The sequence below is a fragment of the Serratia sp. N21D137 genome, from assembly GCF_047530005.1.
GTDB lineage: Bacteria > Pseudomonadota > Gammaproteobacteria > Enterobacterales > Enterobacteriaceae > Chania > Chania fonticola_B.
In genome coordinates, this window is the sequence record NZ_JBLJAJ010000019.1 from 56,420 (window position 1) to 105,717 (window position 49,298).

The 49,298-nt window shown below is 56.2% G+C and carries 45 protein-coding genes (1 of these 45 cut by a window edge); 34 read left to right on the top strand and 11 right to left on the bottom strand.

From position 1 onward, the window contains the following. The 8 genes from livF to ACMV5H_RS15880 all read left to right on the top strand — a co-directional run. A protein-coding gene (gene livF, locus ACMV5H_RS15845) for a high-affinity branched-chain amino acid ABC transporter ATP-binding protein LivF (protein ID WP_021807790.1) crosses the window boundary here: on the top strand, positions 1–381 show its 3' portion. Its footprint begins 321 nt before the window's first position; only the last 381 of its 702 coding nucleotides appear in the window; its start codon lies off the left edge, out of view; the stop codon is at positions 379–381. A 67-nt stretch (positions 382–448) separates the two neighbouring features. Continuing rightward, on the top strand, positions 449–1,636 hold the full coding sequence (locus tag ACMV5H_RS15850; RefSeq protein ID WP_021807791.1) for a PLP-dependent aminotransferase family protein: 1,188 nt from the start codon (positions 449–451) through the stop codon (positions 1,634–1,636). A 193-nt stretch (positions 1,637–1,829) separates the two neighbouring features. After that, positions 1,830–3,149: a sn-glycerol-3-phosphate ABC transporter substrate-binding protein UgpB gene (ugpB, locus tag ACMV5H_RS15855; RefSeq protein ID WP_414822076.1), complete on the top strand. Its 1,320-nt coding sequence runs from the start codon at positions 1,830–1,832 to the stop codon at positions 3,147–3,149. A 115-nt stretch (positions 3,150–3,264) separates the two neighbouring features. Then, positions 3,265–4,152 carry a sn-glycerol-3-phosphate ABC transporter permease UgpA gene (gene ugpA / locus ACMV5H_RS15860; protein WP_021181493.1) on the top strand — a complete coding sequence of 296 codons (888 nt, stop codon included), beginning with the start codon at positions 3,265–3,267 and terminating at the stop codon, positions 4,150–4,152. After that, complete coding sequence (ugpE, locus tag ACMV5H_RS15865; protein WP_021181492.1) at positions 4,149–4,994, top strand: sn-glycerol-3-phosphate ABC transporter permease UgpE; 846 nt, start codon at positions 4,149–4,151, stop codon at positions 4,992–4,994. The genes ugpA and ugpE overlap by 4 nt, the downstream gene beginning before the upstream one ends. Before the next feature lie 5 nt (positions 4,995–4,999). Next, complete coding sequence (locus ACMV5H_RS15870; protein ID WP_059199087.1) at positions 5,000–6,073, top strand: sn-glycerol-3-phosphate import ATP-binding protein UgpC; 1,074 nt, start codon at positions 5,000–5,002, stop codon at positions 6,071–6,073. Next, complete coding sequence (gene ugpQ / locus ACMV5H_RS15875; protein ID WP_414822077.1) at positions 6,073–6,810, top strand: glycerophosphodiester phosphodiesterase; 738 nt, start codon at positions 6,073–6,075, stop codon at positions 6,808–6,810. Before ACMV5H_RS15870 ends, ugpQ begins: the two co-directional genes overlap by 1 nt. A 291-nt stretch (positions 6,811–7,101) precedes the next feature. Further along, positions 7,102–8,058 carry an AEC family transporter gene (locus ACMV5H_RS15880; RefSeq protein WP_179249264.1) on the top strand — a complete coding sequence of 319 codons (957 nt, stop codon included), beginning with the start codon at positions 7,102–7,104 and terminating at the stop codon, positions 8,056–8,058. On the opposite strand, the gene ACMV5H_RS15885 is transcribed toward ACMV5H_RS15880, so the two are convergent. Next, complete coding sequence (locus ACMV5H_RS15885; protein WP_115160204.1) at positions 8,039–8,392, bottom strand: hypothetical protein; 354 nt, start codon at positions 8,390–8,392, stop codon at positions 8,039–8,041. The genes ACMV5H_RS15880 and ACMV5H_RS15885 overlap by 20 nt on opposite strands. Positions 8,393–8,550: 158 nt before the next feature. On the opposite strand from ACMV5H_RS15885, the gene ACMV5H_RS15890 reads away from it, so the two are divergent. Further along, positions 8,551–9,414 carry a carboxylate/amino acid/amine transporter gene (locus ACMV5H_RS15890; RefSeq protein WP_179251097.1) on the top strand — a complete coding sequence of 288 codons (864 nt, stop codon included), beginning with the start codon at positions 8,551–8,553 and terminating at the stop codon, positions 9,412–9,414. On the opposite strand, the gene metR is transcribed toward ACMV5H_RS15890, so the two are convergent. Continuing rightward, entirely contained in the window at positions 9,411–10,361 is a 951-nt protein-coding gene (gene metR / locus ACMV5H_RS15895; protein ID WP_021181487.1) for an HTH-type transcriptional regulator MetR, read from the bottom strand. The two genes, ACMV5H_RS15890 and metR, sit on opposite strands and share 4 nt — an antisense overlap. A gap of 105 nt (positions 10,362–10,466) precedes the next feature. Here metR and metE point away from each other — a divergent pair, with 105 nt between their 5' ends. Further along, complete coding sequence (gene metE / locus ACMV5H_RS15900) at positions 10,467–12,743, top strand: 5-methyltetrahydropteroyltriglutamate--homocysteine S-methyltransferase (RefSeq protein WP_414822078.1); 2,277 nt, start codon at positions 10,467–10,469, stop codon at positions 12,741–12,743. A gap of 125 nt (positions 12,744–12,868) precedes the next feature. Then, positions 12,869–13,756, top strand: coding sequence for an AraC family transcriptional regulator (locus ACMV5H_RS15905; RefSeq protein WP_059199080.1), 888 nt, complete (start codon positions 12,869–12,871; stop codon positions 13,754–13,756). 311 nt (positions 13,757–14,067) lie between these two features. Here ACMV5H_RS15905 and ACMV5H_RS15910 read toward each other — a convergent pair whose 3' ends face one another. The 5 genes from ACMV5H_RS15910 to ACMV5H_RS15930 form a co-directional block, all read right to left on the bottom strand. Continuing rightward, the gene (locus ACMV5H_RS15910) at positions 14,068–14,412 is read right to left on the bottom strand and encodes a PTS fructose-like transporter subunit IIB (protein WP_166733871.1); all 345 of its coding nucleotides are present in this window, start codon (positions 14,410–14,412) and stop codon (positions 14,068–14,070) included. Positions 14,413–14,433: 21 nt separating this feature from the next. Beyond that, on the bottom strand, positions 14,434–15,330 hold the full coding sequence (locus ACMV5H_RS15915) for a [formate-C-acetyltransferase]-activating enzyme (RefSeq protein ID WP_414822079.1): 897 nt from the start codon (positions 15,328–15,330) through the stop codon (positions 14,434–14,436). Beyond that, positions 15,296–17,593, bottom strand: coding sequence for a formate C-acetyltransferase (locus ACMV5H_RS15920; RefSeq protein ID WP_414822080.1), 2,298 nt, complete (start codon positions 17,591–17,593; stop codon positions 15,296–15,298). The genes ACMV5H_RS15915 and ACMV5H_RS15920 overlap by 35 nt, the downstream gene beginning before the upstream one ends. A gap of 66 nt (positions 17,594–17,659) precedes the next feature. Next, positions 17,660–17,980, bottom strand: coding sequence for a PTS fructose-like transporter subunit IIB (locus ACMV5H_RS15925; RefSeq protein ID WP_021181481.1), 321 nt, complete (start codon positions 17,978–17,980; stop codon positions 17,660–17,662). 58 nt (positions 17,981–18,038) lie between these two features. Further along, complete coding sequence (locus tag ACMV5H_RS15930) at positions 18,039–19,115, bottom strand: PTS fructose transporter subunit EIIC (RefSeq protein WP_059199074.1); 1,077 nt, start codon at positions 19,113–19,115, stop codon at positions 18,039–18,041. A gap of 361 nt (positions 19,116–19,476) precedes the next feature. Here ACMV5H_RS15930 and ptsP point away from each other — a divergent pair, with 361 nt between their 5' ends. Together ptsP and fsa are read left to right on the top strand one after the other, a co-directional pair. Next, a complete protein-coding gene (gene ptsP, locus ACMV5H_RS15935; protein ID WP_115160419.1) occupies positions 19,477–21,978 on the top strand; it encodes a phosphoenolpyruvate--protein phosphotransferase in 2,502 nt (833 codons plus the stop codon). A gap of 51 nt (positions 21,979–22,029) precedes the next feature. Continuing rightward, positions 22,030–22,695 carry a fructose-6-phosphate aldolase gene (gene fsa, locus ACMV5H_RS15940; RefSeq protein WP_021807968.1) on the top strand — a complete coding sequence of 222 codons (666 nt, stop codon included), beginning with the start codon at positions 22,030–22,032 and terminating at the stop codon, positions 22,693–22,695. 88 nt (positions 22,696–22,783) lie between these two features. On the opposite strand, the gene ACMV5H_RS15945 is transcribed toward fsa, so the two are convergent. After that, entirely contained in the window at positions 22,784–23,611 is an 828-nt protein-coding gene (locus ACMV5H_RS15945; RefSeq protein ID WP_414822081.1) for a dienelactone hydrolase family protein, read from the bottom strand. A 302-nt stretch (positions 23,612–23,913) separates the two neighbouring features. On the opposite strand from ACMV5H_RS15945, the gene udp reads away from it, so the two are divergent. The 14 genes from udp to hemB all read left to right on the top strand — a co-directional run bounded on the left by udp (position 23,914) and on the right by hemB (position 37,125). Then, positions 23,914–24,675, top strand: a complete 762-nt coding sequence (udp, locus tag ACMV5H_RS15950) for a uridine phosphorylase (RefSeq protein ID WP_021807966.1) — start codon at positions 23,914–23,916, stop codon at positions 24,673–24,675. A gap of 151 nt (positions 24,676–24,826) precedes the next feature. Then, complete coding sequence (locus ACMV5H_RS15955) at positions 24,827–25,609, top strand: tyrosine-protein phosphatase (RefSeq protein WP_021807965.1); 783 nt, start codon at positions 24,827–24,829, stop codon at positions 25,607–25,609. An 86-nt stretch (positions 25,610–25,695) separates the two neighbouring features. Then, on the top strand, positions 25,696–26,226 hold the full coding sequence (locus ACMV5H_RS15960; protein WP_179253379.1) for a DedA family protein: 531 nt from the start codon (positions 25,696–25,698) through the stop codon (positions 26,224–26,226). 291 nt (positions 26,227–26,517) lie between these two features. Continuing rightward, positions 26,518–27,300 carry a histidine phosphatase family protein gene (locus ACMV5H_RS15965; RefSeq protein ID WP_235784836.1) on the top strand — a complete coding sequence of 261 codons (783 nt, stop codon included), beginning with the start codon at positions 26,518–26,520 and terminating at the stop codon, positions 27,298–27,300. A gap of 108 nt (positions 27,301–27,408) precedes the next feature. Beyond that, positions 27,409–28,722, top strand: a complete 1,314-nt coding sequence (locus ACMV5H_RS15970; RefSeq protein ID WP_021807962.1) for an OprD family outer membrane porin — start codon at positions 27,409–27,411, stop codon at positions 28,720–28,722. A gap of 142 nt (positions 28,723–28,864) precedes the next feature. After that, positions 28,865–30,412: a DNA recombination protein RmuC gene (gene rmuC / locus ACMV5H_RS15975; protein ID WP_414822082.1), complete on the top strand. Its 1,548-nt coding sequence runs from the start codon at positions 28,865–28,867 to the stop codon at positions 30,410–30,412. A gap of 78 nt (positions 30,413–30,490) precedes the next feature. Next, positions 30,491–31,246: a bifunctional demethylmenaquinone methyltransferase/2-methoxy-6-polyprenyl-1,4-benzoquinol methylase UbiE gene (gene ubiE / locus ACMV5H_RS15980; protein WP_021181470.1), complete on the top strand. Its 756-nt coding sequence runs from the start codon at positions 30,491–30,493 to the stop codon at positions 31,244–31,246. 13 nt (positions 31,247–31,259) lie between these two features. Further along, a complete protein-coding gene (gene ubiJ / locus ACMV5H_RS15985; protein WP_037376657.1) occupies positions 31,260–31,868 on the top strand; it encodes a ubiquinone biosynthesis protein UbiJ in 609 nt (202 codons plus the stop codon). Beyond that, the gene (ubiB, locus tag ACMV5H_RS15990) at positions 31,865–33,496 is read left to right on the top strand and encodes a ubiquinone biosynthesis regulatory protein kinase UbiB (protein ID WP_414822083.1); all 1,632 of its coding nucleotides are present in this window, start codon (positions 31,865–31,867) and stop codon (positions 33,494–33,496) included. The genes ubiJ and ubiB overlap by 4 nt, the downstream gene beginning before the upstream one ends. A gap of 140 nt (positions 33,497–33,636) precedes the next feature. Continuing rightward, positions 33,637–33,903 (top strand): Sec-independent protein translocase subunit TatA, encoded by a 267-nt coding sequence (gene tatA / locus ACMV5H_RS15995; protein ID WP_021181467.1) that lies wholly within the window; start codon positions 33,637–33,639, stop codon positions 33,901–33,903. A gap of 3 nt (positions 33,904–33,906) precedes the next feature. After that, a complete protein-coding gene (gene tatB / locus ACMV5H_RS16000; protein WP_059199066.1) occupies positions 33,907–34,479 on the top strand; it encodes a Sec-independent protein translocase protein TatB in 573 nt (190 codons plus the stop codon). A gap of 3 nt (positions 34,480–34,482) precedes the next feature. Beyond that, complete coding sequence (gene tatC, locus ACMV5H_RS16005) at positions 34,483–35,253, top strand: Sec-independent protein translocase subunit TatC (RefSeq protein WP_021181465.1); 771 nt, start codon at positions 34,483–34,485, stop codon at positions 35,251–35,253. Positions 35,254–35,305: 52 nt separating this feature from the next. Beyond that, positions 35,306–36,088, top strand: a complete 783-nt coding sequence (gene tatD, locus ACMV5H_RS16010; RefSeq protein WP_414822084.1) for a 3'-5' ssDNA/RNA exonuclease TatD — start codon at positions 35,306–35,308, stop codon at positions 36,086–36,088. A 14-nt stretch (positions 36,089–36,102) separates the two neighbouring features. Next, positions 36,103–37,125, top strand: a complete 1,023-nt coding sequence (gene hemB, locus ACMV5H_RS16015; RefSeq protein ID WP_021181463.1) for a porphobilinogen synthase — start codon at positions 36,103–36,105, stop codon at positions 37,123–37,125. A 42-nt stretch (positions 37,126–37,167) separates the two neighbouring features. On the opposite strand, the gene rfaH is transcribed toward hemB, so the two are convergent. After that, positions 37,168–37,656, bottom strand: coding sequence for a transcription/translation regulatory transformer protein RfaH (rfaH, locus tag ACMV5H_RS16020; protein WP_021181462.1), 489 nt, complete (start codon positions 37,654–37,656; stop codon positions 37,168–37,170). Between the two features lie 242 nt (positions 37,657–37,898). Here rfaH and pepE point away from each other — a divergent pair, with 242 nt between their 5' ends. The 3 genes from pepE (at position 37,899) to fre (ending at position 41,086) form a co-directional block, all read left to right on the top strand. After that, entirely contained in the window at positions 37,899–38,624 is a 726-nt protein-coding gene (gene pepE / locus ACMV5H_RS16025; protein ID WP_021807957.1) for a dipeptidase PepE, read from the top strand. Between the two features lie 212 nt (positions 38,625–38,836). Beyond that, positions 38,837–40,333 (top strand): 4-hydroxy-3-polyprenylbenzoate decarboxylase, encoded by a 1,497-nt coding sequence (ubiD, locus tag ACMV5H_RS16030; protein ID WP_414822085.1) that lies wholly within the window; start codon positions 38,837–38,839, stop codon positions 40,331–40,333. A gap of 51 nt (positions 40,334–40,384) precedes the next feature. Next, positions 40,385–41,086, top strand: a complete 702-nt coding sequence (gene fre / locus ACMV5H_RS16035) for an NAD(P)H-flavin reductase (RefSeq protein ID WP_021807955.1) — start codon at positions 40,385–40,387, stop codon at positions 41,084–41,086. A gap of 152 nt (positions 41,087–41,238) precedes the next feature. Here the strand turns inward: fre and fadA are convergent, their stop codons facing one another. Both fadA and fadB read right to left on the bottom strand, forming a co-directional pair. Continuing rightward, complete coding sequence (fadA, locus tag ACMV5H_RS16040) at positions 41,239–42,402, bottom strand: acetyl-CoA C-acyltransferase FadA (RefSeq protein WP_115160427.1); 1,164 nt, start codon at positions 42,400–42,402, stop codon at positions 41,239–41,241. A 10-nt stretch (positions 42,403–42,412) separates the two neighbouring features. Next, positions 42,413–44,605, bottom strand: a complete 2,193-nt coding sequence (gene fadB / locus ACMV5H_RS16045; protein ID WP_059199062.1) for a fatty acid oxidation complex subunit alpha FadB — start codon at positions 44,603–44,605, stop codon at positions 42,413–42,415. Between the two features lie 320 nt (positions 44,606–44,925). Here fadB and pepQ point away from each other — a divergent pair, with 320 nt between their 5' ends. From pepQ to hemG, 4 genes are read left to right on the top strand one after another with little or no spacing between them, the layout of a single operon-like run. Further along, on the top strand, positions 44,926–46,257 hold the full coding sequence (pepQ, locus tag ACMV5H_RS16050) for a Xaa-Pro dipeptidase (protein WP_414822086.1): 1,332 nt from the start codon (positions 44,926–44,928) through the stop codon (positions 46,255–46,257). Then, positions 46,257–46,871, top strand: coding sequence for an IMPACT family protein (locus ACMV5H_RS16055; RefSeq protein ID WP_021807951.1), 615 nt, complete (start codon positions 46,257–46,259; stop codon positions 46,869–46,871). Before pepQ ends, ACMV5H_RS16055 begins: the two co-directional genes overlap by 1 nt. A 35-nt stretch (positions 46,872–46,906) precedes the next feature. Continuing rightward, entirely contained in the window at positions 46,907–48,358 is a 1,452-nt protein-coding gene (gene trkH / locus ACMV5H_RS16060; protein ID WP_021181454.1) for a Trk system potassium transporter TrkH, read from the top strand. 23 nt (positions 48,359–48,381) lie between these two features. Next, complete coding sequence (hemG, locus tag ACMV5H_RS16065) at positions 48,382–48,915, top strand: menaquinone-dependent protoporphyrinogen IX dehydrogenase (protein ID WP_414822087.1); 534 nt, start codon at positions 48,382–48,384, stop codon at positions 48,913–48,915. Positions 48,916–49,298 lie beyond the last annotated feature (383 nt).

Here is a 49,298-nt window from a genome sequence, read left to right on the forward strand (position 1 = left end):
CAGTATCACCAACGCATTGAGCGGGTGTTTACCCTGTTTCCACGCCTGCTGGAGCGCCGCAGCCAGCGCTCTGGCACCATGTCCGGTGGTGAGCAGCAGATGCTGGCGATTGGCCGTGCGCTGATGAGCCAGCCAAAGTTACTGCTGTTGGACGAGCCTTCACTCGGGCTGGCCCCCATCATCATCCAGCAGATTTTCGATATCATCCAGCAGCTGCGCGAAGAGGGGATGACCATCTTCCTGGTGGAACAAAACGCCAACCAGGCGCTAAAACTGGCGGATCGTGGTTATGTGCTGGAAAACGGCCGCGTGGTGTTGGAAGATACGGGGGCCGCATTATTAGCAAACGAAGCAGTGCGGTCAGCATACCTGGGTGGTTAAACCATGGGTAATTGACATAGGGCGCACTGAGTGGCGCCCCTATTCTTAACGATTACGAGAACAAGCAATGAAGACAGAAGGACTACTCGCACAGCGCATCGTAAAGGTCAAAAGCTCGGCAATCCGCGAATTGCTCAAGCACAGCAAAATGGAAAACGTCATTTCGCTGGCGGGTGGCATTCCCTCTGATGCACTGTTTGACTTCGAAGGATTGAGCATTGCTACCCAGCAGGCCATTACCGAACAACCGAAAAGCGCGTTCCAATATGGGCTGACTGAAGGCAGCGAACTGCTGCGTGAAGGCATCTGTACCCTATGCGCACAGCGTGGCGTTAATGCCAAGCCGGAAGATATCGTGGTGACCGCAGGCTCCCAGCAGGCGTTAGATCTGGTGATGCGTGCGGTGATTAACCCTGGTGATGTGTTTGTGGTAGAGCGCCCGACCTATCTGGCGGCGCTGCAAACGCTGGAACTGGCGGAAGCCAACGTCATGTCCGTTTCTTCTGACAGCGACGGCATGGTGGTGGATGAGCTGGCTGAACTGCTGAAAACCCAGAAGATCAAAGGGGTGTACGTGGTGCCGAACTTCGGCAACCCAAGCGGCCTGACGCTGAGCGCCGCACGCCGTGAGCAGTTGGTGAAACTGGCGGTAGAGCATAACTTCCTGATTATCGAGGATGACCCGTACGGCGAGCTGCGCTTCACCGAAGAGCGTAATGCCACGCTGTATCAGGTTTCGCAGCAGGTGCTGGGCCATACCGAAAACATTATCTACACCTCCACCTTCTCCAAGATCCTGGCTCCGGGCCTGCGCCTGGGGTGGGCCATCTTGCCACCGTTCCTGCTGCATAAAGTGGCGATCATCAAGCAGGCGGCGGATCTGCATGCTAGCGCGCTGTCGCAGAGCATCGTCGAATGTTACCTGGGGCTGGATCGTTTACCGGCGCAGATCGAAAAGATCCGCGCGGCCTACAAGCACAAAGGTGAGATCCTGGCCGGGTTGGTGGAAAAAGAACTGGGTGATGTGATCAGCTTTGATATGCCGAAAGGCGGCATGTTCCTGTGGGCGCGTTTCCGTCAGCAATTCGATGCCACCGAGTGGCTGAACACCACACTGAAACAGGGCGTGGTGTTTGTGCCGGGAGAATACTTCTTCTCTGACAAACCGGATCGCTCAACCTTCCGCCTGTCGTTTGCCACGGCAACCGAACAACAGATGCAAGAGGCCGTCGCCCGCCTGCGTCGCTCGCTGTAATCTCTCTGCGGCGGTGGGGAGAATTCCCTACCGCCGACATCAAACCGCCATCTGCACTTCACCTCGCTGTCATCTAGCTGTCACGCCAGAGTTATTTTACTGTCATCCGCGCATGGCATGTTTAGCATCCGAACAAAAACTGTTTCTTTTCGCTCACGCGTTTTGATCACACCCGCTTTTTCAGGAGTTAGGCATGTTTGCTCACGCGATTAAAAAAACCACGTTGTGCGTTACCTTGGCCCTGGCGCTCAGCGGCCATGCAATAGCTGCCACCGAGATCCCCTTCTGGCATTCGATGGAAGGGGAACTGGGCACCGAAGTGGATTCTCTGGCGGACCGTTTCAACCAAACTCACAGCGATGTGAAGATCGTCCCGGTTTATAAAGGCAACTACGAACAGAGCCTGGCGGCGGGCATTGCTGCTTACCGTTCCGGCAAGGCACCGGCGATCCTGCAAGTCTATGAAGTGGGCACCGCCACCATGATGGCGAGCAAGGCGATCAAACCGGTGTATCAGGTATTCCAGGAGTCGGGCGTCAAGTTCGACGAATCGGTGTTTGTGCCGACCGTGGCCGGTTACTACACCGATAACAAGAGCGGCCATCTGCTGTCCCAGCCTTTCAACAGCTCCACCCCGGTGCTGTATTACAACAAAGACGCCTTCAAGAAAGCGGGCTTGAACCCGGATCAGCCACCGAAAACCTGGCAGGAATTGGCGGCCGATGCCGCCAAACTGCGCGCGGCTGGCATGAAGTGCGGCTACACCAGCGGTTGGCTGGGTTGGATCCAACTGGAGAACTTCAGCGCCTGGCATGGTGTACCGTTCGCCAGTGAAAACAACGGATTTGGTGGCACCAGTGCCAAGCTGGAGTTCAACCAGCCGCTGCAGGTGAAGCATATTCAGTTCCTGCAAGACATGAACAAGAAGGGCGACTTCACCTACTTCGGCCGCAAGGACGAACCTACCGAGAAGTTCTACAACGGCGACTGCGCCATGGCGACCGCCTCTTCCGGCTCGCTGGCCAGTATCCGCAAATACGCCAAGTTTGACTTCGGCGTGGGCATGATGCCTTACGATGCTGACGCCAAAAATGCACCACAGAACGCCATTATCGGCGGGGCCAGCCTGTGGGTGATGAACGGCAAAGACGCGGCGACCTACAAAGGCGTGGCGGAGTTCCTGCAATATCTGGCCCAGCCTGAGATTGCCGCCGAATGGCACCAAAAGACCGGCTACTTGCCGATCACCACTGCTGCCTATGAAATGACCAAACAGCAGGGCTTTTACGACAAAAATCCAGGGGCCGATGTGGCTACTCGCCAGATGCTGAACAAGCCACCGTTGGCGTTCACCAAAGGGCTACGTCTGGGTAATATGCCGCAGATCCGTACCGTGGTGGATGAAGAGCTAGAAAGCGTGTGGACCGACAAGAAAACCCCGCAGCAGGCGCTGGATACTGCGGTACAACGCGGTGACGTGTTGCTGCGCCGCTTCGAGGCTTCCACCAAGTAAGCGTCAGATTGGGCCATATTCGGCCAAACGACATCGATCCACTCCCTCTCCCTTTGGGCGAGGGTTGGGATGAGGGGCTTATACCGTCCCTCATCCCCATTTAACGGTTAACCCTATGTCATCATCCCGTCCCGGCTTTGGCTGTAGCTGGCTGCCCTATGTATTGGTGCTGCCACAGCTGCTGATCACCGTCGTGTTCTTCCTGTGGCCTGCCGGTCAGGCGCTGTGGTACTCGGTACAAAGCGTCGATCCGTTCGGCCTTTCCAGCCAGTTTGTCGGGTTGGACAACTTCACACAGCTGTTTCAGGACCCGTATTACCTGGACTCTTTCTATACCACGCTGTTGTTCAGCTTCCTGGTGGCCGGTGTTGGCCTGCTGGTATCGCTGTTCTTTGCCGCGCTGGTCGACTATGTGCTGCGCGGCAGCCGTTTCTATCAGACCTTGATGATCCTGCCCTATGCGGTTGCCCCTGCGGTAGCGGCGGTGCTGTGGATCTTCCTGTTCAGCCCCGGCATGGGCCTGATCACCCATGTGCTTGCCGGTTTCGGCTATGACTGGAACCATGCGCAAAACAGCGGCCAGGCGATGTTCCTGGTGGTGTTGGCGTCGGTGTGGCAGCAGATCAGCTATAACTTCCTGTTTTTCCTGGCCGCATTGCAATCCATCCCACGTTCTCTGGTGGAAGCGGCGGCGATCGACGGGGCTGGCCCAGTACGGCGTTTCTTCAACCTGGTGCTGCCGCTGATCACGCCGGTGAGCTTCTTCCTGCTGGTGGTCAACCTGGTGTATGCCTTCTTCGACACCTTCCCGGTGATCGACGCCGCTACCGGCGGTGGGCCGGTACAGTCTACCACCACGCTGGTGTACAAAATCTATCGTGAAGGCTTTGCCGGTCTGGATCTGTCCAGCTCGGCGGCGCAGTCGGTGGTGCTGATGCTGCTGGTGATTGGCCTGACGGTGATCCAGTTCCGCTTTGTCGAACGTAAGGTGCGTTACCAATGATTGAGAACCGACGCGGGCTGGATATCTTCAGCCATACGATGCTGATTGTTGGCGTGCTGGTGGTGCTGTTCCCGCTGTATGTGGCCTTTGTGGCCGCCACGCTGGACGATCAGCAGGTGTTTCAGGTGCCGATGACGCTGGTCCCCGGAGGGCACCTTTGGGACAACATCCGCCATATCTGGCAGGGCGGAGTGGGCACCCTCAAGGTGCCGTTCTCGATGCTGTTACTCAACAGTGTGATCATGGCGCTGGCGATCACCTGCGGCAAGATCGTGGTCTCGGTGCTGTCCGCCTATGCCATCGTCTATTTCCGTTTTCCGCTGCGCAGCCTGTTCTTCTGGCTGATCTTCATGACGCTGATGCTGCCGGTCGAGGTGCGTATCTTCCCGACGGTGGAAGTGATCTCCAACCTCAACCTGCTGGACAGCTACACCGGACTCACGCTGCCGCTGATGGCATCGGCCACGGCCACCTTCCTGCTGCGTCAGTTCTTTATGACCCTGCCGGATGAGCTGCTGGAGGCCGCCCGTATCGACGGAGCCGGGCCGATGCGCTTCTTTTGGGACATCGTACTGCCGCTGTCGAAAACCAATCTGGCGGCGCTGTTTGTCATCACCTTTATTTACGGCTGGAATCAGTATCTTTGGCCGATCCTGGTCACCAGTGACGCCTCGATGAGCACGGCGGTGGCGGGGATCCGCAGCATGATTTCCACCTCCGGCGCGCCGACCCAGTGGAATCAGGTGATGGCGGCAATGATGTTGACTTTGATCCCGCCGTTGGCGGTGGTTCTTCTGATGCAGCGCTGGTTTGTGCGCGGTCTGGTAGATAGCGAGAAGTAACGAATATGGCAGGTTTAAAACTACAGGCAGTCACCAAGTCTTACGACGGCAAAACGCCGGTGATCAAGCAGATCGATCTCGACGTGGCTGACGGCGAATTTATTGTGATGGTTGGCCCCTCCGGCTGTGGCAAATCGACGCTGCTGCGTATGGTGGCCGGGCTGGAGCGCACCACCAGCGGGGATATCTATATTGATAGTCAGCGCGTGACCGATCTGGAACCGAAAGATCGCGGCATCGCCATGGTGTTCCAGAACTACGCGCTGTATCCGCATATGAGCGTGTACGACAACATGGCCTATGGCCTGAAAATCCGTGGCTTTGGCAAACAGCACATCCGTCAGCGGGTAGAAGAGGCCGCGCGTATTCTCGAGTTGGAACCGCTGTTGCAACGCAAACCGCGTGAGCTTTCCGGTGGCCAGCGCCAGAGGGTGGCGATGGGGCGCGCGATTGTGCGCGAACCGGCGGTGTTCCTGTTTGATGAACCGCTCTCCAACCTGGACGCCAAATTGCGTGTCCAGATGCGCCTGGAATTGCAGCAGCTGCATCGCCGCCTGAAAACCACCAGCCTGTATGTTACCCACGATCAGGTAGAGGCGATGACGCTGGCGCAGCGGGTGATCGTGATGAATAAAGGTGTGGCGGAGCAGATTGGTACGCCAAGTGAGGTTTATCAACGTCCGGCGACGCTGTTTGTCGCCAGCTTTATCGGTTCCCCGGCGATGAACTTGTTGCCTGGCACGCTGAGTGTGGACGGCAAACAACTGCAACTGACCGGTGGCATGGCACTGGATCTGCCAGAGCCTCGGCCACAGTGGGGCGGACAGGAGTTGACGTTGGGTATCCGACCGGAGCATATTCAACTGAGTACGCGCGAGCAGGGCGGGATCCCGCTAGAGCTGCAAACGTTGGAACTGCTCGGTGCCGATAATCTGGCACACGGCCAATGGGGGAGTTCAGGCGTGATCGTTCGCCTGAGCCATGAAACCTTGCCGTCTGCGGGCAGTACCCTGTATTTACAGCTGCCTGCGTCGGCGCTGCACTTTTTTGCTACCCACAGCGGAACACGGATGGATTGATGACTACAGCCTGGCCTTATCCCCCTATTGTCGCCCATCGCGGCGGCGGTTCTCTGGCACCGGAAAATACCCTGGCGGCGATTGATGTCGGCGCACGTCATGGCCACAAGATGATTGAGTTTGACGCCAAACTGGCGCAGGACGGGCAGGTTTTCCTGCTGCATGATGACACGCTCGAACGCACTAGCAACGGCTGGGGCGTGGCGGGCGAACTGCCATGGGAAAAACTGGTCGAACTGGATGCCGGTGACTGGTACAGCTCGGCCTTTAAAGGGGAGCGTTTGCCGCTGCTGTCTGACGTGGCGGAGCGCTGTAAGCAGCACGGCATGATGGCCAATATTGAAATCAAGCCAACCATCGGCAGCGACGAGGAAACCGGCCGCGTTGTGGCCTTTGCCGCCAGCATGTTGTGGCAAGGGCAAACCGATCCGCTGCTTTCTTCATTCTCGGTGGAAGCTCTGGCCGCGGCGCAGCAGACCGCTCCAGAACTGCCGCGCGGCCTGTTGCTGGACAAGTGGGATGACAATTGGCGGGAGCTGACCGAGCGCCTGGGCTGTGTCTCGCTGCATATTAATCATAAAGAACTGACCGCTGAACGTGTCGCGGCGTTGAAAGATGCCGGGCTGCGTATTCTGGTGTATACCGTCAATCAGCCGGAGCGGGCGCGTTTGTTATTGAATTGGGGCGTTGACTGTATTTGCACCGACCGGATAGATTTGATTGGTCCGGATTTTTGAGCGGTTAATTTAGTAGATAAAGATCACCCCTCACCCCGACCCTCTCCCACAGGGAGAGGGAGCCAGTCCGTGCACTGTGTTAGCCCGAGTTTCTTCCGGGGTATCAGAGAGTTCGATCGGATTCTGATGGCAGTCTGTACACTGGATTAGCCTGAATTTCTCCGGAGTATCAGCGAGCTCGATCGGTCCCCTCTCCCTGTGGGAGAGGGGTAGGGTGAGGGCCATTCACTTTGACTAAACCAGAACATAGCGACGTCAGCCCGTTGCCGCCGCGCCATCGGAAGGGATGCGATGCCTGCCTTTATTGTTTCGCTGTGGCACCAGATAGTGCTGTCTTTGCCGTTATTTGTGCTTATCGTGCTGGGATATGGCCTTATCCGCTGGGGAAAGTGGCCATCTACCATCACCGATGGCCTGACCCGCTTTGTGTTTTCCCTCGCCCTGCCTGCCATGTTGTTTCGCATGATGTGCGATTTCTCGCAACGTCCAGCAGTGGATGCCCGCCTGCTGATTGCCTTCTTCGGCAGTTGTCTGGTCGTCTTTGTGATCGGCCGCATTGCCGCACGGCGGATCTTCAAGCTGGACGGCGTTTCGGGGTCGGTATTCGCTCTGGGCGGCATTTTCTCCAATAACGTCATGCTTGGCCTGCCGATCGCCACGGTGATGCTAGGCGAGGAAGCCATTCCGTCGGTGGCCTTGGTGCTGGTATTCAATGGCCTGATTCTGTGGACGCTGGTGACCATCTCCATCGAATGGGCACGTAATGGCTCTCCCACGCTGCAAGGCTTTATCAAAACGGCGCGCAGCGTGCTGACCAACCCGCTGATTATCGGCATCCTGTCTGGCACGCTGTTCAGCCTGACCGGCCTGCCACTGCCGGTGTTTGTCGATCAACCGGTCAGCATGCTGGGCCAGGTAGCTGCTCCGCTGTCGCTGGTGGTGCTCGGTATGGGGCTGGCGGAATACCGTATCAGCGAAGGCTGGCAACTGAGCAGCGCCATCTGCTTTCTCAAGCTGATCGTCCAGCCGATGGTGGTCTGGCTGCTGGCTTGGTCAATGGATTTACCCCCAATGGAGACCCGTGTGGTGGTACTGCTGGGCTCCATGGCGGTGGGGGTGAACGTCTACCTGATGTCACGCCAATTTAACGTTCTAACGGGCCCTGCCGCTACCAGCCTGGTGATGTCCACCGCGCTGGCGGCGATCACCACCCCGTTAATCCTCACTATTATGGGGGTAAGGGTGTAGCCGGGAGCGGCGCCTGCGGTATTACCGGAGCCATCTGGTTAAAGGGATTAACCGGCTGATTGCCGTTTTGCAGCATCTTGCCAGTGGTCATCTGTGGCTGCATCGGGTTGTTGTTGCCGTTATAGGGCAGCATTTTGGGCTGGTTGGCCTTGAGCGGATAACCCTGCTGCTGGCGCTGCTCCATCTGCTGGTTGTTCAGCATGCGCTGCTGCTGTGCCTGCTGGTCGCGCTGGTTAAGAAACTGCTGTTGCTGGCTGAGCGTAGTGACGCCGTTTTCGGCCATGGCCAGACAGGGCAGCCACAGCAGAGTGGCGATAATCAGCTGACGTTTCATGGTGTATCTCCGTTTATTCTCTGAGTATTAAGCCTAACGCAGCCAGAAAAAATTGCTCGTTAGTTTGTTTATTGCTCACACGTCAACCGCCTTTTCCCCCCGTTGTTTTCCACCTTCCGCTACAATCGCCCTTTCGGATCTTTTAGGGTGAACTTGTCGTGCTGCTTCTGGTTATTACCACCATTTTATGGGCATTTTCTTTTAGCCTGATCGGCGAATACCTGGCAGGCAATGTCGACAGCTGGTTCTCGGTGCTGATGCGCGTTGGGCTGGCGGCGCTGGTGTTTCTGCCGTTCCTGCGCTGGCGCAACATCAAGCTGAAAGTGATCCTGCTGTATATGCTGGTGGGTGCCTTCCAGCTTGGCATCATGTATCTGATCAGCTTCCGTGCCTTTATCTATCTGACCGTGTCGGAATTCCTGCTGTTTACGGTGCTGACGCCACTGTACATCACGCTGATTTACGATCTGATCAGCGGCCGCCGTCTGCGTTGGGGCTATCTGTTCAGCGCATTGCTGGCCGTGCTGGGGGCGGCGATTATCCGCTACCACCAACTGAGCGATCACTTCTGGTGGGGGCTGCTGCTGGTGCAGGCGGCGAATATCAGCTTCGCCATCGGCATGGTGGGTTACAAACGCCTGATGGAAGTACACCCGCTGCCGCAGCATACGGCATTTTCCTGGTTCTATCTGGGCGCGGCGGCAGTAGCGGTAGTTGCCTGGTTCTTGTGGGGTAATCCGAACCAACTGCCAACCACCAACCTGCAATGGGGCATTTTGGTTTGGCTGGGCGTGGTGGCTTCCGGACTGGGCTACTTTATGTGGAACTACGGGGCAACGCAGGTGGATGCAGGGACGTTGGGCATCATGAACAATATGCATGTGCCCGCGGGCCTGCTGGTCAATTTTGCTGTTTGGCATCAGCAGCCGCACTGGGCCAGCTTTATTGTCGGTGGCTCGGTGATTGTCGCCTCGCTATGGGTACATCGCCGCTGGGTCGCACCGAAAGCGGCTAGCCGCTAGCTTAAAGACGCTAAGGATTTAGTGTCTGGCAGGCTGCCTATCGGCCGGGCAGCATCACGCACGAACGGCAGATGCTCGCAGGCGTGCTGACGTGCCGAGCGGATAAAGGCTTCGGTGACCGTTTGGCGCTGCTCACCGTCGCGGGTAGCGGCATACAAGCGGCTCCACAGGCCATCCCCGAGCGTCTTGGTGACGACCAGCCCCTGGCGCTCAAAACTCTCCACCACCCAGTGCGGTAACGCGGCGATCCCCATCCGGGCCGACACCATTTGAATCAATAACAGCGTGTTATCGACGTTTTTCAGCGCCGGGCTGACCCCTGCCGGCTGCAGGAAATGACGCCAGATGTCCAGTCGTTGGCGCTGCACCGGGTAGATCATCAGCACTTCATCACTCAGGTCTGCCGGTTCAATGTGCGCCTTATTGGCCAACGGATGATCGGGAGCCAGGATCAGCCGGACTTCAAAGTCGAACATCGGCGAATAGTGCAGCCCGCTGCGCGGCAGGATGTCAGAGGTCAGCACCAGATCCAGCTCACCTTGTTGCAGGGCTGGTTGCGGATCGAACGTCACGCCGGATTTGAAATCCATCACCACCTGCGGGAAATAGGAGCGGAAGTTGTCCAACGCCGGCGTCAGCCACTGAATACAGCTGTGGCATTCGATGGCGATGCGCAGCGTGGTTTGATGCGGTTCGTGACAGGCCTGCAGCGCCTGTTGGATCTGCGGCAATACCTGCTCTGCCAGCTGTAGCAGGATCTCCCCCTGAGCGGTAAAGCGCAGCGGCTGGCTTTTACGAACAAACAGCTTAAAGCCCAGACGCTGCTCCAGATCGCTGAACTGATGCGAAAGGGCAGACTGTGTCTGATGAAGCTGTGCGGCGGCGGCGGCCAGGGAGCCGGTATTACGCAGAGCCTGTAGGGTCCGTAAGTGCTTCAGTTCGATCATGAGAGTCCTTCACAGTGACAGTGAAAATATTGCGCTTGTGGATCATACAGTACCTGCGGATTATGGATGTGTAAACATCTGGACGGCTAAATGGGAAATATGACGATGACAATTCTAAATCACACACTGGGTTTTCCACGCGTTGGTCTGCGTCGTGAACTGAAAAAAGCGCAGGAAAGTTACTGGGCAGGTAATTCAACACAGGAAGAGCTGTTGGCGGTTGGCCGCGAGCTGCGCGCTCGTCACTGGCAACAACAACAGCAGGCCGGGGTGGATTTGGTGCCGGTTGGCGATTTTGCCTGGTACGATCACGTGCTGACCACCAGCCTGCTGCTGGGCAACGTCCCGGCGCGTCACCAAAATAAAGATGGCTCGATCGATCTCGATACCCTGTTCCGTATTGGCCGTGGCCGCGCCCCCACCGGTGAACCTGCGGCAGCGGCGGAAATGACCAAATGGTTTAACACCAACTATCACTACATGGTGCCTGAGTTTACTCAAGGCCAGCAGTTCAAACTGGGCTGGACTCAACTGCTGGATGAAGTTGACGAAGCGTTGGCGCTGGGCCACAAAATCAAGCCGGTGCTGTTGGGCCCGGTAACCTATCTGTGGCTGGGCAAGGTGAAGGGTGAGCAGTTCGACCGTCTGTCACTGCTGAACGATATCCTGCCGGTCTACCAGCAAGTGTTGGCGGAGCTGGCCAAACGCGGCATCGAGTGGGTACAGATCGACGAACCTGCGCTGGTGCTGGAACTGCCTAAAGCCTGGTTGGAGGCCTTTAAACCGGCTTACGCCGCGCTGCAAGGCCAGGTCAAACTGCTGCTGACCACCTATTTCGACAGCATTGGCCATAACCTCGACACCATCCGCGAACTGCCGGTGCAGGGGCTGCATGTGGATCTGGTCGCAGGCAAAGATGATGCTGCTGCCCTTAACAACGCATTGCCTAAAGAGTGGGTGCTGTCGCTTGGGGTGATCAATGGCCGTAACGTCTGGCGTGCTGATGTGAGCAGTTGGTTTGACCGCCTGCAGCCGCTGGTTGGTAGCCGCCCACTGTGGATCGGCACCTCGTGCTCGCTGCTGCACAGCCCGATCGATCTGAGCGTGGAAAGCCGCCTGGACGAAGAAGTGAAAAGCTGGTTCGCCTTTGCGCTGCAAAAATGCGCCGAACTGGCGCTGTTGAGTTCAGCGCTGAATGCACCAGGGGCAGATAAACAAGCCAAACTGGATGCCTACAGCGCCCCAATCCGCGCCCGCCGCCAATCCAGCCGTGTGCATAATGCGCAGGTTGAGCAACGCCTGGCGGCCATCACTGCCAAAGACAGCGAACGTCAGCGCCCTTATGAACAACGTGCTCAGGCTCAGCGCGATCGCTTCAACCTGCCAGCCTGGCCAACCACCACCATCGGCTCCTTCCCGCAGACCACCGAAATCCGCGGCCTGCGCCTGGAATTCAAGCAGGGTCGTCTGGATGGGAGTAACTACCGCACCAGCATCGGCGAACATATCAAGCAGGCCATCGCCGAGCAGGAACGCCTGGGGCTGGACGTGCTGGTACACGGCGAAGCCGAGCGTAACGACATGGTGGAATACTTCGGCGAAAACCTGGACGGCTTCGTGTTCACCCAAAACGGTTGGGTACAGAGCTACGGTTCCCGCTGCGTGAAACCACCGGTGATTATTGGCGATATCAGCCGCCCAGAGGCCATCACCGTGGAATGGGCCAAGTTTGCCCAGTCACTGACCGACAAGCCGGTAAAAGGCATGTTGACCGGCCCGGTGACCATTCTTTGCTGGTCCTTCCCGCGTGAAGATGTGAGCCGTGAAGTGATCGCCAAACAGATTGCGTTGGCTCTGCGTGATGAAGTGGAAGACTTGGAGAAGGCCGGTATCGGTATTATCCAGATCGACGAGCCTGCTCTGCGCGAAGGCCTGCCGTTGCGCCAGTCCGATTGGGCCGCGTACCTCGACTGGGCGGTGGATGCCTTCAAACTGAACGCCGCCGTGGCGCAGGATGATACCCAGATCCACACCCACATGTGTTATTGCGAGTTCAACGACATCATGGATTCTATCGCGGCGCTGGATGCCGATGTGATCACCATCGAAACCTCTCGTTCCGATATGGATCTGCTGGAAGCGTTCAAAGAGTTCGATTATCCAAATGAAATCGGACCGGGCGTTTACGACATCCACTCGCCGAACGTGCCAAGCGTGGAATGGATCGAAGCGCTGCTGCGTAAAGCGGCACAGAATATCCCGGCGGAACGCCTGTGGGTGAACCCGGACTGCGGCCTGAAAACCCGTGGCTGGCCAGAAACCCGGCAGTCGCTGGCCAACATGGTGTTAGCGGCTCAACGCCTGCGTGACCAGGTGGTCTGATCCAAAAACGATATTTTACTCAAGGGCGCTTTGGCGCCCTTTTCTTGTTCTACTCCCGCGTTTTCCTCGCCGCTATTGGTTATTATCAAGTCTCGTTGTTCACTTGGTTTGAAGGATTATTCCCGATGAAACACCCGCTGGTGGCCGTGTTGGCTCCGCTGCTCGATGATGGGCAGGGGATCCGGCAGGTTTATTTTGCCGGTAACCAACATCCGGCCCCGGAGCTGGCTTATCAGGTCGGCTTTCCGCGCCTTGAACTGGTGGTGGACGGGGAGCAGGAAATGGAGTGGGAGGGCAGCCAAGGAGCGCGGCAACAACAGATACTGCTGCCGGGGGATGTGCTGTTTGTCCCGGCGCAAGGTTGGAACAGCCCGCGCTGGCAGCAACCTACAACCACGCTCAGCCTGTTGTTTGGCAAGCAGCAACTGGGCTATAGCCTGTTAGGCTGGGATGGGGAAAACACGCTGCCGCTGGGTAAGGATAACGTGGCGCGCCGTGGCCCGCGCGTGGGGTCATTCATGTTGCAGGCGCTTAACGAACTCTCCTGGCATCAGAGCGATCAGCCTACCGCGCGTTTCCTGGTAAAGGGCTTGCTGAGCCATGCGCTCGATCTGTTTGGCACCTCGGTGAGAACCGCCTCGCGCAGCCAGGCGCTGTTTGATGCAGTGCGGGGTCACCTGGAGGAGCATTATCGTGAGCCGCTCACCCGCGAGTCAGTGGCTCAGGCGTTTTATATCTCACCGAATTACCTTTCTCATCTGTTCCAGAAGGCCGGTGGCATCGGGTTTAACGAATATCTCAATCACGTGCGGCTGGAGCAGGCGAAGCACCTGCTCAAACGTTATGACATGAAGGTGAAAGAAGTGGCGCACGCCTGCGGGTTTGTCGACAGCAACTATTTCTGCCGCCTGTTTCGCAAGAACACCGAACGTTCCCCGTCGGAGTATCGCGGTCAATACCACAGTGAACTGGGCCCCTCACCCCAACCCTCTCCCACAGGGAGAGGGAGCTGATAGCCCTTGCTCTTTTGCAAGTAAAGAGGCCATATCAGCGAACGCGATCGTCCCGTCATCCAAGGTGAAAAACTATAATTTCAGAGATACTCGATCGGTCCCCTCTCCTTGTGGAGAGTGTGAGGGAGCTGATCGGCGTCGTGATCAGGTGTGGGAGTTAATCTGTAACAAAGCAGTTATTTTCGCAGGGATGTGCCGTTTGGGTCCCTTATTTACCCCCCATCCAAGATGAGTCACTACAATTTCAAGCACACTCGATCGGTTCCCTCTCCTTGGGGAGAGGGTTAGGGTGAGGGGGGCTAACACCGTAGTTAAACTACGCGGATATGCGTTTCCTGAGGCGAAGCGGCGGCCTTGCGTACTGCACTGAGCGCCTTCTCCGGCGTGCGCAGAAAGGTGTTGATGCCGATCTGCACGCAGCGGTGGTGCTCAAAACGCTCACTTTCCGCCAGCAGAATATCGCTGATCAACAGCACCACGTCGGCCTGGGCAAGATCGTCCACCGTCAGCGAATTTTCAATCCCCAATGCGCCCTGGGTTTCTACTTTGACCGGCCATTTCTCCTGCGCGCACAGTTTTTCTAGCCGCTCGGCAGCCATGTAGGTATGGGCGACCCCACTGATACAAGCCGTTACCGCTACGAGTTTTATCGTCATGTCAGCCCCTTTTGCTGCTGTTCAACCGCCAATGATCACCCGGTAACCTGCCTGTTGCGCCATCATCTGCAAAGGGGCGATCTGTTGTTCTGTCGGGGCCACTACGCCGCGCATGGCATATTCTCGTCCCAGCAGGGTATATTTCGCCTCGCCATACTGATGAAAAGGCAGCAGATGGATCTCTTGTAGCCCAAAAGGCGCCAGGAATGCCAGCACCTGCGCCATATTCTCCGTGCTCAAAGTGTAGCCGGGTATTAACGGCAGGCGAGGGATCAGGTTAACTCCGCACTTCACCAGCGCAGTAAAGTTTGCCAGCACCCGTGGCAGATTGATGTTCAACTGATTTTTGGCGACCTCGGCATCCATGATTTTCAGGTCGAACAGGATTTGATTGCAGTATTCTGCCAGGGCCAGCACCTGGGCCTGCGAGGCATCTCCGGCGGTTTCGACTGCGGTATTGATGCCCAACGCCTGCAAGCGCTGCAACAGTTGGGTGGCAAACTCGGCTTGCATCAGTACTTCGCCACCGTAAAGCGTTACCCCGCCGCCGGAGGTGCGATAAAACACCTCATCCTTGAGGATTTGCTGTAACAGCGCCTCCAGCGTGATGTTTTGCCCGATCAGTTCCATCGCTCTGCTTGGGCACTCCTGTGCGTCGTTCAGGCAGGGTTGGCATCGCAGGCATTTGGCCTCGCGCCGCACGCGATGGATCTTGCCGGACATCGACTCCGGGTTGGCACACCAAGGGCAGCTATGTGGGCAGCCTTTGAAAAACACCACGGTGCGGATACCGTGGCCGTCGTTCAGTGAATAACGCTGAATATTGAAGATCCGGGCCTGTGGCTCTGCGGGCGTCGCCCGGGAAAACCCGGGCGTGATCAGGTTACAGTTGATGCGCTGTACGGCGGATGATGTCATCCTGGATCTCCTTCGACAGCTCCACGAAGAATGCGCTATAGCCGGCAACACGCACCACCAGCCCGGCGAAGTCCTGTGGCCTAGCCTGCGCTTCTTTCAGCGTTTCAGCATTCACTACGTTGAACTGCACGTGCTGTAGCTTGAGCTTGGTAAAGGCCCCGAGGAAATCAGCCAGTTTGTTCAGCCCTTGCTGACCGTCCAGCGTACTTGGGGTGAATTTTACGTTTAGCAGCGTACCGTTGGAGAGCAGGTAGTTATCCAGCTTGCTCACCGATTTCAGCACCGCCGTCGGCCCCTGGCCATCTTGGCCGAGCATTGGCGAAAGTCCGCCGTCCGCCAATTGTTCCCCTGCATAGCGCCCGTCTGGTGTGGCTCCCACCACCGCCCCCAATGGCACGTGGGCAGAAACGGTATAAGATCCCGGTGTAAATTGACCGCCGCGCGGGTTACGGTACTTTTCCACCTCTTTGCAGTAAAATCGCAGCAAATCGGCACTGATCAGGTCAACTTCGTCGATATCATTGCCGTATTTGTCGAAGCGGTTGATCAACCGTGCGCGGATCTTTTCCCCTTCCGGCGTAGCGAAGTTGGCCTTCAGCGTGGCCAGTAGCTCATCAAAGCTCAGGCGCTGTTGATCGAACACCAGGCCTTTCAGGGCAAACAGCGAATCGCTCAGGTTGGCGATGCCGATACCTTGTACCCCGGAGAAGTTGTAGCGTGCGCCGCCTTCGGTGATGTCTTTGCCGTGTTGCAGGCAGTCATCGATAAAGGAAGACAGCAGCGGCACCGGTGCCCAGTCGCGGTGGCCGATATCGCAGATGTTGCTGCCTTCGGCCATCAGCCGGACGTAATGGCGGATCTTTTCGCGAATGTGATCCAGCAACTGCGGATAGGTGAGGCTGGCGTTGCCTTCGTTATCCAGCAGCGTCAACTCCATCACTTTCAGCAGGTTGAACATGGCAATGTCGTGCAGGCCGTAGGTGCGCCCTGGGATCGACAGCTCAACACAGCCCACCACCGCATAATTACGCGCATCTTCCAGTGAGACGCCACGGTTCAGGAACGCTGGCACCACCACTTCATCGTTAAAGATTTGCGGAATACCGGTGCCGAGGCGGATGGTTTCGGCAGTTTTCAGCAGGAATGGCCGATCGATGAACTCATTGACCCGCACACCGAGGTTCGGCTGTGGCAGGCGGATATTCTGGTAGGCATCCAGGCACAGGAAAGACAGTACGTTGACCGCGCTGCGGCCGGTTTCCGTCAGGCCGCCCAGCAAGATGGTATAGCCGGTAGGGAACCCAGCGAAATAACGAGCGCTGGAAGTAGAGCGCAGCAGCACGATATCGTTGCATTTCACCCACAGGCTTTCCAGCAGCTCCTTCAGGAACGCCGGATCCTGCCCCTGGTTGATGGAGGCTTGATAAAACGGCAGCATATACTGATCGAAACGGCCCAGCGACAGTGAGCTGGCGTTGGATTCATACTGCAAAATGATGTTCATATACCAGAACAGCTGGCACGCCTGGTAGAAATCCTGCGGCTTGTGGTGGGCGTTGTGGCTGGAGATCTCAGCGATGCGCAGCAGCTCGGCGCGGCGAGTCTCATCGCTGCATTGCTCAGCCATTTGGCGTGCCAGGCTGGCATAGCGCAGAATATGGCGCTGCGATGCTTGTAACAACAACAATGCTGCGGCATAGAATGCGTTGTCTGGCTGCTGATCCGCATGGCTATGTAGTTCGGCTAGCAGGCTATCCAGCCCGTGATTAAGCAGGCGCGGATAATCGATAATGATATGCCCCTGGCCCTTGTCTGTCTGGTTGACGCTGAAAATCTGGGTTTGGGTAGCGGTTTTAACCTCCTCTGACATCTGGCTGTTGATGAAGTCCTTCATCGAACGTTTTTCCCAATAAGGGTAAAGCTGCTCGCGATACACCTGCTTGTCCGCTTCGGAAATGGCAAAGCGATCCTGCGGACGGGTTGGGAAAGCATCCAATTCTTTCAGCAGCCAGTAAGGGTCCATCTCTGGCGACACGATCCCGGCCCGCGGCTTCACCGTGCGGTTACCGGCAATCAGTTCATCTTCCCGCAGGGTGATTGCCACGTGATCGAGAATATAGGCGGTTGCCTTGGCACGGCGGATGATGGTGGGTTCTCCCTCGGTCTGCCGGTGGCTGGCGGTATAGAGCAGTGCGCGTTCGAGTGAAATTTCACGCGGGGCGGAGAACAGGGCGGCTTTTAGACGTTCGATCCGGGAGATCATCACATTTTCCTTTTGTGCGGTAATGGGGCGGGAAAACCCGGCACGTGTGCCGGGCTGGCTGAGCGGTTAAGCCTTTTGCGCTAAATGGGCGGCAATCTTCTCCATGATGGCATCTGCTCGTTTTACCGCGTCGCTGATGGCCACGCGTACCACGGTTTTCCCTTTAAAACGTTCTTCAAACTTGATGCCGATATCCTTGGTCAGGATCACCACGTCGGCGGCTGCCACGTCTTCGGCCGTCAGTTCGTTTTCCAGGCCGATGGAGCCTTGGGTTTCAACTTTGCACTGCCAGCCTTGCGCTTTGGCGGAACGCTCGATGGCCTCTGCAGCCATGTAGGTATGGGCAACGCCAGATGGACAAGCGGTTACAGCGATAATCATGGTCATATTTAGTTCCTCAACGATACCCGTCGTCTCTCAAGACGTAGCTTGAGAGCGTATTTATTCAGTTAATTTCGAAATCCAAGTCCAGATCATCCTGGGCGACTTTAGTAGCCTGTTTCTTGGCAGCAAAGCTTTTCAGCAGGTTAACCAGCAGGGCGGTGACCACCATGCCCACCAGCAGCGCGGCTACGTAGCCCAGCTTGCCTTCAACGACTGGCAGCACAATCAGACCACCCCAACCGGCGTAGCACTGTGCACCCACCAACGCGGCCGTCACGGCGGCGCAGGCAGAACCAATCATGATGGAGGGGATCACGCGCAGCGGATCGGCAGCGGCGAACGGGATAGCCCCTTCGGTAACGCCGACGCAGCCCATCAGCAGTGCAGCTTTACCCGCTTCGCGCTCTTCTGGGGTGTAGTATTTGCGGCCAATCAGCGTGGCGAATCCCAGGCCGAGCGGTGGGGTGGCGATGGCAACGGCCGCGATGGCGACCACCGAATACACTCCCTGAGCGACGCAGATCAGCATAAAGGCGTAGGCCACCTTGTTAACCGGGCCGCCCATATCAAACGCCAACATCAGGCCCATGATGATGGCCAGCACGACGATGCTGCCCTGCTGCATACCTTGCAGCCAGTGGGTCAGGCCGTTGGTCAGCGCGCCAACCGGTTCACCCAGGCCCCACATCATGATGCCTGCGGTAAGCAGGGTGCCGATGATTGGGATCACGAAGATCGGCATCACCGAGCGCAGGATCTTCGGCACCGGGATCTTCTTGAGATAGAACACGATAATGCCGCCCAGCAGGCCAGCGATGATCGCCCCGAAGAAACCAGCCCCGAAGGATGCGCCTACCCAGGCCCCAATCGCCGAGGGAGCCAGCGCGGAGCGATCCGAGATGGAGTAGCCGATATAGGCCGCCAGGAAAGGCACCATCAACGTCAATCCGGCCACGCCGATATCAAACAGTTTTTTCAGGTTAGGGTCCGTCGCCGCATCGGGGACAGCCCCTTTGCCATACAGCATCACGGAGATAGCCAGCAAAATGCCGCCGGCGACCACAAACGGGATCATATGGGAGACGCCGGTCATCAAGTGCTGGCGTGTGTTTCTTAGAATATTGAGTAGCTCTTTCATCGTTCACTCCCTGGCCGCAACCAGCGTGCTTCTGAGATAAAACCACCGGGGAATGACCCCTGATGGATAAAGGTTGTTGGCTATCACAATAGGCATCTGGCGGAACTATCAACAGTGGATAAAATTGCCATTTACTGGATTTTTGTATTGTCAGGAGAAAAGTGCGATCTAACTCAAAGTGTGCGACAGAATAAACCGGGCTTGTGGCAACGGGCTTTGTGAGCGGCATCGCATTTATGCCGTCAGGATACATTTGTCCAGTGTTTGACATTTTTATCCGATAGCCCTGGGCCGCGCTGCGCTTTTATCCTTGTGGCAAACCGGTGTTGTTCACCGCTGCTTTTGGTATGAGGAAAGAGTGATGGCGAAAATAGTGACGTTTACCTGCGTGCTGCCCAACGGGGTACATGCCCGCCCAGCTAGCCATATCGAAACCCTGTGCAACGGTTTCCGTTCCCGCTTTGAATGGCACAACTCGCGTAGCGGCCTGCGTGGCGACGGCAAAAGCGTGTTGTCACTGATCGGTACCGATACTTTGCTGGGTGATGAATGCCGCATCACCATCGAAGGGGAAGATGAACAGGCGGCGTTTGAGCGCCTGAGCCAGTTTATCCAACATGAATTCCCGCACTGCGACGAAGCGTTGCCACAGGTGAATGACCAGGCAGAGCAGGAGCCTATCCCGCAGTCTTTGGCCAACCTGAACCCAACGCTGGTACGCGCTCGCTCCGTCAACCAAGGCACCGCCAATGGCAAACTGGTGCATCTGGCGCGGGTAGATTTAAACGCCCTGATGTTGCCGCCTACGCAATCTGTTGAACAGGAGCAGCAGCAGTTGGCCGAAGGGTTGACGCGCTTCGGCAAGGCGTTGGATCTGCAACTGATGGGCGGTAACGGCACCACCACGGCGGTGCTGGAAGCGCATCGCTCCTTGCTACGTGACGGCGCATTCCGCCAGCACCTGCTTGATGGCGTGTTGGCAGGGGAAAGTTGTGCCGCTGCCATTGTGGCCACTGCAGCCCACTTCAGCCAGCAACTGGCACAGTCTGCCAGTGCCTATCTGCGCGAGCGCGAACTGGATATTCGTGATGTCAGCTTCCAGCTGTTACAGCAAATTTATGGCGAGCAGCGCTTCCCGGCGCAGCAGGCGCTGAGCGTTGACAGTATCTGCATCACCGATGAACTGACCCCGAGCCAATTCCTGGAGCTGGACAAGCGTTATTTGAAAGGCCTGTTGCTGGGCAGCGGTGGCAGCACCTCACATACGGTGATCCTGGCGCGCTCCTTTAACATTCCAACCCTGGTTGGCGTTGATGCCGCTGCAATGCTGCCATATTTGAATCAATCGGTGCAGATCGACGGCGATCTTGGGCTGGTGGCCTGCGATCTCAGCGAACCGGTTCGTCGCTATTATCAGCAGGAGCAGTGGCTGAGCGAGCAGATCCGCAGCCAGCAAAGCGCCTATCTTGATCAACCGGGGCGTACGGCCGACGGTGTGCGGATGGAAGTTGCCGCCAATATCGCCCATGCGGTAGAAGCGGAGGCGGCCTTCGGCAACGGTGCAGAGGCAGTAGGCCTGTTCCGTACCGAAATGCTGTATATGGATCGCCTGACCGCGCCTTCCGAAGATGAGCTTTACAACATTTACTGCCAGGCAGTGGAAGCCGCAGCAGGCAAGACGATCATCGTGCGTACCATGGATATCGGCGGCGACAAGCCGGTGGATTATCTGAACATCCCGGCCGAAAACAACCCGTTCCTCGGTTACCGGGCGGTGCGTATCTATCAGGAATTCCTGCCGCTGTTCCGCACCCAGCTACGCTCGATCCTGCGTGCTTCGGCACATGGTCCGCTGAAGATCATGATCCCGATGATCTCCTCAATGGAAGAGATCCTGTGGGTGAAGGATCAACTGGCCGAAGTGAAGCAATCGCTGCGTGCCGGACAGATCCCGTTCGACGAAAAAATTCCGCTCGGCATCATGCTGGAAGTGCCTTCGGTGCTGTTTATCATCGACCAGTGCTGTGAGGAGATCGACTTCTTCAGTATCGGCAGCAACGATCTGACGCAGTACCTGCTGGCGGTGGATCGTGATAATGCCAAGGTCATCAAGCACTACAACAGCCTGAACCCGGCGTTCCTGCGTGGGTTGGATCATGCGGTGCGTGAAGTGCACCGACATGGCAAATGGATCGGCCTGTGTGGCGAGCTGGGGGCGAAAGGTTCGGTGTTGCCACTGCTGGTGGGTATGGGGCTGGATGAGATCAGCATGAGCGCGCCTTCCATTGCCGCCACCAAAACCCGCTTGGCCAAGCTGGACAGCCGCGAATGCCGTTTGCTGCTCAACCGGGCCATGGCCTGCCGTACTTCGCTGGAAGTGGAACACCTGCTGGCCCAGTTCCGTATGGAGCAAAGTGATGCGCCGCTGATCACGCCGGAATGCATTGCCCTGGGGGCAGATTGGCGCAGCAAAGAAGAGGTGATCAAAGGGATGGCGGATAACCTGCTGCTGGCCGGGCGTTGCCGTTACCCCCGTAACCTTGCCGCCGATTTGTGGGCGCGTGAGGCGGTATTCTCCACCGGCCTGGGCTTTGGCTTTGCCATTCCGCATACCAAATCTGAACATATTGAACAGTCCACCATCAGCGTGGCCAAGCTGGCGCAGCCGGTTGTTTGGGGCGATGAAGAGGCGCAGTTCGTGATCATGCTGACCCTTAATAAACATGCCGCCGGCGACCAGCATATGCGTATTTTCTCCAAGCTGGCGCGGCGCATCATGCATGAAGGTTTCCGTGACGCACTGGTAAACGCAGTGTCTGCCCAACAGGTAGAAGCGTTGCTGAAACAAGAGCTTGAACTGTAATCCATTTTTGGGCGCTGCGGCGCCCTTCATTTTTAGCCTTGAGGAGCAACTATGGAACTCTATCTGGATACTGCCGACATCAATGCGGTGAAACGTCTGGCACGTGTGTTGCCGTTGCAAGGGGTGACAACTAACCCGAGCATTGTGGCAGCGTCACGCACGTCGCTATGGGAAGTGCTGCCCGCTTTACGCGATATCATCGGTGGTGAAGGGAAGCTGTTTGCCCAGGTGATGGCGACCACGGCCGAGCAGATGGTTGAAGAGGCGGTCATGCTTCACCAGCGCGTTCCTGGCGTGGTGGTGAAAGTACCTGTGACGAGTGAAGGGCTGGCCGCGATCAAAATCCTGCAAGGCTTGGCTGTTCCAACGCTGGGGACGGCAGTGTATGGGGCAGCACAGGGGCTGCTTTCTGCCTTGGCAGGTGCGAAGTATGTGGCACCTTACGTCAACCGCGTGGATGCCCAGGGTGGCAATGGCATTGCTACCGTGCAGGAGTTACAGCACTTGTTAGAACTGCACGCCCCGCAGGCCAAGGTGCTGGCCGCCAGCTTCAAGACTCCACGTCAGGCACTGGAGTGCCTGTTGGCAGGTTGTGAAGCTATTACCTTACCGGTCGATGTCGCAGAGCAGTTTATCAGCGCCCCGGCGGTGCAGGCGGCGGTTGAGAAGTTCGAGCACGATTGGCACGGTGCGTTCGGCACTTTGTCACTGAGCTAAGTTAGTTGCTTAACTGACAAGCATCAGGGGCACTTGCTGCCCCTGAAACTGCTGATATTTCCCTCCTAACTCGGCATATTGCGCCCGTCTATTTCACGCCATGCTGGCTGAACCAGGCCAACATGCGCTGCCAACCGTCGGCGGAAGCCTCCGCGTTATAGCTTGGCCGGTAATCGGCGTGGAAAGCATGACCCGCTTCTGGATAAACCACGATTTCCGCATCGGCATTGGCCGCTCTGATCGCCTTGCGCATGGTTTCCACCGTTTCCTGCGGAATGCTGCCATCCTGGCCACCGTATAGCCCAAGTACCGGCGCCGAAAGATCGATCGCTATATCAACCGGATGCTTCGGCGAATTCAAGGTTTTCTCCCCCACCAGCTTGCCGTACCAGGCCACTGCCGCTTTCAGCTGCGGATTATGCGCGGCATACAGCCAGGTGATGCGACCGCCCCAGCAGAAACCGGTGATCGCCAACTTGCCGGCATCGCCGCCGTGGCGCGTTGCCCAGTGCGCAGCGTGATCCAGATCCGCCAATACCTGGCTGTCTGGCACCTTGCTGACCAGCTTTTGCATCAGCTCGCTGATTTCGCTGTACTCTCTGGCATCGCCTTGGCGGAAATAGAGTTCTGGAGCGATGGCAAGATAACCCTGCTTGGCCAGGCGGCGGCACAGATCCTGAATGTGCTCATGCACGCCAAAGATTTCCTGCACGACCAGCACAATGGGGAACGGCCCTTGATGATGGGTCGGTTTGGCGATATAGGCTGGCAGATCGTCCCCCTGCGAAGGGATGGTGGTTTCCCCCACGTGTATATCCTGCACATCGGTCAGAATGGTTGAGGTGGCCAACGGTGCGACGGCCGGGGTAAATCCCCCTTTGGCCTGTTTTAACGTCATTTGTTGTTCTGTTTTCATTGATTGCAGGCTCCATGCGTTAGAGAAAAAGCGCGGCAGTTAACTATAGGCAGATTAGCGCTTATTAGCATCGCATGGCGAATTTTCGCGCAGGATAGCAATGGCTGCTCAGGCAGCAAGTTGGTATAAACTGAATGGAGATTAAGCGTGTCAGGGTTTTTTATGTGATATTAATCACAAAAATAATGTAGATGAATTTCTGTTTCTTTATTCAAGGTGATGAGCATCACGAAATTTAACAGCGATTGTCAGTAGAATCTCTGTTTGTTCCTCCCAAAAACCGTATCCATGAGGAGTCCCCCATGTCTCAGTCTGACGTTTTCCACCTCGGTCTCACTAAAAACGATCTGCAAGGCGCTACATTGGCCATCGTCCCTGGCGATCCGCAGCGTGTTGAGAAAATTGCCAAGCTGATGGAAAACCCGGTTCATCTGGCTTCCCACCGCGAATTTACCTCTTGGCGTGCAGAACTGGATGGCAAGGCAGTGATCGTGTGCTCAACCGGTATCGGTGGCCCGTCTACCTCGATCGCCGTTGAAGAGTTGGCACAGCTGGGTATCCGTACCTTCCTGCGTATCGGCACGACCGGTGCCATTCAGGCCAATATCAACGTGGGCGACGTGCTGGTGACAACCGCTGCTGTGCGCCTCGACGGTGCCAGCTTGCACTTTGCCCCAATGGAATTCCCGGCAGTGGCAGACTTTGCCTGTACCACTGCGCTGGTTGAAGCCGCCAAGGCTAGCGGTGCTACCACGCATATCGGCGTGACCGCCTCTTCCGATACCTTCTACCCAGGCCAGGAACGTTACGACACCTATTCCGGCCGTGTGGTCAGCCGCTTTAAAGGCTCAATGGAAGAGTGGCAGGCGATGGGCGTGATGAACTATGAAATGGAATCCGCCACTCTGCTGACCATGTGCGCCAGTCAGGGCCTGCGTGCGGGGATGGTTGCCGGTGTGATCGTTAACCGCACCCAGCAAGAGATCCCGAATGCGGAAACCATGAAGAAGACTGAAAGCCAGGCGGTGCAAATCGTCGTTGAGGCTGCTCGCCGTCTGCTGTAATCCCCGTTAAAAGCGGGCCGTTTGACGGCCCGTTTCTCCTTCTGTTACGGTTACCCCCTCTGTGTCATGCTGCTGGCCTGCTGCTGCTGGGGTCTTGCCATTGCTGGCCGTATGGCAGCTAATCTCAAGACAATCAACATAAAGGACGTCTATGACCGCTCAGATTTTGCTCCATCCTTCACTTGCGCCGCTAGACGGTGGCATCAACTTCCGCGATTTAGGCGGCAACAGTGTGGCCGATGGCCGCCGCATCAAACGCGGGTTGCTGTTTCGTTCCGGCGCTCTGGATCGCTTGAGCGAAAACGACTGTAGCTACCTGGCTCAGGTGCCAATGCGCTCGGTGCTGGATTACCGCGACTTCGACGAAGTGCAGGCTAAACCTGACGTGCTATGGTCGGGAGCCGACTATTATCACGTGCCAGCCAATCCGCTCAGCAGCGAAGTGAATGCCAACCTTGAAAAACTCACCGATGAAACGCTGGCCAAGTTTGATGCCCGGGCCTTTATGCTGGAGCTGTACCGCCGCCTGCCGTTCAATAACGCCGCCTATCGCCAACTGGCGCAGTTGCTGGCTCAGCCTGAAGGCGGTGCGATTGTGCAGCACTGTGCGGTAGGCAAAGACCGCACCGGAGTTGGTTCGGCGATGGTACTGCTGGCGCTGGGCGCGGATGAGGCTACGGTAATGGAAGATTATCTGCTGACTGAAACCACGCTGGCGGGCTACCGTGAACACATGCTGGATCAGATCTCCAGCCGCCTGAACGACGCCTCGGTGGCGCAGTTTGCCTATGTGCTCAGCGCACGTGAAGAGTTCCTGGCGACTGCGTTGGGTTGCATTCATGAGCAATATGGCTCCACCAACCGTTGGTTGGAGGCCGAATATGGGCTGGGGCAAAGCCAGCTCGAGACGTTGCAGGCGCTCTATCTGGAATAACGGCACCATGTTTAACCGGGGTTTAACCAGTGAGGTAGGGTACTGCCTATCCTTGAGGGCGGATCCGTTCTCAAAAGGAGCAGGCTATGAACCTCAATGACGTGATTGACTGGGTTAGCGAAACAGTGCGCCAGCATGAAGCCTGGGCGATCCCGATCGTCTTCTTCCTGGCGTTTGGCGAGTCGCTGGCCTTCCTCTCGCTGTTGCTGCCTGCCACGGTTATTCTGCTGGGGTTGGGGGCGTTGATTGGCGAGAGCGGCATTACCTTCTGGCCGATCTGGGCGGCGGCGGCCGCCGGTGCCTTCTTTGGTGACTGGCTCTCCTATTGGGTCGGTTATCACTATCAGGGGCGTGTAGCCCATATGTGGCCGCTGTCACGCAATCCGCAGCTGTTGGTGCGTGGCCATGCGTTTTTTGAGCGCTGGGGCGTGCTGGGCATCTTCTTTGGGCGCTTCTTCGGGCCGTTGCGCGCCGTAGTACCGCTGGTGGGGGGCATTTGTGCCATGCCGCAAACCGCGTTCCAGATCGCCAATGTGGCCTCGGCAATGGTCTGGGCCTTCGGCATCTTGGCGCCAGGCGCCTTTGGTATCAAATGGTTTACCCAGTGGATGGCATGAACCGGCGCCTTGCCAAATAACCTCATATTTTAATTATTCAGCGCACAGTGAGAATTCGATCACGAATTTATCCTTAACCGGCGTTTTTTAATTCCCTTATTTTTTTAACGGTGTTACTTTCCCAATAAGTGGATTGTTACTGTGAATAAACAGGCAAAACCCAAACCCGTTGACGAACCAATGTCATGGGTTTGGGTTTTTTTTCGCCCTTATTTTGGCAAATGATCTGCCGATGATTAAAAAAATTAACCTATAGACGTTATTTTGTTCACTAAGGAAAGATTTATGAAAATTAAAACCTGGCTACTGGCCTCCGTACTTGCCGTTTCCTCTGCTGCAGCCTTCAACGTAACCGCCGCGCAAAGCGACAGCGTCGATATCTATTTTGCCCGCCACGGTAAAACACTGCTCAATACCTACGATCGCGTGCAGGGCTGGGCTGACTCACCGCTGACACCGGCCGGGATCGAAACCGCGCGCTATCTGGGTGCCGGGTTGAAGGGGATCCCTTTCGATAGCTTCTACACCAGCGACGCTGGCCGCCAGCGTGAAACGATGCAGGTGATCCTCAAGGAAATGGGCAAGTCGGACGCCAAGGTCACGGAATTGACCGACCTGCGCGAAATGTTCTTCGGCGGTTTTGAAGGGCGTGCTAATGCAGAGATGGCTGACGCTGCTGCCAAGAAGCTGGGCCTGGCCTCTGGTGCCGAGATGTTCAAGCAAATGGGCGAAGGCAAGATCAGCCTGATCCCGATGGTGGATGCCATCACGCAAAGCGATGATAAGCAAGAGGCGGAAAGCGCGCAGCAGGTCAAAACCCGTATGCAACGAGCCTTGCATACCATGGTGCAGAATGCGGTGAAGAATGGGGATAAAAACATCCTGGCGGTCTCTTCCGGGCTCTCGATGCAGATGATGATTTCCGATATGACCGATAATCCGAACAAAAATAAGCCACTGACTAATGCGGCCGTCGTCAAGATGACTTATAAAGACGGAAAATATACCGTAACCGATATTGGCGATATGACTTATGTCGCTAAAGGAAAAGCGTTACTAAATAAAGCACCTTGATTATTACCTAATAAAAATAACCCACCCTTTTGGCTCGGGGATATTATCTGGGGCGATAGCATATCGCCTCGGCAGGGATTTTCTATACCTTTTTCGGGGATAACAATAATGAAACGTTCTGCTTTAAGCTGTCTGGTCGCTATTTCGCTATTCTCCACCGCGGCCCAGGCCAGCGTTGATGACGTCCTGAATTCGCCCTTTTTCAGCGACAGCCATGCTGAACTGTCGCTGAAAAACTACTGGAAGTACCTCAAGGAAGATGCCGCCAATCCAAAAGAGGTGCATAACGCCTGGGGGCAAGGGTTGGCGCTGGGCTATCAGTCCGGCTATCTGGCGGACTTTATCGGCGTTAATCTCGATTACTACAGCGCGGTAAAGCTGGGTGCCAGTGATTACTTCAATACTCGTGGGGTGCTGTACAACAACGGCCCCGGCAACAGCAAAGAGAATGCTGCTGGCTACAGCAAGGTGGGCCAGCGCTATATCAAGCTGAAAGGCGACGTGGGTGGCGCAGCGCTGAATGCGCAGGCTGGCTGGCAGGTGTTGCGTAACTACGGCGTGATCTCCACCTCTACTCGCCTGTCGCCTACGACTTACCTGGGTTGGTCCGGTGGCGTAGCCGGTGCCGGGCTCTCTTTGCGCGGCGCGTATGTTGAACGTTCGATGGATCGTAGCTCACCCGACAGCCTGCGCTTGCAAACCAACGATGGCCGCTATATCAACCATCTTGCCAGTGCCGAGCTGGGCTATGAGAATAAAGCATTTAACGGTCAACTGGCCTACGGGGAGTCTCAGGACTATCTGCGCCGTCAGATCTTGCGTATGAGCTACAAGGTCGATGAGAAACTCAGCCTGGGCAGCCAGATTTACACCACTCAGGCGCTGGATGACTATAAACAGATGGCGCTGAGCAAGCGCAACTTCGATCATAACGCCAACCACTATGCGCTGGATGCCAAATGGCAGGAGCCGCTGTGGAGCGTCAAGGTCGGCATCGCCCATACGCGAGCGCCGAAGGGGGACGGCCAGCTTGGCTTCTATCCCCGCCATATGTCCAAAAACTCACGCGGCACCTTTACCTCCATGGCCTATGCCGGTGAAGACTATATGCGCGATGGCGAAACCATGTTGGCCACCATGGCCGAGTATCGCATCACGCCTGAGTTTACCGCCGGGCTGGCGGGCAACGTTGGCCAGTTCAGCTACCAAGGTGCTGCGGTGCGTACCGGTGAGATCAACGTCTTTGGCCGCTGGGCTCCCTCCCATCCCAAGCTGAAAAACCTGACGGTATTCGCCATGGCCGGGCCGGGTTGGTCTTATAAGAACAGCAATAAAACGCCGATACTGGTGGATGGCCATTCCCAGACCTCCCACTCGCTGTCCGGCGAGTTTATCGCCGAATATCGCTTCAAACTGTTTTAATCCGCCTTATCTGCACGGTAATGCCTTGGTTACCGTGCTCACTTCCACATAAAAACAGACTGGACATCCATACAGGCTCCCTTTAACGTGGCAGGCAACAGGCGTAAAACGCGCCGCAAGTGCATGCATGACAGGAGGCAGGGTGGATACCAGTTTGGTTTACGGTATTGGTGGCGTAGCAATAGGTTTACTGCTGGGGTGGCTGATCGCCAGCCTGCGTGCGCAACAGCACGGCGCGCAACATGAAACCGACATGCGTCTGCTGGAACAGTCTTTACAGCAGGCACAGCTTGAAACTGCCTCCCGCCAAGAGACGCTGCAACGCCACGAACAGCTGCTACGGCAAAACGATCTGGAACTGCGCACCCTGCACAGCCAACTGGCCGCTGGGCAGGAGAGACTGCAACAGCTCAATCATTGGCGCAATGAATGTGAATTGCTGAACCAGGAGCTACGGGCGCAGCGTGAAGTCAACAGCGCTCAGGAAGCCGAACTGCGTGAGGTGACGATCCGCTTGGAAGAGACCCGGATGGCAGCAGAAGAGAAACAGCGACTGTTGATCAGCAGTGAACAGCGTTTGACTACCCAGTTTGAGAATCTGGCCAACCGCATTTTCGAAAACAGTGGCCGCAAGGTAGATGAGCAAAATAAGCAAAGCCTGGATCGCCTGTTGCTGCCGTTACGCGAGCAGTTGGACGGTTTCCGCCGCCAGGTGCAGGACAGTTTTGGCCAGGAAGCACGCGAACGCCATACACTGACGCACGAAATCCGTAATCTGCAACAGTTGAATGCGCAAATGGCTCGCGAGGCGCTCAACCTCACCAAGGCGCTAAAAGGCGATAACAAAACCCAGGGCAACTGGGGCGAGGTGGTGCTGAGTCGCGTGTTGGAAGCCTCCGGCCTGCGTGAAGGACATGAGTATGAGACGCAGGTCAATGTGCGGCTGGATAGCCAAAGCCGCATGCAGCCGGACGTGATCGTGCGTTTGCCACAGGGCAAGGACGTGGTGATCGACGCCAAAATGTCGCTGGTGGCCTATGAGCGTTACTTCAACAGTGAAGATGATTTTGAACGCGAAGCAGCGTTGACCGAGCATATCACTTCGCTGCGTGGGCACATCCGTGTGCTGGGCCGTAAAGATTATCAACAGTTACCTGGCCTGCGTTCGCTGGATTATGTGCTGATGTTTATCCCGGTGGAACCCGCCTTCCTGCTGGCCATCGATCGTGAGCCGGAGCTGATTAGCGAGGCATTGCAACATAACATCATGCTGGTCAGCCCAACCACTTTGCTGGTGGCGCTGCGTACCATCACCAACCTGTGGCGCTATGAACACCAAAGCCAGAACGCCCAGCGGATCGCCGATCGCGCCGCCCGCCTGTATGACAAGATGCGCCTGTTCGTTGACGATATGTCGGCCCTGGGGCAGAGCCTGGATAGGGCGCAGGGCAGTTATCACCAGGCGATGAATAAACTGAGCGAAGGCCGTGGTAATCTTATCGGCCGCATCGAGGGCTTCCGCGCGCTTGGGGTTGAGATTAAACGTCCCATCAACCCGCTTTTGGCGCAGCAGGCATCGGAACAACAGGATGATGAGCTGCTCTCTGAGCCAGACGAGGATATCGCCTCGCTCCCGGAGGAAGAGAACGACGATAGCAACGAAGAACCGCATCGCACATCGCACGGATGATACCGTTGCAAGGTGGGGTATTACGCGGCTTTCTGGTACACTCCACGACACTAAATTGACTGAATGGCAGGCAGGACAATGGCAGATCAAGCGCAGGAAACCACCGATTTTGGCTTTCGTACCGTAGCAAGAGACGAGAAGCAGGCTATGGTGGCCAACGTTTTTCACTCGGTAGCGGCAAAATATGACGTGATGAACGACCTGATGTCGTTTGGTATCCATCGTATCTGGAAGCGTTTTACCATCGATTGCAGCGGCGTGCGCCGCGGCCAGCGCGTGCTGGATCTGGCCGGTGGTACTGGCGATCTGGCTGCCAAGTTCTCCCGCATGGTGGGTGAGCAGGGCCAAGTGGTGCTGGCGGATATCAACGATTCCATGCTCAAGATGGGGCGCGAAAAGCTGCGCGACCACGGCATCGTTGGCAATATCAGCTATGTGCAGGCCAACGCCGAAGCGCTGCCATTCCCGGATAACTATTTTGACTGCATCACCATCTCCTTTGGCCTGCGCAACGTCACCGATAAAGACAAAGCGCTGCGCTCGATGTTCCGCGTGCTGAAACCGGGTGGCCGCCTGCTGGTGCTGGAATTTTCCAAGCCGCTGCTGGAGCCGCTGAGCAAGGCTTACGACGCCTATTCCTTCCACGTGCTGCCAAAAATTGGTGAGCTGGTGGTGAAAGATCCGGACAGCTACCGCTATCTGGCAGAATCGATCCGCATGCACCCCGATCAGGAAACCCTGAAGGGGATGATGGCTGCGGCCGGTTTCGAGAACGTCAACTACTTCAACCTGACCGGCGGCATCGTGGCGCTGCACCGGGGCTTCAAGTTCTGATATGGAAATGCCGATGCTGCTAACCCCGTTACTGACCGGCGTGCTGGAAACCTCGCTCAATAGCCTGCTGTTTCGCGATCGCAGCATGAAAGCTGCCCGCCAACGGCTGGCGGGTAAAGTGTTACGTATCGAGCTACAGGAACTCTCTTCGCCGTTGGTTCTGCTGTTCAGCGAACAGCGCGTGGATGTGCTTGGCCAATCAGAAGATAGAGCCGACTGTACGGTGCAAACCCGCGTACCGGTGCTGCTGAAATTGCGCGATCGTCAGCAACTTTCCCCGCTGATGCGCAGCGGCGAGCTGATTGTCGAAGGCGATATTCAGGTGGTGCAACAGCTGGTCGGCTTGCTCGATCTGGCAGAGTGGGATCCGGCGGAATGGCTGGCGCCTTATGTGGGCGACATCGCCGCGCAAGGGGTTAGTCAGATCGTTGGCAAAGGTTTGGGCCTGCTGAAATCCGGTTTGCAGAGCCAGCAACGCTACGTGGCCGAAACGCTGACCGAAGAGTGGCGTATGGCTCCCGGCCCGCTTGAAGTGGTGTGGTTTAACGAAGAGGTTGATGCCACCGTTCGCAGTGTGGACGCACTGATTGCCCGTCTGGACAAGTTGGAGGGTAAGCGATGACCCCTGGTGAAATTTGCCGCCTGTATTTGATCGTGCGCGTTTTCCTGAGCTATGGACTGGATGAACTGATCCCCAAGATGCGCTTGACGCTGCCGCTGCGCATTGGCCGTCGCCTGCTGTTCTGGATGCCTAACCGCCATAAAGACCAGCCGTTGGGTGAACGCCTGCGCCTGGCGCTGCAAGAGCTGGGCCCGGTGTGGATCAAGTTCGGCCAGATGATGTCGACCCGCCGCGATCTGTTCCCACCCCATATTGCCGACCAACTGACGCTGTTGCAGGACCGAGTAGCACCGTTCGATGGCGCGCTCGCGCGTAAGCATATCGAGTTGGCAATGGGCGGCCCGCTGGAAACCTGGTTCGATGACTTTGACCAGCAGGCGCTGGCATCGGCTTCGATTGCCCAGGTGCATACCGCCCGGCTGAAAACGACCGGCCAAGAGGTGGTGCTGAAGGTGATCCGCCCGGATATTGGGCCGATTATCAAAGCCGATGTGCGCCTGATGTATCGCCTGGCAGGTTGGGTACCTAAGCTGATGCCGGACGGTCGCCGTCTGCGCCCGCGCGAAGTGGTGCGTGAATATGAGAAAACCCTGCTCGATGAGCTGAACCTGCTGCGTGAAGCGGCCAACGCCATCCAGCTGCGCCGTAATTTTGACGGTAGCCCGATGCTCTACGTGCCAGAGGTTTACTCCGATTACTGCCGTGAAAGCGTGCTGGTGATGGAGCGGATTTACGGTATCCCGGTGTCGGATATTGCGGCTCTGGAACAGCAGAACACCAATATGAAACTGCTGGCCGAGCGTGGCGTCCAGGTGTTCTTTACCCAGGTATTCCGTGACAGCTTCTTCCATGCCGACATGCACCCAGGCAATATTTTCGTCAGCTATGAACACCCGGAAGATCCGTGTTATATCGGCATCGACTGCGGTATCGTGGGTTCCCTGAACAAAGACGACAAGCGCTATCTGGCGGAAAACTTTATCGCCTTCTTCAACCGCGACTACCGTAAGGTGGCGGAACTGCACGTTGATTCTGGTTGGGTACCGCGTGATACCAACGTGGAAGATTTTGAGTTTGCCATCCGTACCGTCTGCGAGCCGATCTTTGAAAAACCGCTGGCGGAAATTTCGTTCGGTAACGTGCTGTTGAACCTGTTCAATACCGCACGCCGTTTCAATATGGAAGTGCAGCCGCAACTGGTATTACTGCAAAAGACGCTGCTGTACGTTGAGGGCCTTGGCCGCCAGCTCTATCCGCAACTGGATCTGTGGACCACGGCGAAGCCGTTCCTGGAAAGCTGGCTGCGGGATCAGGTGGGCATTCCGGCGGTGATCCGCGCGCTGAAAGAAAAAGCGCCGTTCTGGGCCGAGAAATTGCCGGAGTTACCAGAGCTATTTTATGACAGCCTGCAACAGCATAAACTGTTGCAACAAAGCGTCGATAAATTGACCGGTCAGATGCAGGCGCAACGCATTCGGCAAGGTCAATCACGGTATTTGTTCGGGGTTGGCGCTACACTGTTAGTCAGTGGTACGATTTTACTGCTGGGAGGCGTAGAGGTGTTCCCTGCCTGGATGATGGCCGCAGGCGTAGTAGCCTGGGTCGTTGGTTGGAAACGCACCGTCTGAATAAATTAACCATCAGGTTAAGCGTTGTCGCTGTAGCCCTGCAAAAACGGGGCATATCCAACACAAAGATGAAGGGTATATAATGCGGCAACTTGAAAGACAACGGGTATAGACCCTTTTTTAAACCAGAGGTAAGTACAATGGGCGGTATTAGTATTTGGCAATTGTTGATCATCGCGGTGATCGTGGTACTGCTGTTTGGCACCAACAAACTGCGTACCCTAGGTTCCGATCTCGGTGCATCAATCAAGGGCTTCAAAAAAGCGATTGGCGACGACAACAGCACCGCGCCAACCAACACGACTGAAAAAACCAACCACGATGCAGACTTTGCGGCCAAGCCTATCACCGATAAGCAGCCGGAAGTGAAAGCAGCGGAAGAGTCGAAGAACAAAGAGCAGGTATAAACCGTGTTTGACATTGGGTTTGGTGAACTGCTGCTGGTACTGGTGATTGGCCTGGTGGTACTCGGGCCAGAACGGTTACCGGTGGCGGTCAGAACCGTTGCGGGCTGGATCCGAGCGCTGCGCTCTCTGGCAGCTTCGGTGCAGAATGAGCTGACGCAGGAATTGAAGCTGCAAGAACTGCAGGAAAGCCTTAAGAAGGCGGAGAAAGCGGGTTTGCAGAATTTAACGCCGGAACTCAAAGCTTCAATGGATGAGCTGAAAGAGGCGGCTGAGTCGCTGAAACGCTCTTATCACGTCGATAAGGACGAGCCGCCGCATACCATCCACAATCCAGTGGTCACCGATCCTGAAGCCATTCACGATGGCGTGACGCCGGCGGAAGCGGCGACTACCGCTTCGGCACCTGTTGCCACACCGCAGCCCACTGAACCTGCGCCAGTCGAGCATAGTGAGCCGGTGGTGCCAACCGTGGCTCAGGCAACGGTCGTGGATCAGCAAATCCCTGCAAAGCAGGCCATCCCAGAGCCTGTGGCGGATAAATCCCCTGCGTCTCAACAACCTAGTGGCGAACGTTAAAACATGGCCGTTGAAGATACCCAACCGCTTATCAGTCATCTGATTGAACTGCGTAAGCGGCTGTTAAATTCGATCATCAGCGTGCTGGCGATCTTTATCGTGTTGGTGTTTTTCGCTAACGATATTTATCAGATCGTGTCTGCACCGCTGATTGATCAGTTGCCTGCCGGGGCGAGCATGATCGCCACCGATGTGGCTTCACCGTTCTTTGCTCCGATCAAGTTGACGATGATGGTTTCGGTGATCGTTGCCGCGCCTTTCATTCTCTATCAGGTCTGGGCCTTTATCGCTCCTGCGTTGTACCAGCATGAACGCCGCCTGATGATGCCGTTGCTGGTCTCCAGCAGCCTGCTATTCTATCTGGGGATGGCGTTTGCCTACTTTGTCGTGTTCCCTCTGGCCTTTGGCTTTTTTGCCAAAACTGCACCCATCGGCGTCACGATTGCGACCGATATCAGCAACTACCTGAGTTTCGTCATGGCGCTGTTTATGGCGTTCGGCGTGGCTTTTGAAGTGCCGGTTGCCATTATTCTGCTGTGCTGGAGCGGAGTCACTACGCCAGAAGACCTGCGTAAGAAACGCCCGTATGTGCTGGTTGGTGCTTTCGTGGTCGGCATGCTGTTGACGCCGCCGGACGTGTTCTCGCAAACCCTGTTGGCGATCCCGATGTACCTGTTGTTTGAGGTCGGGGTATTCTTCGCCCGCTTCTATGTCGGGAAGCGGCGCAAGCCGGTAGAGGAAGAAGAGGAAGGCGAAGAGCCACCAGCCTCCTGATACTCGTCTGTCTCTAAGCCGCCCATCGGGCGGCTTTTGCTTTGGAAAAACCATGTTTGATATTGGCGTCAACCTTACCAGCTCCCAATTTGCCAAAGATGCCACACAGGTGGTTGAGCGAGCCAAAACCGCAGGCGTGACGGGGATGCTGATCACCGGCACCAACGCGCAGCAAAGCGAGGCGGCCAGTCACCTGGCCCGTGCGCATAGTGGCTATTGCTGGTCTACGGCTGGCGTGCATCCGCATGATGCCAGCAGTTGGAACGATGAGGTCGCACAGCACATTCACCGGTTGGCATCGCAGCCCTTCGTTGCAGCCATTGGTGAATGTGGGCTGGACTTTAACCGCAACTTTTCTACCCCGGAACAGCAGGAAGTGGCTTTCAACGCCCAGTTGGCATTGGCCGCCGAGCTCAATATGCCGGTCTTCCTGCATTGTCGCGACGCACACGCACGTTTTGTTGCACTGCTGACCCCTTGGTTGGATAAACTGCCCGCCGCAGTCGTGCATTGCTTCACCGGCAGCGCCGAAGAGTTACAGGACTGTCTGGCGCTGGGGCTGTCGATCGGTATCACCGGTTGGGTTTGTGATGAGCGCAGGGGTTTGGAACTGCGTGCCTTGTTACCCCAAATCCCGGCCGATCGTCTGCTGCTGGAAACCGATGCCCCCTATTTGTTGCCCCGGGATTTACACCCGAAACCTGCATCTCGCCGCAACGAACCCTGTTTTCTGCCCCATATCATTCGGCAGGTTGCGACCTGGCGCGAAGAAGATCCCGCGTGGCTGGGCCAGAAAACTGATGAGAACGCCCGCCTGTTATTCCGGCTGGTCTGAGTTAGGAGAAAATTATGAGCTATGCATTTCCGGGCACCTTCCCTGGTCGCCGTATGCGCCGTGTGCGCCGCCATGACTTCAGCCGCCGTTTGGTCGCCGAGAATCAGGTGACGGTCAATGACCTGATCTACCCGGTGTTTGTCATGGAAGGCAGCAACCGTCAGGAAGCCGTTTCCTCGATGCCTGGCGTATCGCGCATGAGCATCGATCTGCTGATCAAAGAGGCAGAAGCCATTGCCAAGCTCGGCGTGCCGGTGATCTCCCTGTTCCCGGTGATTGAGCCTGGCCTGAAGTCGCTGCATGCCGAGGAAGCCTACAACCCGGATGGTTTGGTGCAGCGCACCGTGCGTGCGTTGAAAGATGCCGTGCCGGAGCTGGGGATCCTGACCGATGTGGCGCTCGACCCGTATACGACCCATGGGCAGGACGGGGTGATCGACGAACATGGCTACGTGATCAACGACATCAGCAAAGAGATTCTGGTTCGCCAGGCGCTATCTCACGCTGAAGCCGGTGCCGAAATCGTGGCTCCCAGCGATATGATGGATGGCCGCATCGGCGCGATCCGCGATCAACTCGAGCTGCAAGGCCTGGTGAATACCCAGATCATGGCGTATTCCGCCAAATATGCCTCATGCTATTACGGCCCGTTCCGTGATGCGCTCGGCTCCACCGGTAACCTGAAAGGCGGCAATAAGAAAACCTATCAGATGGATCCGGCCAACGGCGACGAAGCCCTGCAAGAGATTGCTCAGGATCTGCAGGAAGGCGCGGATATGGTGATGGTGAAGCCGGGGATGCCGTATCTGGACGTGGTGCGGCGTGTCAAAGATACCTTCGGGGTGCCGACCTTCGCCTATCAGGTGTCGGGCGAATATGCGATGCATATGGCGGCGATCCAGAACGGCTGGCTGCAGGAGCAACCGGCGGTGATGGAATCCTTGCTGTGCTTTAAGCGTGCCGGGGCTGATGGTGTGCTGACCTACTTCGCCAAGCGTGTCGCCCAGTGGCTGCATGATGATGCGATGCGCCGTTAATCGGTAGCAGACAAAACAGGCACCCAAGGGTGCCTGTTTGCATTAAAGCTTCTGGAACTGCCGGTTATCGATGCTCTGATTAATCTGCTTGTTGATCAGATTCAGCAGCAGCATCGAGCGGGCTTCACCGTCGGGTTCGGTGTAGATCGCATGTAGGCCCTCGAACACGCCATCGGTGATCAACACCGTATCGCCCGGCTGCGGGGTCTCTGGATCCACATAGTATTCTTCGCTATGTGTCTGGAGCTCTTCGATAACCTGTAACGGTATCTGGGTCGGTAAGGCTCCAAATCGTACAAAGTGGCTGACACCACGGGTAGCGCTGATCGTGGTGGTGTGAATACGCTCTGGATCGAATTCAACAAACAGGTAGTTGGGAAACAGCGGTTCGCTAACGGCGGTACGCTTGCCACGCACGATTTTCTCCAACGTAATCATTGGGCTCAGGCAGTTGACGGCTTGCCTTACCAGGTGTTCCTGGGCCCGCAACAGCTGGCCGCGCTTACAATAAAGTAAATACCAAGATTCCATAGTTTCACATGCCTTTCTGTCAGCCGTTAAGCATACCAAAAGCCACTACGGATACCTAGTGACGCAAGCGTCCATCTTGTTGCCATGAGTTGCGGCAATCCACGGTAGCCAGCATAAAGTCACATATTTGTTTACCTGATTCAGGTATAACAATAGGCCTCAAATTTACGACTGTCACAGTATGGTGGGCAAGCCTGATGCTCAATGTGACGCCTTTATCATTCTTGCACTGAGGGAGAGACATGGAGCTATTTTTACTGAGTAACGGCAAGCTTTCCGGCGAGGCCGAACTGCTCGGTTATGCCAAGAGTCAGCTGTTGGCCATGATTGAACGCCGTAACATCACGTCGGCCGTATTTATTCCTTATGCCATGATCCGCGGTGATTACGACCAGCGTGCGGGGGAACTGTCGCAGACGTTGGGGATCAAGGTTACCAGCATCCACCACGCCGAGTCCCCGGCAGAGGCGATCGCACAGGCCGAGTGTATTTTGGTCAGCGGCGGCAATACCTGGATGCTGAACCAGATGCTGCATGAAAATGGCCTGATTGTGCCAATCCAGCGTGCGGTGCGTGAGCGCGAAGTGCCTTATGTAGGTTGGAGCGCTGGCTGTAACGTGGCGACGCCGAGCATCCGTACCACCAACGATATGCCGGTACGCAGCAGCGTCGTGTTGCCTGCGCTGGGGTTGTTCCCGGTCCAGATCAACCCACATTACATCGATGCCCACATCAGCGGCCACATGGGTGAAACCCGTGATGAGCGCCTGGCAGAGTTCTGTGCGGTAAACCCAAGCGAGTCGGTTGTTGCACTGCGTGAAGGCAGCCTGCTGCACGTCTGTGGCAACGATCTGCGCTACTTCAGCGCCAGGGAGCAGGGCTTTAAAGTGTTCCGCCACGGGGTAGAGATACAGGAATATCATGATACTTTGGCGCTGCGCTCGTTGGTGCCGTTCATCTGCCATTGATAAACCGAAGGGGGCGCAGCATGCGGCGCCCCTACAGATTCAGCATTGTGATGACAACCCAAACTAGTAGCGCTAATGTGGGCAGATTGGCTAGAATTTGTTAATCTATCCGTTGCTGTGAAACGCCTTAAAATCAGCCAGTTAATTAAACGTCGAACCCCCTTGAGATTTTCAGGGATCGTCGTTTAAATCTTCTATAAATCAATGGTGTAATGGCTTGCATGAAATACCGTGACCTACGCGATTTCCTCTCGTTGCTGGAAAAGAGAGGGGAACTAAAACGCATCAGCCAGCCGATTGATCCCTATCTGGAAATGACAGAAATTGCCGATCGTACGCTGCGAGCAGGCGGCCCGGCGTTGCTGTTCGAAAACCCGAAAGGCTACGATATGCCGGTGCTCTGTAACCTGTTCGGCACGCCCAAGCGGGTGGCGATGGGGATGGGGCAGGAAGACGTCAGTGCGCTGCGCGAAGTGGGCAAGCTGTTGGCGTTCCTCAAAGAGCCGGAGCCACCGAAGGGCTTTCGCGATCTGTTCGACAAGGTCCCCAAATTCAAGCAAGTGCTGAATATGCCGACCAAGGTGCTGGGCTCTGCCCCGTGCCAGGAACAGGTGTGGCAAGGGGAAGATGTCGATCTTGGCCGTATTCCGGTGATGCACTGCTGGCCGGAAGATGCCGCCCCGCTGGTCACCTGGGGGCTGACGGTTACCCGTGGCCCGCATAAAGAGCGCCAGAATCTGGGGATCTATCGCCAGCAGGTATTGGGCAAGAACAAGCTGATTATGCGCTGGCTCTCGCACCGTGGCGGCGCGCTGGATTATCAGGAGTGGTGTCTGGAACATCCTGGTGAACGTTTCCCGGTTGCCGTTGCGCTGGGGGCCGATCCTGCCACCATTTTGGGCGCGGTGACGCCGGTGCCGGATAACCTGTCCGAATATGCCTTTGCCGGGTTGTTGCGCGGCAACAAGACCGAAGTGGTCAAATGTCTGTCCTGCGATCTCGAAGTTCCCGCCAGCGCGGAAATTGTGTTGGAAGGTTATATCGAGCAAGGGGAGCTGGCGCCGGAAGGCCCGTATGGCGATCACACCGGTTACTATAACGAGATCGACCACTTCCCCGTCTTTACCGTGACCCATATTACCCAACGGCGCAACGCGATTTATCACTCGACCTATACCGGTCGCCCGCCGGATGAACCAGCGGTGATGGGAGTGGCGCTGAACGAAGTGTTCGTGCCGATCCTGCAAAAACAGTTCCCGGAAATCGTCGATTTCTACCTGCCGCCGGAAGGATGTTCCTATCGCCTGGCGGTGGTGACCATCAAAAAACAGTACGCAGGGCACGCCAAACGCGTAATGATGGGGGTCTGGTCTTTCCTACGCCAATTTATGTATACCAAGTTTGTCATCGTCTGCGATGACGATGTGAATGCGCGTGACTGGAATGACGTAATTTGGGCGATCACCACCAGAATGGATCCGGCAAGGGATACCGTTTTAGTGGAGAATACGCCGATTGATTATCTGGACTTCGCCTCACCGGTTTCCGGGCTGGGATCGAAGATGGGCCTGGATGCCACCAATAAATGGCCGGGAGAAACCCAGAGAGAGTGGGGCCGTCCGATTCAAATGGATGAGAAGGTGCGTGCGCGTATCGATGACATCTGGGATGAGCTCGCCATATTCAGTGACAGAGAACCGACGCTTTAAGCGCCAGTCTTTGTTCTCGGTCTTGCATTGATGACCCGACAGAGGGAACGCATGACAATCTTGAGCTGTAAAGTGACCTCCGTAGAGGCCATTACCGATACCGTTTATCGGGTACGTTTGGTGCCAGAGGCACCGTTTTCGTTCAAAGCAGGGCAATACCTGATGGTAGTGATGGATGAACGTGATAAACGCCCGTTCTCTGTGGCTTCGACGCCAGCACAGCAAGATTATATCGAGCTGCATATTGGTGCTTCTGAACTGAACCTGTATGCGATGGCGGTGATGGATCGTGTGCTGAAAGAGCAGGCCATCACCGTGGATATTCCGCATGGTGAAGCCTGGCTGCGTGAAGAGGGCGAGCGCCCGCTGGTGTTGATTGCCGGTGGTACCGGGTTCTCTTACGCGCGCTCGATTTTGCTGACGGCGCTGGAGCGCCAGCCAGACCGTGATATCTCTATCTACTGGGGTGGGCGTGAGCTGAAGCATCTTTATGATCTCAGCGAACTGGAAGCGATTTCACTGCAATACCCAAATCTGAAGGTTATCCCGGTAGTTGAACAGCCGGAAGAGGACTGGCGTGGCCGCAGTGGCACGGTGCTGAGCGCTGTGTTACAGGATTTTGGCTCGCTGGCGGAGCATGATATCTATATCGCAGGTCGTTTCGAGATGGCGAAAATTGCCCGTGAGCGTTTCTGTGCCGAGCGTGGCGCGCTGGAAGCGCATATGTTTGGCGATGCTTTCGCGTTTATCTGATTGTATGCGCAGTAGTAAAGACGGGGTGGCCAGATGCTGCCCCGTTTTTTTTGACATCGAATTTCAGGCATAAAAAAACCCGCCCCTGACAGGCGGGAAGTACGGCAACAAAACCTTTGGGATGCCCTTTTGGAGCATCCAATCAGACACAGCTAAACGCGTTCAAATACCGTGGCGATCCCCTGACCCAGGCCGATACACATGGTGGCCAGACCAAACTGCACGTCACGGCGTTCCATATTGTTCAGCAGGGTGGTGGAGATACGGGAGCCGGAGCAGCCTAATGGGTGGCCCAGGGCAATCGCACCGCCGTTAAGGTTGATCTTATCGTCCATGCTTTCCAGCAGCCCCAGATCTTTAATACAGGGCAGCGACTGGGCGGCAAAGGCCTCATTCAATTCAAACAGGTCTATATCCTGCACGCTCAGGCCGGCGCGTTTAAGCGCGAGTTTGCTGGCAGGCACCGGACCATAGCCCATGATCGAAGGATCGCATCCCACGACCGCCATTGAGCGGATGCGGGCACGAGCCTTCAGTCCGAGTGACTTGGCACGGGATTCGCTCATGATAAGCATGGCGGAAGCGCCGTCAGACAGTGCGGAAGAGGTGCCTGCGGTGACGGTGCCGTTGACCGGGTCAAACGCCGGGCGCAATGCCGCCAGGCTGGCAACGGTGGTTTCCGGGCGGATCACTTCGTCATAATCGTAACGAGTCAGTACGCCGTCGGCGTCATGGCCGGTGGTGGGGATAATTTCGTTTTTGAAATAGCCGGCCAACGTAGCGGCATGGGCACGTTGGTGGGAGCGGGCTGCAAATTCATCCTGCATTTCGCGGCTGATATTATGCATTTTGGCCAGCATTTCTGCGGTCAGGCCCATCATCCCTGCCGCTTTTGCCACGGTGCGGCTCAGGCCTGGATGGAAGTCTACACCGTGGTTCATTGGGACGTGGCCCATATGTTCCACTCCGCCAATCAGGCTGATCTGCGCGTCACCAACCATGATTGCGCGGGCTGCGTCGTGCAAGGCCTGCATCGAAGAACCACACAGGCGGTTCACCGTTACCGCTGGCACACGATGTGGGATCTCGGCCAGCAGCGCGGCGTTACGGGCGATATTGAAGCCTTGTTCCAGCGTTTGCTGCACACAGCCCCAGTAAATATCATCAATCTCGGCGGCATTCAGCGCCGGGTTACGGCTCAGCACGGCACGCATCAGATGAGCAGAAAGATCTTCCGCGCGTACCTGGCGGAAAGCGCCGCCTTTTGAGCGGCCCATTGGCGTACGTACGGCATCAACAATAACTACGTTTTCCATCTTTATAACCTCATGCCGGTTGGCCAGTGGAGATATCAGACAGCGCCGCTGTCACCACCGGATAGTAGCTTTCATTACGTTCCGCCTTGGCACGCAGGCCGGCTGGCACTTGATACAGCGCCCCCAGGTTAGCGTAACGCTGGGCCATTTCGACGTAATTTGCGGTGCCGAGCGTATCCAGATAGCGGAATGCGCCACCGTGGAACGGCGGGAAGCCGATGCCGTAAACCAATGCCATATCCGCTTCTGCCGGGCTGGCCACAATGCCTTCTTCCAGACAGCGTACCACTTCGTTGATCATCGGGATCATCATGCGGGCAATGATCTCTTCACTGCTGAAGGTCTGTGCCGATGCGCTCACGGTTGCCAGCAGAGTGTCGGTTTGCTCGTCGTTATCTTTACGCGGCTTGCCTTTGCTATCCTGGCTGTAGCGGTAGAAGCCCAGCTGGTTTTTCTGGCCGAAGCGTTGGTTATCGAACATCACGTCGATCGCATCGCGGTAATTTTTACTCATGCGCTCAGGGAAACCGTTGGCCATCACCGCCTGGGCATGGTGCGCGGTATCAATACCGACCACATCCAACAGATACGCCGGGCCCATCGGCCAGCCGAACTGTTTTTCCATCACTTTGTCGATCTGACGGAAGTCGGCGCCGTCGCGCAGCAGCTGACTGAACCCGGCAAAATACGGGAACAGCACGCGGTTAACGAAGAACCCAGGGCAATCATTGACCACGATCGGCGTTTTGCCCATGCGGGTGGCGTAGGCCACCACGGCGGCGATAGTGCTGTCGCTGGTGTGTTCACCGCGGATTATCTCAACCAACGGCATGCGGTGCACCGGGTTGAAGAAATGCATACCGCAGAAGTTTTGCGGGCGCTTCAACGATTTTGCCAGGTGATTGATCGGGATGGTTGAGGTATTGGAGGCCAGTACGGTATCTTCGCCGATCAGGGCTTCCACTTCAGACAACACCGCCGCTTTTACCTTAGGATTTTCAACTACGGCCTCAACAATCAGTTGGGCGCGTTCGATTCCGGCATAGTCCAGCGTTGGCTGGATGGTTGACAGCACCTGTGCCATCTTCAAGCCATCCAGTTTGCCGCGCTCCAGCTGTTTATTCAGCAGTTTGGCCGCTTCATTCATGCCGAGAGTCAGGGATTTGTCGCTGATGTCCTTCATGATCACCGGCACGCCTTTCAGCGCGGATTGGTAGGCGATACCGCCACCCATAATTCCGGCACCCAGCACGGCAGCCTGTTTCGGAGCTTCAACGTTCTTGGCCAATTTTTTCGCCTGGCCTTTCACGAACTGATCGTTGAGGAAAATGCCCACCAGGGCGCGCGCTTCGTTAGAGCGGGCCAAAGGCACAAAGCTGGCGGTTTCCAGTTTCAACGCTTCTTCACGGCCAAACTTGGCGGCGGCTTCGATAGTTTTTACCGCGGTCATTGGCGCAGGATAATGTTTCCCGGCAGTTTGCATCACCATGCCTTTGGCCGTGGTGAAACTCATGGCCGCTTCGATTGGGCTCAGTTTCAGCGGCTCCAGCTTCGGCTGACGGTAGGCGCGCCAGTCGAGTTGGCCGTCGATCGCCTGTTGCAGTACTTTCAGCGCGGCTTCCACCAGTTTCTCCGGTGCGACCACGGCATCGACCAGGCCGACTTTCAGCGCGTCTTTCGCGCCGATATCTTTCCCGGCGGCAATGATTTCCAGCGCACTGTCGTTACCCAGCAGGCGTGGCAGACGTACGGAACCCCCGAATCCTGGCATGATGCCCAGTTTGGTTTCCGGCAGACCGATGCGTGCGTCTGGAGAGGCGATACGGAAATCGGTCGCCAGGATGCATTCGCAGCCACCGCCTAACGCGTAACCGTTAATGGCGGAAATGGTTGGCACCGGCAAATCTTCCAGCCGGTTAAAGATGGTATTGGCAAACACCAGCCATTCATGCAACTTTTCAGCCGGTGCGGCAAACAGCGAGAGGAACTCGGTGATGTCGGCACCCACGATGAATGCGGATTTGGCAGAGCGCAGCAGCAGCCCTTTCAACTCGGTTTGCTGTTCCAGCACCTCGAGTGCGGCACCCAGGCTGGCAACGGTGCTGGTATCCAGCTTGTTGATCGGGCCTGGTGCGTTGAACACCAACTCGGCGATGCCGTTGTCGAGCCAGTGTACTTGTAATGTTTCGCCTTGGTAGAGCATGTCGATCTCCTGAATCAGCGCAGATGATCTGGTATGACCAGATGATGACGAGTGTGGTTTTTATGTTAATAAATTGCAAATAATAGATTGCATATTTGCAAACCTGATCACAGGGGGAATGGCTAATTGCTTGATACCCAATCAAGTTATTTTTTACCCCTGAGCGAGAAACTTTGGTGCGTAGCGGCCATATCACCTGGGGATGCAATCTGTTTGCAGAGGTTTGCGAAGCACACCTCATGCAGGAGGTGATGGGGTTGGAGCGTGGGATCTGTGTGTTAAGATGGCTCATTCCGTTCTGAGGGCATAAGGGTACTGTGATGGAAACGCTGGCTTCTTTGTATAACGACCACTTGGCAACACTGCAACAACGAGCTCGTGAAGTATTAGAGCGCAACAATCTGGATGCATTGCTGATCCACTCAGGCGAGCTGCAACGGGTCTTTCTGGACGACCATAGCTACCCGTTTAAAGTGAACGCCAACTTCAAGGCGTGGGTGCCGGTAACGTCGGTGCCGAACTGCTGGTTGTGGGTGGACGGCGTTAACAAACCCAAGCTGTGGTTCTATTCCCCGGTGGATTACTGGCATAGCGTTGAACCGCTACCCAACAGCTTCTGGACCAAATCCATTGAACTGTTGCCGCTGACCAATGCAGATGATATCGCCAGCCACCTGCCGCAGCAGCGCGAGCGTGTAGGCTATATCGGCTATGCACAACAGCGGGCCCTCTCTCTTGGCATTGCGGCCGAGCACATCAATCCGCAAGCGGTGCTGAATTTCCTCGATTTCCGTCGCTCGATCAAAACCGGTTATGAACTGGCCTGCATGCGCGAAGCGCAGAAAACGGCCGTGATGGGGCACCGTGCCGCTCATGAAGCCTTCCAGTCCGGTATGAGCGAGTTCGATATCAACCTGGCCTATCTGACCGCCACTGGCCATCGTGATACGGACGTGCCTTACGATAATATCGTGGCCCTGAATGAGCATGCGGCGGTGCTGCATTACACCAAGCTGGATCATCAACCTCCTGCCGAATCCCGTAGCTTCCTGATCGATGCAGGGGCGGAATACAACGGCTACGCTGCCGACCTGACTCGCACCTATGCGGCTCAGAGCGACAATGCATTCGCCCATCTGGTGAAAGATCTCAACGGTGAACAGCTTGCGCTGATAGATACCATCAAAGCCGGGGTGCGCTACACGGATTACCATGTACAGATGCATCAACGTATCGCCAAACTGTTGAAAAATCATAAGCTGGTAACGGGCATCAGCGAAGAAGCGATGGTCGAACAAGGCATCACCTGTCCGTTCCTGCCGCACGGCTTAGGCCACCCGCTTGGTTTGCAGGTGCATGATGCCGCCGGGTTTATGCAGGATGAAAATGGTACTCATCTGGCAGCACCCGCAAAATATCCTTTCCTGCGCTGCACCCGTGTCATGCAACCAGGCATGGTGCTGACCATTGAGCCGGGCCTGTATTTCATTGAGTCCCTGTTGGCACCTTGGCGTAGTGGCGAGTTCAGTAAACACTTTGCCTGGGATCGTATCGACGCGTTGAAACCTTACGGCGGTATCCGCATTGAGGACAATATTGTGATCCACGAAAAGCGTATTGAGAATATGACGCGCGATCTGAACCTGGCCTGATGCAGCCTTACCCCATTCCTGGCGCTGTCATCAGCGTCAGTGAAGAGATAAAGAAAAGCCGTTTCATCACCCTGCTGGCACCTACCTGCGGGGTCGAGGCGGCCAAAGCCTTTATCCAGCAGGTGCGTGACGAGCATCCAACGGCCCGGCACCATTGCTGGGCTTTTGTTGCCGGGGCACCGAATGATTCGCAGCAGTTGGGGTTCTCCGATGACGGTGAACCCTCCGGCACGGCGGGCAAGCCCATCCTGAGCCAGCTCATGGGCAGTGGGATCGGTGAAATAACCGCGGTGGTAGTTCGCTACTATGGTGGGATCAAGCTGGGTACCGGTGGCCTGGTGCGGGCATACGGCAGCGGCGTACAACAGGCGCTTAAGCAGTTGGTTGTCAGCTATAAAGTGCCGCAGCTCGAATATACTTTGCAGTGCGACTATGCTCAGCTGGCAATGGTAGAGAATTTGCTACAGCTTAGTGAAGGGCGGATTGTGCATGGGGATTACGGTGCTGCCGTGGTGTTACATTTGGCGCTACCGGCCACCGGTACCGAGGCATTCGGGAATAAATTACGCGATCTCAGCCGCGGAAGTTTGCAATTAGTCCCTATATCGCAATAATTCCCACCAACTGAATTGTTAAGGATCGTGCTGAAATGCATTTTCGCGCCATAACCCGTATTGTGGGCCTGCTGGTTATCCTGTTTTCCGGGACAATGTTTATTCCTGGCCTGGTGGCATTGATATACCGCGACGGAGCGGGGCGGGCATTCAGCCAGACCTTCTTTGTAGCCGTGACCATTGGCTTGATGCTGTGGTGGCCAAACCGCAAGCAGAAGCATGAATTAAAGCCACGTGAAGGCTTCCTGATTGTGGTGTTGTTCTGGACCGTGCTGGGCAGCGTGGGGGCATTGCCTTTCCTGTTTTCCGAACGGCCCAATCTCTCCCTGACAGACGCCTTTTTCGAATCCTTCTCGGGTTTAACCACTACCGGAGCTACCACCCTGGTCGGGTTAGACTCCTTGCCTAAAGCCATCTTATTCTATCGCCAGATGCTGCAATGGATGGGGGGGATGGGGATCATCGTGCTGGCCGTCGCCATACTGCCTATCCTCGGCGTCGGGGGCATGCAGCTATACCGTGCGGAAATGCCCGGCCCATTGAAAGACAATAAAATGCGCCCGCGTATTGCCGAAACGGCCAAGACCTTGTGGCTGATTTACGTACTGCTGACCATTGCCTGCGCGCTGGCGTTATGGGGCGCCGGAATGTCGGTATTCGATGCTATCGGCCATAGCTTTGCAACTATCGCCATCGGGGGCTTTTCCACGCATGATGCCAGCGTGGGTTACTTTGCCAGCCCGGCCATCAACACCATCATCGCTGTATTCCTATTGATCTCCGGTTGTAACTACGGCTTGCACTTCGCCTTGCTCAGCGGGCGCAGCTTGAAAGTGTACTGGCGCGATCCGGAATTTCGCATGTTTATCGCCGTGCAGTTCACGCTGGTGGCGGTGTGTACCGTGGTGCTGTGGTGGCACGGTATATATAGAAGCGGCATGGAAACGCTTAATCAGGCTTTCTTCCAGGTGGTGTCGATGGCAACCACTGCAGGGTTTACCACCGACAGCATCGCCAAATGGCCACTGTTCTTGCCAATGCTCCTGCTCTGTTCAGCGTTTATCGGTGGCTGCGCGGGTTCAACCGGCGGTGGCTTGAAAGTGATCCGCATCCTGCTGCTGTACCTCCAAGGGTCGCGTGAGTTGAAGCGGTTGGTGCATCCAAATGCGGTTTACACCATCAAATTAGGCAACCGCGCGTTGCCAGAGCGTATTCTTGAAGCGGTGTGGGGCTTCTTCTCCGCCTATGCATTGGTATTTATCGTCAGCATGCTGGCTATTATCGCCACCGGCGTTGACGAGTTCTCGGCCTTTGCCGCGGTAACGGCTACGCTTAACAATCTGGGGCCTGGCCTCGGCGTTGTCGCCGATAACTTTACCACCATGCCGCCACCGGCAAAGTGGGTACTGGTCTTGACCATGCTGTTTGGCCGTTTGGAAGTGTTTACGCTGTTGGTTCTCTTCACACCGACTTTCTGGCGTGAGTAAATGTATCTACGAGGAGTAACGCCATGAAGGCACTGATTCTCTATTCGAGCCGTGACGGACAAACGCACTCTATTGCTGCTTATATAGCTAACCAGTTGCAGGATACCCTGAACTGCGACGTTATCGATCTGCAGCAGGCAGAGCATATCGAGCTTGGGCAGTACCAACAGGTACTTATAGGGGCTTCGATACGCTACGGGCATTTCAATACGGCATTACACCGATTTGTGAAGCACCATGCTGATCAGTTGAATCAGATGCCTAGCGCGTTCTTCGCGGTTAATCTGACGGCACGTAAACCGGAAAAGCGTTCGCCGCAAACCAACGCCTACACTCGCAAGTTCTTATTGTCATCACCTTGGCAACCTAAGCAGTGCGCCGTATTCGCTGGTGCGCTGCGTTATCCGCGTTATCGCTGGTTCGATCGCGTCATGATCCGCTTTATTATGAAAATGACCGGGGGAGAGACGGATACCAGTAAAGAAGTGGAATATACAGATTGGCAGCAGGTGGACCGCTTTTCCCAGGAATTTAGCCGCATCCAGTACGAAAAGTGATAGAAATGCTGCCTTGTGCAGCGTTTTGCCGAAAAAAGCCGCGCTTGAAAAGTTTTTTGCATTTAGGGGTTGCGGCGTTCTGAGAACTCCCTATAATGCGCCTCCACTGACCGGGAACAACGACGAACAAGTCGCCCAGCCAGGAAGAAGCAACCCGGTGAAAACACCGCGTCTCGCAAGAGAAAAAGGTTGACTCTTCAGCGGGAAAGCGTAATATGCATCTCCCGCGTTACCGAGAAACTTTACGGTAACGAACGCTCTTTAACAATTTATCAGACAATCTGTGTGGGCACTCACAAGACGATATCCAGCTACTTCGGTAGCAAAAAAATATCAAGTCTTGAAGAGTGACCAAGCAGTCATTCATGCGAATGAATGATTAC

Excerpts from the sequence above, each read along its gene's own strand:
- ubiJ (WP_037376657.1), top strand. The coding sequence starts at position 31,260 with ATGCTGCTAACCCCGTTACTGACCGGCGTGCTGGAAACCTCGCTCAAT.
- ACMV5H_RS15885 (WP_115160204.1), bottom strand. The coding sequence starts at position 8,392 with ATGAAACGTCAGCTGATTATCGCCACTCTGCTGTGGCTGCCCTGTCTG.
- metE (WP_414822078.1), top strand. The coding sequence starts at position 10,467 with ATGACAATTCTAAATCACACACTGGGTTTTCCACGCGTTGGTCTGCGT.
- hemG (WP_414822087.1), top strand. The coding sequence starts at position 48,382 with ATGAAGGCACTGATTCTCTATTCGAGCCGTGACGGACAAACGCACTCT.
- trkH (WP_021181454.1), top strand. The coding sequence starts at position 46,907 with ATGCATTTTCGCGCCATAACCCGTATTGTGGGCCTGCTGGTTATCCTG.
- ACMV5H_RS15870 (WP_059199087.1), top strand. The coding sequence starts at position 5,000 with ATGGCAGGTTTAAAACTACAGGCAGTCACCAAGTCTTACGACGGCAAA.
- ugpQ (WP_414822077.1), top strand. The coding sequence starts at position 6,073 with ATGACTACAGCCTGGCCTTATCCCCCTATTGTCGCCCATCGCGGCGGC.
- ACMV5H_RS15910 (WP_166733871.1), bottom strand. The coding sequence starts at position 14,412 with ATGACGATAAAACTCGTAGCGGTAACGGCTTGTATCAGTGGGGTCGCC.
- ptsP (WP_115160419.1), top strand. The coding sequence starts at position 19,477 with ATGGCGAAAATAGTGACGTTTACCTGCGTGCTGCCCAACGGGGTACAT.
- ubiE (WP_021181470.1), top strand. The coding sequence starts at position 30,491 with ATGGCAGATCAAGCGCAGGAAACCACCGATTTTGGCTTTCGTACCGTA.
- hemB (WP_021181463.1), top strand. The coding sequence starts at position 36,103 with ATGAGCTATGCATTTCCGGGCACCTTCCCTGGTCGCCGTATGCGCCGT.
- fre (WP_021807955.1), top strand. The coding sequence starts at position 40,385 with ATGACAATCTTGAGCTGTAAAGTGACCTCCGTAGAGGCCATTACCGAT.
- tatA (WP_021181467.1), top strand. The coding sequence starts at position 33,637 with ATGGGCGGTATTAGTATTTGGCAATTGTTGATCATCGCGGTGATCGTG.
- ACMV5H_RS15850 (WP_021807791.1), top strand. The coding sequence starts at position 449 with ATGAAGACAGAAGGACTACTCGCACAGCGCATCGTAAAGGTCAAAAGC.
- ACMV5H_RS15905 (WP_059199080.1), top strand. The coding sequence starts at position 12,869 with ATGAAACACCCGCTGGTGGCCGTGTTGGCTCCGCTGCTCGATGATGGG.
- ugpA (WP_021181493.1), top strand. The coding sequence starts at position 3,265 with ATGTCATCATCCCGTCCCGGCTTTGGCTGTAGCTGGCTGCCCTATGTA.
- ugpE (WP_021181492.1), top strand. The coding sequence starts at position 4,149 with ATGATTGAGAACCGACGCGGGCTGGATATCTTCAGCCATACGATGCTG.
- rfaH (WP_021181462.1), bottom strand. The coding sequence starts at position 37,656 with ATGGAATCTTGGTATTTACTTTATTGTAAGCGCGGCCAGCTGTTGCGG.
- ACMV5H_RS15945 (WP_414822081.1), bottom strand. The coding sequence starts at position 23,611 with ATGAAAACAGAACAACAAATGACGTTAAAACAGGCCAAAGGGGGATTT.
- ubiD (WP_414822085.1), top strand. The coding sequence starts at position 38,837 with ATGGCTTGCATGAAATACCGTGACCTACGCGATTTCCTCTCGTTGCTG.
- fadB (WP_059199062.1), bottom strand. The coding sequence starts at position 44,605 with ATGCTCTACCAAGGCGAAACATTACAAGTACACTGGCTCGACAACGGC.
- tatC (WP_021181465.1), top strand. The coding sequence starts at position 34,483 with ATGGCCGTTGAAGATACCCAACCGCTTATCAGTCATCTGATTGAACTG.
- pepQ (WP_414822086.1), top strand. The coding sequence starts at position 44,926 with ATGGAAACGCTGGCTTCTTTGTATAACGACCACTTGGCAACACTGCAA.
- ACMV5H_RS15920 (WP_414822080.1), bottom strand. The coding sequence starts at position 17,593 with ATGATCTCCCGGATCGAACGTCTAAAAGCCGCCCTGTTCTCCGCCCCG.
- ACMV5H_RS16055 (WP_021807951.1), top strand. The coding sequence starts at position 46,257 with ATGCAGCCTTACCCCATTCCTGGCGCTGTCATCAGCGTCAGTGAAGAG.
- ACMV5H_RS15880 (WP_179249264.1), top strand. The coding sequence starts at position 7,102 with ATGCCTGCCTTTATTGTTTCGCTGTGGCACCAGATAGTGCTGTCTTTG.
- ACMV5H_RS15915 (WP_414822079.1), bottom strand. The coding sequence starts at position 15,330 with ATGACATCATCCGCCGTACAGCGCATCAACTGTAACCTGATCACGCCC.
- udp (WP_021807966.1), top strand. The coding sequence starts at position 23,914 with ATGTCTCAGTCTGACGTTTTCCACCTCGGTCTCACTAAAAACGATCTG.
- fadA (WP_115160427.1), bottom strand. The coding sequence starts at position 42,402 with ATGGAAAACGTAGTTATTGTTGATGCCGTACGTACGCCAATGGGCCGC.
- ACMV5H_RS15955 (WP_021807965.1), top strand. The coding sequence starts at position 24,827 with ATGACCGCTCAGATTTTGCTCCATCCTTCACTTGCGCCGCTAGACGGT.
- metR (WP_021181487.1), bottom strand. The coding sequence starts at position 10,361 with ATGATCGAACTGAAGCACTTACGGACCCTACAGGCTCTGCGTAATACC.
- ACMV5H_RS15970 (WP_021807962.1), top strand. The coding sequence starts at position 27,409 with ATGAAACGTTCTGCTTTAAGCTGTCTGGTCGCTATTTCGCTATTCTCC.
- fsa (WP_021807968.1), top strand. The coding sequence starts at position 22,030 with ATGGAACTCTATCTGGATACTGCCGACATCAATGCGGTGAAACGTCTG.
- ubiB (WP_414822083.1), top strand. The coding sequence starts at position 31,865 with ATGACCCCTGGTGAAATTTGCCGCCTGTATTTGATCGTGCGCGTTTTC.
- ACMV5H_RS15960 (WP_179253379.1), top strand. The coding sequence starts at position 25,696 with ATGAACCTCAATGACGTGATTGACTGGGTTAGCGAAACAGTGCGCCAG.
- ACMV5H_RS15930 (WP_059199074.1), bottom strand. The coding sequence starts at position 19,115 with ATGAAAGAGCTACTCAATATTCTAAGAAACACACGCCAGCACTTGATG.
- tatD (WP_414822084.1), top strand. The coding sequence starts at position 35,306 with ATGTTTGATATTGGCGTCAACCTTACCAGCTCCCAATTTGCCAAAGAT.
- ACMV5H_RS15925 (WP_021181481.1), bottom strand. The coding sequence starts at position 17,980 with ATGACCATGATTATCGCTGTAACCGCTTGTCCATCTGGCGTTGCCCAT.
- ugpB (WP_414822076.1), top strand. The coding sequence starts at position 1,830 with ATGTTTGCTCACGCGATTAAAAAAACCACGTTGTGCGTTACCTTGGCC.
- pepE (WP_021807957.1), top strand. The coding sequence starts at position 37,899 with ATGGAGCTATTTTTACTGAGTAACGGCAAGCTTTCCGGCGAGGCCGAA.